Origin of the sequence: Methylicorpusculum oleiharenae (assembly GCF_009828925.2) — a bacterium.
GTDB lineage: Bacteria > Pseudomonadota > Gammaproteobacteria > Methylococcales > Methylomonadaceae > Methylicorpusculum > Methylicorpusculum oleiharenae.
The window spans coordinates 3,689,495-3,747,165 of sequence record NZ_WUTY02000001.1 but is presented as its reverse complement, the minus strand read 5'-3'; the positions used below and the strand labels follow the sequence as shown (position 1 = coordinate 3,747,165).

Sequence of the window (57,671 nt, the reverse complement as noted above, 5' to 3'; positions counted from 1 at the left end):
ATACCCCTTATAGGTTGTATCAAAGGTTATGTCCTCATATGACAAGACACTTGGGACATTTAGGGAAGCGATAACAGCTGGGACACATGCAACTTCAATGGTTTGAGTAACTACGCCCATTTTGAGCATTTGCGTTCCATTCGATTTTTGGATTTCCGCAGTGACAGGAAAACTGCCACCGTCGGTGATAATGCCCGTCAAATAAGGTAAGGAACCGGAATTATTCTCGGTCATTCCAGGAGGAATGCTCGTGAACTTGACATAACACAAACTTGGATCGGCTAGGGCTGCAGCAAGATCGGTCGTGAATGGACAATTAGCCGCTGGAGGATTAGAAAGCGAAGCCTTAACCTGAGTATCCTGGCCTACTGTAATATTTAGGCTAGGCGTAATAGTTAAGATCGGCAAAGCCACTGGATCGACAGAAAAACTTTGCTGCCATGAATCACCATCTGCATAGGTAATCACATCATTAACCATATTCAGATTAAAGATATATGGCCCACCCACCGAAACAGGCAAAGGATTGATCGTAAACGTCTTGGTAAGGTTATTCCCAATTCCAGGCAAGAAAAGATTATCAATCAAGAAAACTTGGGTACCGTTTCCATCTTTTATATCCAGATTAGTAGTAACGCCCGTAGCACATTGCGGAACACTATAGTCGACAATGACATTTATGGGTGTTTGCTCTAAATTGCTAGAGGCAAGACTGACACCGTTGATGTAATTTTTGCAGTAGATATAAATATCCCCAGTTCCGTTAAGCATTGCCCCGACTTTATCACTGACACTATAAGTAAATGTGAAGTGACCTGATGTTGCACCATCACTTGGCGGGGTATAGGTAAATTTGTCGCCACCACTTATGGACACTAGCCCCTTACTGGGCTGCGTCAGAATTGCAAAGGTGAAATTATCATCCTGTCCCGCCTCTTTATTAGGATCTGTTACTGCAGGCACTTGAGCTGAACTTGCAGTGGTCGAGGTTGGCGATGTCAATATCAGCGATGTCACTGTTGGCGCTCGATTGGCATAACCAGATACTTGATTGCTGTCAGCGCCGACTAGAGCTCCAACAGTGGCTCTTACAGTGTAGTAATAAACGGGAACACCGGATACGCTGTTGTCAGCGTAGGTGATGGATGGCGCGGTGACAGTGCCTAATTTAGTAGTGGCACCTGTTGATGTTGCTGAACGCCAAATTTCATAGGATGTAGCATCGGCAACGGCAGACCAATCCAATTTAATTAGATCGGTAACCGTCCCCTGAGTTGCCACCAAGTCCGATACAACACCAGGAACTTTTCCCCAGCCTTCGGCCTGATCTGAATCAGGCGAGACACCCAAGATGTTTTTACCTACTACCGTATAAAAATAATGGGTAATACCTGAAACGGTCGTGTCATCATAGGTTGGCGATGTGGAAGAACCGATGAGAGAGCCTTTTGTTCCGGCAGAAGCAGACCTGTAAATGTCATAGGTTGATGCGGCAGAATCAGCATTCCAGGTAATAGTCGATTTGCCATACAGAGTACCTTGAGTAGCCGTTACCCCGGTAATTTTAGAAACCGGAATTACCGCAATACCCATGGCCTCATTACTGGGTAGTGATTTGACAGTACCAACAACAGTCTTAACCGTATAGAAATACTGGGTCATGCCAACAGTCGTGGTATCTTCATAATAACCTGTCGCCAGGACACCGGTAGTAGTGATCAGCGTTGCGGTTCCATCGGACGACGTTGCTCGCCAGATTTCATAGCCGGTAGCATCGACGTTTTTAGTCCAAGTCAACCCAACTTTTGATTGAAGCGTACCTTTCGTTGCCGTCAAATCGGTAATTGTTGTTGGAGCTTTCCCCCAGCCTTCGGCCTGGGCGGAATCGGGCGCTGTACTGATCAGGTTTTTAGCAACGACGGTATAAAAGTAATGGGTTGATCCGGAGACGGATGTATCGTCGTAGGTATTCGTCCCAACGGTAACAAAAAGTGTCCCTTTGGTACCCGAGGTTGTAGAACGGTAAATGTCGTAACTTGCCGCAGCGGAATCGGCTTTCCAGCTGACTGTAGATTTTCCGTAGAGAGTCCCTTGTGTTGCCGTAACGCCGGTTACTTGTGAGACTGGGACGATCGCATACCCCATCGCTTCATTACTTGGAGCCGAAACCGTAGTCCCAACTACGGCTTTAACCGTGTAGTAATAGCGCGTCATTCCGACAGTCGTCGTGTCTTCGTAATAACCAACAGCCATAGCACCGACTGTGCCAATTTGAGTGGCAACACCGCCTGACGTTGTTGCTCGCCAGATTTGATAGCCGGTGGCATCTGGATTTTTAGACCAACTCAAACCGACCTTATTCTGCAAAATGCCTTTTGTGGCCGTTAAGTCGGTAATGTTGGTTGGAACTTTCCCCCAACCTTCTGTCTGAGCCGAGTCAGGAGACGTGAACAAAGCATTCTTTGCTACAACCGTATAGAAGTAATGGGTTGATCCAGAAACGGTCGTGTCGTCGTATGCCGTTCCAGTAAAGCCGGCGCTGATGATGCTGCCCTTGGTTCCAGCCGAAGTAGACCGGTAAATGTCATAACTGGTAGCAGAAGCAACGGCAGTCCAGCTAACCGTTGATTTCCCGTAAAGCGTACCTTGGGTTGCGGTTACATTTTGAGGTTGGCCAAGGACGCTAACGGTCGCAGAAGCAACAAATGTAGCACCTGCCATATCAGTTACGCGGTAGGTAAATGAGTAACTGCCGCCGGTACCGCTCGAAATAGGGGTGTAGCAAACCTTGTTTGAAACAATTGAAGCCGTACCCACAGTTGGCTGAGTAATAATCGAGAATGTGAATGTATCGCCTTGCGAAGTATTAGCATCCGTGACGGATGGTGTCACACACTGCCGTGCACCGCCGACCACAGTGGAAATATTTGCAGAAGATGCGGTTGGAGCAAGGTTGGCATGGCCAACGTTTTGATTACTCCAAGGGCCGGGGCCATTAATGTTCTTTGGGATAACGGTGTAATAGTAAAGCGTAGCTGTATATTGCGTGTCGGAGTAACTATTGGTAGTCGTATTTGCAATCAGAGCCCCAAGTGTCCCAGATGCTATCGAGCGATAAATGTCATAGCTTGTAGTCGAAGTTGATGGTGACCACGACAAATTGATCGCATTGGTAATTGTTCCGTCAGTCGCACTAAGATTTGAGATTTGCGAGGGTGGCGGTGTTGGATTGGTCACCGTTCCGGAAGCCGTTCCATTCAAAACGCTACCCGCTTTATCAGTGACCCTGATGGTGAAACTGTAACTCTGTGTTGGGCCTGAAGCGGGAGGGGTATAACAAACCTGATTGCCGGATACGTATGCACTACCAACGGCCGGTTGAGAAACCAAAGAGTAAGTAAGGACTTCTGGAACTGAAGTGTTTGGTTGGTACTGGTTTGGATCAGAGACGCTTATCGTAGTACATACCGTGCCGCCACCAATAGTAGACCCCGGCATTGAGGCACTTAATGCCGTTGGAGGATTGTTGGCCCAACCACGGTCGGTATAGCCATTGCACCATAAATAGAGTGATGGACTTGCAACTTCCATGTAATAGTCGTAACTTTGACCAGGAGTTCCACCGGTATCTTCCGCATACAGGTAATAATATCCACCGGGAACATATCTAGAGAAATAAAGCGTCCACGTAGAGGCTGTAGGGAGCTTCCTATAATGCAACTCATAATGGTTGTAACTCACATAGGTACAACTACCTCCTGAAACAAACGAATGAATAACCTTATTAATCTGGGTTCCATCAGTCGCAGTGGAGTTAATAATCGCCTTTGCATTCCCAGCAAACAGTATTGCAAACAGTAGCAGTAAAGCAGAAAAAACTTTTCTGATTTTAGATGGCATAGCCGATAAACCTTTGATGAGAAATTAGTAGTCGATAGTGATGGATACTGGGACCGATGGGTCTTTCGCATCATCAATGGCGGTAATAGTGGCTTTGGCTGATTGAGGCGTACCGGTTTTGCCAAAGCTTATTCGGTAAGATGTCGCGCTGATTGGCTGGTCATTGACCCGCCAGGCATAGCCAACAATCTTTCCATCCGCATCCGTGCACTTGGCCTCCGCATAAACCACATAGGCGTTTGGAATGGCAGTTAATTGGCAGGAGGGCTTTTGGTTGGCGACTAAATGCAGCGAGTGGCTCACGGTAGCTGTTTCACCCATCTTGCTATTCAGCGTGTAACTGATGGTGTGATCACCTGGTTCGGTAATGGTGGAGACCATATAGCTTCGATTGGTGTAATCATCAATCTGCAAGCCATCGACTTTCCATATTTGGCCAACAACTGAATCAAGAGGATGTCCTCCATAAATGGTTGGACGGACTGTTACAGTCATTGGTACACGATCATAGTAATTGGACTTTCCAACTTTAATTGTCGGTGCATAGGGAACGGCTGGCTCTGCAACGACATGTTGGGTCAATTGAGTTTGGTTCCCTCTGGAATCGCTAATCTTGATCGTGATGTCATATTCACCTGCGTATACCGCCTGCCCAGCCGCACGGTTTGGGAATGCTTCGTTTTGGCGGGCATTGACATTGGTAGGGAAAATCCATTCATACTTCAAATCCTCAAAGCGCCTATTCATTTCAGGACGATCATGACTTACGATGAAGAACAAATCCGCCGGCGCCTGGACAGTTAATTGTTTAAGCGCAACCGAGAAGTTAGGCCAAACATATTCCCAAGGCACATAGGAAACGGTGGATTCCCTGATTGTGGATTCCTTGAATTCATTAACCCAAGCTCTAAATTTCAAAGGCTTTGGATCGACCAAATCAGATTGCGAAGGCGACCAATCAACTTCATTACCAGTAACTATGCGACCATCAGGCAACTCCCATTCCGACCCGATCGTGTGAACACTAGGAACATTGCCCCAGGAAGGACGTGTTGTACCTACATAGTGATAGGTCTTTCCAACTTCCACATCTCGTGGACCACTTGCTGAAACAGAGGGATAACTGGGGATTTTTGTCGTTATGACGTGGCGATCAATAGTCCATGCGTATTTATCATTTGCATTGGTATCAGACGGTCTGGCTCTTAACGAAATAAGGATTTTATTTTCAGTGCTGTCATTGATGGTTACGGTTGGTCCAGACGTTGTTTCGGCTCTATCGTGATACTCAACAACCCAGTCATAAATTGCGGCGGCGGTTGCTTTTCCATCGCGATAGAGTTCAGCACCAATTGTTACTGGGTAACCAGGTGCAACATGGCTTGGGCCAATAATGTTTACGTCGAGCTTAGAGTATGCCCAAACCTCTACAGGTGTGGTGTAACTTTCAATGCCAGTTTTACTGGCCATTTTTACCCGAATCAATTTGCGGCCGGGTGTTCGCATTCCGATACTGACTCTAACTCTAACAGGGCTCAACGCTTCAATTTCTTGCCACGTGTCGCCGTTATCTATACTTTCTTCCCAGTGGGTTTCTTTTAATGCGACCTTGTTATCGACAGACAAATCAAGATCGAGCGTGAACACCTTCGGAGCAGGCGCTTCGAGTTGTTTCGCGATAATGATTCCAACCAAAGGCGCAGTATTGACTATGCCAACATATTTAGTTGGTGACTGAATTGGGTAATGTAATCCATCGATTGACGAGACAATATCGGCTGACGCTGATATCTTCATAAACAGTTTATTAGCTGGATTTAATTTGAACTCGGCCTCGCCATTCACTAAATCAACGACATCAGATACAGGTGATCTAGCTGAATTATTTGTTTCAACGAATAATTGACCTTTCCAATCACTCAGCATTGTTTTGTCATAAACAAATCCGGCAGCGGTGTATTGCCCAATTTTTACCTTGGCTACTAATTCGTCTGTGCTATTGGCTGTCTGCGGAACTTCGACATGGAGCTTCGGAGTTCCTTGTGGCCCACCAACAACTTTTAACAACTTTTCACTGAAGACAGATGGGTAATCCATCCATGCAACTCGAACTTTGACCTCACGTTCCTGAAGTAACGGTAGATTTTCTGTGGCTAACCAAAAGGAACTGCCATTAGTTACGTTATTTCTTGTGATGGGTTGAACGGTATCATCGGAAGTAATTTTTACCTTGGCTGAAAGAATTGGATTTGTGGATACGGTTAGTCGAGTGAAGGCAGAACCGGACTGAAGGAAATATTTGTCCTCAGCAATTTTGGAGCCTCCGGAAAAAGCCATTCCAGGAGCTGGTGGTTCTGTCACCTGAACAGTATGAGAACCAGTCCCCAATTGAAGAGCCATTCCATCCGCATATATTCTGCTTACTGAATAAGAAATTGATTTTTCGCCAACTGTTGCAAAAGTTCCATTCAGTTGGACAGAGTTTAAGTTAACTGCTGGTGTTAAATCAGAAGGGATCGTGAAGGTTGCGAGACAAGATTTCTTGCCAGCAATGGCATTTTTTAATGCATCGTTATAGTTCAAAAACAAATAACAATTGGTACCGTCAGTCTGTTTAAGCTCTAAATCAGACTTGGAAACGCCAGTAAACATTTCTGTGGCTCCAGAAAATGCAAAGACTGGAATGCTATAATCTCTAACTACAAGCGTTTTTGTTACAGGCTTTAAATCGTATCGTTGACCATCAAGCCAACGTGACACATTCAGGCCAATATCAAAACTCCCCGACAGCGAAGTGTATCCAATTACTGACGGCAACCCATTGCTATCGATAACAGTTTGAAGCCCTGGAACCGAATAGTTGAAGAAAACAAAACATTTTCTCGGATCGTTTTCCGCATCGCTTTGTGTCGAGGTAAGCGGGCAGTTCTTATCCTGAGAAGGAACCACCCCAATTGAAATTTTTGTTTCCCCTTGATCAATAAGTGAAGGTGAAATTGAAATAGAAGGCAATGGTGTCTGTTTGACATTGAAAGCAAATGTCTTCGTTGCTGTCCCTTCCGCACCTTGAATTGATAAGTTGGCGGTATAACCCCCTTCTGACAATCCTTGACCAATCAATGAATATTCGAGATCACTACCAAAATCTGTGAGAGTGATTGGGCGCGATTCAACGGTACTTCCATCCTTATTGGCTGTAATAACAAAATTAGCTGATAAAGCACCATTACAAGCCAGCGCGTCATAATTAAATTTATAGGTAGGTTTAATATATGGCAGTAAGTTCGATGTCGTTGAAAACGAATTAATTGTTGACTGAGGACAAGAAGCGATTATAGTTTTTGACACCTTTCCGACGACTAATAAATCTTGGCCGTTGAACTTACTAACCGTGGCATCAATAGTATATTGACCTGAATTTTGGATAATGCCGTGAAGCGAAGGAAGTGCGCCGGAATTATCTATCGTTAATCCATAAGGAGGAGTTGATAACTCAACCAAGCATTTCGATGCATCTGCCAGAGCAGTAGACTTATCACTTGTAAATTGGCAATTAACAACTGATGGGTTCTGCAAGGTAACATCAATAGTATCCTGTCCATCAATTACCGAGGTTGACGGCAATATGCCCATAACCGGCAAATTAACCGGTTTCACAACCAGTTGAGCGGATTTTACGTCTTCACCTATATCTGTTGCTATATGAGCCTTAACAGAAAAAGTACCTGATTTAGATAAGCCTTTAGTATTGAATAAGGCAACATTACCTATGCCAGTGGTTATATTTTGTAAAACCGTAGACGACACGGAAACATTATTATTATCAAGGATATTGATATCAATCTGTTTTGTTTTTGAACATGCCGGGATTGAGTAAGTTATTGAAGAAGAAAATTCCGTTGCAATCAGAACAGGTGTTGTTGGTGAAAGCGCTGAAATAGAAGGCGCTGTACACGAAACATTTACAGAACCATTCGCGGTAAAAGTTTGATCACCTCGATCAGTAACAACGAATTTAAACGACAATGGCCCTGAAAAAGAGCCGTCCACAGGAGGTGTATATTTAAACTTCCCATTACTAATACTTACCATTCCGGAAGTGGTTTGTTCGGTAATAGCGAACGAAAGATTTTCCCCTTGTCCAGCATCGATATTAGGGTCGACGACGATGGGCAATGTTTCCGCACTGGGAACATAGGATGTTGTGGCTAGAGTAACCGATGCCGAAGTTGGAGCTGCATTGGCGAATCCCTTTGCCTCATTCCCTACTGGCCCAACGGCTCCTCCTACCTTTGTTTTAACGGTGTAGTAGTAATAGGCAACCCCCTGGGTTGTTGAGTCAACAAAATTTGACGATGTTGGATTTCCTATCAGAGACGCTGAACCACCGCTTGATGTGCTTCTCCAAACCTCGTAGCTCGAAGCCTCGGGGTCTGCTGTCCAACTTAATGATATGGCGCTGGTGACGGTCCCAAGACTTGCGGTTAAGGTGGAAATTGGCGCTGGCTGCTTGGACCACCCTGCAGCTTCATTCCCTGCTGGCCCAACAAGCGAACTGACTTTTGTCTTGACGGTGTAATAAAACGCACTCCCCGGTAGCGCGTTGTTATCATCGTAAGAGGTAGTCGTGCCGACGGTTGCTATTAGAGAACCGGTGCCACCGGAAGAGGTTGCTCGATAAATCTCATACCCGGTAGCATCAGGAAGGCCGACCCAAGTTAACTTAACCTTGGCGGTTAAAGTGCCTTGAGTGGCAGAAAGCGTATTGACTGTCGCCGGCAACTTGCCCCAGCCTTCAGCTTGTGAAGAATCGGGGGAACTGCCGGTGCCGTTCTTTGCCACTATCGTATAGAAATAGTGAGCCCCACCCGTTGCGGTGCCATCATCGTAGCTATTGCCTGTCAGGTCGGTTGCAACAGTATTACCTTTGGTACCGGCCGTCGAGGAACGATAAACATCATAAGCAAGAGCGCCGGTGGACGAAGACCAGGAAACCGTTACTTTGTCATAGTAGGTGCCTTGTGAGGCGGTAACGCCAGTTACCTGGACCGGAGCCGGCTGCTTTCCCCAGCCCGCTGCTTCGTTTCCAACCGGACCCTCAACAGTGCCCACGAGGGCGGTAACTTTGTAATAGAACGCATTACCAAATCCAGATGTGGAATCGGTGTAGCTTGCTGCTAACGAAGTGCTTACCAACGTGAGTGCGCCACCGGATGAATTCGCACGATAAACTTTATAGCTAGTCGCGTCGGGTACGGCTAACCAGGATAATTGGACGGCATTGATTACTGTGCCTTGAGTGGCGGTAAGGGTGTTGATGGTTGCCGGCAACTTGCCCCAGCCTTCGGCTTGAGTGGAGTCGGGAGAACTACCTGTGGCATTCTTCGCGACCACCGTATAGAAATAGTGAGTGCCACCACCCATTGCAGCTGTGTCATCGTAAGTGAGAATAGATAGTCCGGATGCAATTAGATATCCTTTGGCACCAAATGCTGTCGAGCGATAAAGATCAAAAGACGCTGCATTGATGGAAAATGACCAGGAAACTTTTACCTTGTCATAGAAAGTATCTTGAGTTGCAGTAACGCCCGTGACTTGAAGGGGGGCGGGTTGTTGTCCCCAGCCTACTACCTCATTACTCTTAGGACCTTCGACCATATCGACCATAGCTGATACTTTGTAATAAAAGGCCAGACCAAAGGAAGATGTCGAATCAGTAAAGTTTGGTGTTGATGAATTACCTATCAGAGTCAATGTGCCACCTGAACTGGGAGCACGGTAAATTTTATAACTCGTAGCATCGGCAACGGGCGACCATGTGAGTTCTACAGCATTGATTACTGTCCCTTGACTGGCTGAAAGAGCATTGATCGTCGTTGGTAACTTGCCCCAACCGTCAACTTGTGAAGAATCGGGAGAGCTGCCGGTGCCGTTCTTGGCCACAATCGTATAAAAATAGTGAGTGCCACCCGTTGCGGTTGTGTCGTCATAGGTGAGAACGGATAAATCCGAAGCAATGATCGATCCTCTTGTTCCAGAATTTGATGATCGATACACATCATAGGTATCCGCATTGGTAGTCGAAGCCCAAGAAACTAAAACTTTGTCGTAATATGTTGCCTGGGAGGCCGATACACCTGTTACTTGATCAGGAACTGGCTGCTTTCCCCACCCAGCAACTTCGACACTTGCAGACCCCTCCACAGCGCCTACCATCACACTGATTTTGTAGTAGAAAGCACTTCCAAAACCAGTAGTTGAGTCTGTGAAACCAGGGACGGTGGAATTGGCAACTAAAGTAAGAGAACCTCCTGAACTGGAAGCACGGTAAATGTTATAACGCGTGGCATCTGGAGTGGCTGACCATGATAACGTGACAGCATTAACGACAGTACCTTGGGTAGCCGATAGCCCGCCTACCGTACCTGGAATTTTGCCCCATCCTTCTGACTGACTGGAATCGGGAGCATAACCAGCGGCATTTTTTGCCACCACTATATAGAAGAAGGGGCTTCCTCCTGTAGCAGCTGTATCGTCATAACTGAGGGCCGCCAGATTGGATGCTATTAGCGAACCTTTGTCGCCTGCAGTCGATGAACGGAAAATGTCGTAAGAGCTGGCATTTGCGGCAACAGACCAAGCAATGCTTACCTTTTCATAATAGGCTCCTTGAGAAGCAGTAACACCGGTAACTTGATCAGGAACAGGCTGCTTTCCCCATCCGACTGCTTCATTACTTTGCGGCCCTTCAATCGTGCCAACAATGGCTGTCGTCCTGTAATAATAAGCGGCACTAAAACCCGAAGTAGAGTCAGTGAAAGTTGGGGTTGTCGCACTTCCTATCAGTGTTAATGCTCCGCCTGAACTGGAAGCACGGTAAACGTTATAACTTGTAGCATCGGCAACGGGTAACCAACTCAGATCGACAGCATTGAGTACGGTGCCTTTCGTCGCTGAGAGAGTGCTAATAGTCCCAGGAACTTTTATCCACCCTTCGGATTGGGTTGAGTCTGGTGAATTGCCCGTGGCATTCTTAGCTACAACCGTATAGAAATAGTGAGTGCTGACAGTTGTGGCGGTATCATCGTAGCTATTGCCTGTCAGGTCGATTGCAACGGTATTGCTTTTGGAACCGGCTGTAATGGATCGATAGACATCATAAGCAAGAGCGCCGGTGGACGAAGACCAGGAAACCGTCACCTTGTCATAGTAGACTCCTTGAGAGGCCGAGACGCCTGACACTTGAGACGGAGTGGGCTGCTGTCCCCAGCCTGTTGCCTCATTGCCCAGTGGACCTTCAACCCCGCCGACAATTGCTGTTGCTTTGTAATAATAGGCCGTTCCAAACCCTGATGATGCGTCGTTATAGGAAGTTGTTACCGTCGAACCAAGAAGACTTAGCGCTCCCCCTGAGCTGGTTGCTCGATAGATGTTGTAACCCGTGGCATTTACTATAGGACTCCATGTCAAATGAACTGCATCAATAACGGTACCTTGCGTGGCTGTTAATGTGTTCACGGGCGATACTATGTTTCCCCATCCTTCAACCTGAACGGAATCAGGTGAAGCTCCTGACGCATTCTTGGCAACTAATGTGTAGAAATAGTGGGTGGCATTATTAGTAATATCATCAAAAGTAAGAACGGTTAAATTCGAAGCAAGAGCAGAACCTTTTGTTCCATATGCTGTAGATCGATAGACATCATATGCAGTGGCCCTTGGCGCCGATGACCATGAAAGTGTTACGCGCTGTAATAATGTACCTTGAGTTGCCGTTACACCTGTTACCTGAGACGGAGCAGGCTGGGCTCCCCATGCGGTCAAGAAAAAAGAAAATAACGTCAAAAAAGTAAAAATGCGCATGAGGATTTTCCGCCCAGAATTTTTGACTATTAACACAAAATTAAAGCCGCTTGATAACTTCAAAAGGCTATGAAATAGGCGTGTCTTTTGATCAGCTTCCAGAGTTAGCGGTGTTGCATTTAGAGAATATTTGAGCTTGAGAATTAACTGCTAGAGTATATGGTGGGTTGACAATTTTGGCGCCAAAGGTGAGAGGGAAAGAGACTGTTGGGTTTTGCGCTGCTTTTGGATAATCATCGGCGGAAAGGCGAGATTTCTTTATTGGCAAAAAAAACCGGACGCTGAAACAAAATCAGAGTCCGGTTTTTTGGTTGGAATTGGCGTCAACATGGCAGTTAACATCCTTTTTTTCCGAAAGTTTCGATGATCTCAAGCAGTTCCGTTCTGAAGCTGCCGAAAACATGGATATCCCTATTCAAGCTTCTGGCACGCACAGCAATTCCAAGTCTTTGCCGAAGATTCGGGTTTACACGGAATTCGCTGCGGAGCCAGTCGCGATAATGCTCCTTGCCACCCTCCCATCCATGGGGCGGTGAAAAAGGAGACCGAGGAATGCCTGGAGAGGTATCAATTCTACTAGCGTCGAAAACATACTGACACATAGCAACCTCCAGCCTAACTTACAGACCGAAAGACAAACGCATTCGGCCCGCTTTGATTGAGGACATCCAGCCAATCGATGCTTTTGGCATCAATAGGCAAAGGCCCTGACGGTTCACGGATTTCAACTTGAATGCCCTGTGCTTTAGCGCGTTCGGCAAGTTTTTGAGCCGCGAAGGTTCCTGCAAGCGATCGATCCAGATCCGACCAAATGATGAGCTTTTCCACGCCTTGCGGAATGATAAAGTGACTCATCAACGTGGAACTGATCAATGGCCATGCCACCATTCCCGTTGCTTCGATAACAGCCAAGGCTGTTTCGATGCCCTCTGTAACAGATAGAACACGACCAGGCTTTCCAAGATGAATACCAGATCCCACAATCAATCTATCCGCGGGTACGGGCATTAACTTCTTGGGAGAATTAACCGGCGCCTTGCGACCATCATCCGTCAAAAAGGTGCGATGGATCGTAACGGCCTGGTTGTTTTTTTCGACCAAAGCCAGCATTGCAGGAAAGTATCCAGCCACATGGTTGTCTTCGTTCCGATACTGCATCTTCGGATGAAACCGAAGGCTTGGCCAATTGGGTAGCCAGCTATCCAAACCGCGCGATTGTAAGTAAAGCCTTACAGGTTCGGCATCGGGATGATGGATCGATGTCGACTCCTGCCAGACTGATCGTAAAAGCAATCTGAGTTTGTCATCGTTCACAGAGGATTTTGACTGATCAAATTGCGGTTGCTTTTTTACGGCTGGTTTCGCGCGTCTGAAACTTGAAGATATTCCAAGCGCATCAGCTACGGCCGATAGCGCTTCCGGAAAACTCCAACCTCTCAGCCACATCAGCAATGAAAAGCCGTCTGGTTTAGGTCCGCATGTGTTGCAGCAACCTCCACCCGACAAGTTGGCATCTCGAAATAAACGAAAGCCATCTTTTCCACCATGGACAGGGCAAGGAATATGCCGGAGTCCTGGCTTTTCGATTGCTTGGCTGATTTCAGGGGCAAGGTCATCTAAAACAGACAACCATGAGCCACGAACAGCATCTCTTACATCTTTGGATTCAATGGCTGAGGCGTTCATGCGAGCACCTCATCAACAATGGCTACAGTCTTGACGAAAAACAACGCATTCAAGAAAGATTCACGGCCATTGTCCCAACGAATCGTGACGTAAAAATCCCGACGATAACGGCCAACCTCTTTGAGATTAACGATTTCGCCAACGGATTGTTTATTCACATCAGGAAGAGCATCTTCACAGACGGGACGTACATGGGTTCCAACTTTGATATTGGTGTATTGCATGGTTTTTCTCCTAGTAATGTCCCGGCAGGCAGGGATGGAAAAACCACCCGAGAGAAACCATGCGCCCAAAGGGAGATGAATTCTCCCAGATGGGTTATTTTAAAAACTATCTACTCGACATTGGTGGAATGAAACAAACCAGCTTTCGTTAAGCAGGCTCGAACACAATCATCCATCGAAGAAAGCGTACAGTCATACATCCCTATAATATGATTCAGCACATTATCTGGAAGAGAGATATTAAACTGCTCTAAAGCTATCCGTCTGGCTTGTTGACAAGGATGATTGCCACTCAAAAGTCGGTCGTAAAACTCAGAAGCGGCTTCCAGGTCTTCATCAGAAATTTCATCAACTTCTTCAAAACACATAGTTACCTCCTAAGCTGCACGAGCAATAAGCTTTTTTACTTTGACCGGACGTTGTATCGTTTCCTCGACAACGTCAAAATCATCAAGCAGCGCGATGAAGTTGCTACGAATATCGTCGCAAGCGGCATCAAAAGCGCAGACGAGATCAACACGATCGCGTAAAGCATCCATTGACCAGTCTTCGGCATAAAAATCCTCATGCTGATCGATGCTTTTGCCCGGATAAACGGATAATTGCGAAGGCGACACATCGAAGTTTCGACGTGGTTTACTGCAAACACCACAGGCATCAGTAACTGTGCAATTAAGGTTAACCAATTGAGATCTTATGCGAACAATCAATGACAATTTCTCATCTATTGAAAGCGGTAAAGCCTCGATTGCAGGCTGACTCAAATAAACATCAGGAAGCCAAGATTTCTGACTTCTGAGTATTTCCTGAGCAATGACATTCTCGTTAGCATCTTCGAAAGTCGGTGGCACTTTTTTGAAGCTCCGTTGACCACAAGAAGGACAGTAGCTGAGATGACCAGTTAATTCACGGCGAGATTGATACAAGACCAAATATCCACCTGAACGACCGTTCGTGCCAATCGTGTAACAACCACCTTGAGAAGTAGTGAACTCGTCAATTGGCCATCTGATTTCATCCCAAAAATCAGTATCCAGCGATTCATAGGCTTTATCTGATTGCTCAGAGGTTAAACCGAGACGATGGATCTTGATGCAATGGGCGTATGACGAAGAACGATTCCAAGAACTCATTGTGTTATAGCGGTAATGAGATTTTAAAAAATCAACCATGGCGGAACGGCTGCGACGGTCAACTTTCTTTTGAAAAAAGAAATTAGACATGATTTTTCTCCTGCTTAAAAAGCAAAAAAGCGGGAAAAATCAGTAATCCCGTGGGGAAAATGAAATTTCCCGCAGGGGTTAAGTAAATTTAATTAATAGCGTCAATCGAAAAGTTATATGAGCCAGTTTCATTTTTATCGAAACCGGATGTATAGCCTTCGCTGACAAGTTTCAGTGCTTCATTCAAAGCCAATTCCAGATCGAAGGTTTCGACGCCTTCAATTTCAAGCGTCATTTTCATACGCTTTTTGTTCTTGGCACCGTAATGACTTTCGGCTTCTTTAAATGCTGATTCAGGAGTTAAAGCCGTTGCAGCAATGCTTCCAACTGCGCCGAACAACTGAATAGCAATCCAGGTGTGGTCAGCCGTTTTGCGGATGGTAATCGCCCAAAATACCTTTGGCATCACATTGGGTATCGCCGTTAGGGTTTTGGTAAGGTTGTCCAATAGTCATAGTGTGTTTCCTCTAAGAAAGAAACCAGGAAACACAATCCGCGAACGGGAAATGTTTCCCGGCCGGGTTAAAAATAAAGATGAATCAGGATGGTGTTACGGTAGCAACATGACCATTTTCATCCAATGTAATGACAAATGATTTCCCAAACAGAGAAGGACAGCCGCTAAAGTTCGGCAGCAATCGTTTCAGTGCTTCAGTGATATCAGATGATGTGTTCGCAACCACAAATTGCGAGAAATCAAACTCATCCGCTTCATAAGCTGACTGTTGAAAATCGTATTCATCTCTGAATGAATTCGACTGAGTGAGAACAGAGCCAGAACCATCTCTTTTAAGGACAATTGCTTTCTCTCCATCGAACATGGAATTGCCATCAATCTCAACAAAATCATTGCCAACATGAATTCGATAAGCATCACAAAAAACCGAATCAAGACATGCCCATTGACCAGAAAAATAAGCCGTATGAGATTCATTGATCAGTTCAATGGAAACTTTTTCACCATTAAGGTTGCGAATATGTGCATGCAGCCAGTGTTCTGAATCGAGTTTGTTCGAACTGGAGTGATAGTAGATGTAGAACTCGTTCATATATACATACATCGACAACGCAGAGCCTTCATCTTGCATGTACTCATCGAAAGAAACCACTTGGCGACCGGCTAGAATTTCATCGCGGTGCACTGGCTTTTCGAGACGAGACTCATAATCACCGAAGTTTTCATCATTGCAATTTGGATAACCGGTTATCTCGCACAAAACATGCCAGGGGATAACTGGCACATCATTGAGAAGATAAAGCAAATTCCAGTCATTGATGATGTCGTAATAAGCGACAAAATCCAAAGCAGACAAACTTGATTTCATCTCAATAAGGCGCTTTTCGATCTGGGATCTTAAAACACCTTCAACTTGCTTTAGCACATCTTGCTTATCAACCAATTCGTCGCGGTCTGGCAATCGACCAAAAAATTTCGAAGAGTCAAGATGAATAATATGATAGCCAGGCGAACCAAATGATCCATAGCTTGAAGACTTGTAGATTGGCAAGCCCTGCAAATACATCAAGTAGTTCTTGTTATGCTGATCTGGCTTGTTAAAAACCAGCCAGGCAAACATAACCAATTTCTGTATTATCAAATTCAAGACCTGAATCCATCGCATGAGGACGATTGAGTTCAGCGCCATTGAATAGAACGGGAATTGGAAATGCAGTGGCAAGACGTTTAAGTTCGTGCTCGATACGACCCAATTCAAGATCAACAGCAACCATAGTAATGATTGTTACATTGTCCCATTTTGGGACAGGAGTAATATTGACCGGCTTGAATGACAGAACATCATCGGTATTAACGGAAATTCTTCCGCTTTTACTGACGACAGTGATATGACGGCAGGCAAATAATGCAGATAAAAAACCAATGCCAAAAGGATGTTCTTGAGCAACCACATCGGCGTCCCAACCGGATTCGGCGACGGTAAGCAGGGTCTCGATAGAATCGATACCACAGCCATCATCAGTCACGCGAAGTATCTTGGTTTCGGGAGCAAATTCGAAATTTACCGAAGTTGCGCCTGCACGACGGGCATTTTGCATGAGCTCACCCAAAACCGTGGTCTTATTGGTAAAGCTGAACTTCAAGCTTTTGACCAGGTTGGATTGATTAACTTTCATTGATACTTGTTTCATGTTTTGTCTCCAATATAGAAAAATCACCGGAAACAAAACAATCCCAATGGGAAATTTTGTTCCCAGTTGGGTTAAGTTAAGACGTGTCTTTATGAATTAGATCAGTTTAAGCGAGTAACTTAATCCTGACGGTTTGCAGTCTTTCAGGCTGAAGAGGCAATCCTGAAGAAAGCTTTCAAACTTAAAAAATCTGCGGGTTTGCGCGTATTCTTTCAGCGATGTGAGCAGAATGCGGCAAGTGTTATGGTCGGTGGTATTGATGAATTCGGAATCATCCGAAACAGAAAATACCTTGACCAAGGAGCTGGATTCATCCTCGTTAAAAACAAGTCCGAAATCGATATTGTCGCCGCTATTGGCGGGCGAAATTTGAAAATAGAATTTACACATGACAATCTCCCTAAAAAAGAGGGAAATCATCATTGCCCAGCCAGGGAATAAAGATTTCCCCAGAGGTTAAAAAATCACGCCGAAGCGCTTAACAGGTTGCCTTATTTAGAGTGCTGAACTGGCACTTGCTTTTGAGTTCTCTTAGAGAACTACAAAAATCCGTCTTTCCACAACACTCATGCCAAGCATTCTGGAAAGACGGTACCGGCAGTATGCCAGATACCGTCAAGGTTTTTTAAATCGAAAGACGCCTTTTTTAGCGCGTCTTTCGGTTGGTGGTTAGCTTAGTTCGTGGGCAAAACTTCAGCCTCTAAACCAGCCTCATTTGACCAATAACATCGCTCAGAATCAGAATTGATGACCTTTAGTGCTGTATCATCGTGATCAGAAAATGATTCGAGACGGTAATTATCTTGCCAGGTAGATGAACAATCCATGCAGGTCACGAATGACCATGCAAGATCGCCATCCGCTTCCATTGCTCCATGAGACTCAATGTTCATAGAGCCGCAGTTTGGACAGAATTTACCGTGCGTTCTAAGGTAATTTTCCTGTTGAACATCGATTTTATGGTCGCATTCAACGGGCTGATCAAAAGCGGCGAACACTTCCTCAACACGCTGATTATTGGTAATGGCTTGCTCAATGTGTCCGAGAAACTCGGTTCCATTGGACAAAGTTGCCAATTCGTCTAAATCAGCGCCCTCAATATCGAAGTCCTGTATAGCAACACAAATATTGAGAGGTGAATCGGTGTAAACGGCTTGAACTAAACCGCCTTCAACGTGAATGACCAAATTGATGGTTTTTTGACTGGTAGTCATGGTGTTTCTCCAATAAAAGTAATTAAACGGGAAACACAAAGCCCATGCCGGGATAAGTGTTTCCCGGAAGGGTGAAAGAAAAAGTGATGTGGGTGTTAGCCTTGGAGCGCCAAATCAATCGAATTAAGCAACTCTTCAGAACAACCACCGTGATTTTGCCAAGCAATCAGCAATGCGCTTCTGCATTCAATCAACAGAGATTTGAACTGTTGATCATCAGAAACATCCGACGACAAAGCATCATTGATGCGTTGAATTAAAGCTGGATCAACTCCTTCAGACTTTGCAAAAGACCAATCAGGCAAAGCTGCACGTGCTTGTTCAATCGCTTCACGAATAGACCATTGAGAAGTATTTACACCCAAAGTCGCAGCGTGAAGAATCTCTGCACCAGGATAAGCGTCTTCGGCTTGTTCCATAGCTGTAGCGGCTTGCAATCAAAAACCCTCAAACCAGCAATCAGCGCAATTTTCGACCGGAATTAAATGCAACTGAAGGCCATTCAAACCGAGATTATTTGCAACTGAACCTGCAATCATTCATACCGACCTGCAATTATCCGCCGGAAACCAGGATTATTTGCAACTGACCGCAGATAGTTCAAATTGGTAATCCAGCCAGGCGCATACGATCTCGTAGCTCGCTGGCACGGACTGGATCGAGCTGGTTGGCAAATAGCGCTTTGATTTCTGCCGGTTTTGCATCAAAGTTCTGCACCAATTCCCGCAGACCATAGCCTTGCCGCGTGATGGTGGCCTCCATATCATCCAAATGCTTGGAGAGTACCGTTTCGACCAATTCAGCATCTACCGGTAATTCGCCTGATTGATAACCGGCTTCAAAAGCCTGAGTGAGATGCCATTCGATCTGTAAGGCTGTCCGTAACCGGCTTGCCAAGAGATCGATGGCATCGGCGGTCATCAATGCCTCTATCCCTTCCTGGCGTCCGGTGCAGGTAGTGAGCAACCATCGAATGTATTCACGTTGGCTGCCCGTGATACCATCCATTGAAAACATATCGGTACGTAAGCCGATTTCTTCCAATTTGGGGCGGCGCAAATCATTACGCAGCTTGGGCCAACCCGCAAGGACTACTGACAAACATCCGCCATCGCTTTCAATCACTTCCATAAGCCGTTTGATGCCGGTTAAAGCGTCATCTTTCAAGGCATGGGCATCGTCGATAAATAAAGCCACCGGGCGTTTGCCCTTTTTGACCAACTCCTGTAATTCCCGTTCACGGTCCTCGGATCGGGAAGGTATCCTGACCTTCTTTCCGGCTGACAGATCGTAGAACAGTGCCGCCATCAGTGTGTTCAGTTTAACGTTGTGCTTTTCTACCGCCTGTGAGCGGGAGACGGTGACTTTATTTTCGTCTTTCAGTTGTTGCTGCAATCGCCGTAAAGTGACGGTTTTGCCGCTGCCAATGACGCCGTAGAGAACGATAATCCGGCCTTCATGGATAGCACCGCGAATATTCTTGAACAATTGACTGTGATGTTCGGTTTCGTAATAACCGGCGCGATTCAGTGGTTTGGTTAGCCCATAATAGTCCATCACTTCAACCCGCATGTTGACCCCCTTGGGTTTCTTGGTGTCTAAAGTATTCCCGGATGCGTGTAAGTACGATACTTCGCGCGAGGGTTTCGGCTAGCACGTTGTCGATGAATGCGCGATCATTGGGTGTAAGCTTAGCTAATGGCTTGGCAATTTCATCGGCGATAGCCAGCTTAGCCGCGATCTTGCTAGGATAATGGTATTCCTGAAGGTCGGTGATGAAGGGCTGCCGCGGCAGATCTTCCTTTAATATCGCCGGTTCCGTCAGTTGGAAATCCGTTTCACCGGTTAATGCGGCGATGGGAAGCCCGAGTTGATCGGCAAGTTGCCGGATGCGATCAGCCTTTTCGTCTATTGCCGTTTTCTTGAAGGCCCGGTACCGATTAAGGGGAATGGGGCCTGAAATAGGAGCGTATGGCCCGGAACGTTCGCCATCGTATTCGACATAGAGTTCGGTGTCGAATAACCCCCATAGTAGCAACACGGTTTCACCGGCCAGTTCCGGCGCTACCTCATAGGCGGTACCATCCACCGAAACCCGCGCATCGGCCCCGACCTTGTGCCGCTCTGGCTCCCGAGCAAACCGGCAAAACTGTTCCCAGGAACACATTTCGCGAAAACCAATTGCCGGCAAGTTGGCGAGCCAGTCCTCCAGCCGTGTGTGTGGTTCGCTCCGATGTGGCTTCCGGTTGTAGTCCAACAAATAATTTTGCAACCACAAGTTGGCTTCGGCCTCATTCTGCGGCTGATGGAAATGATACAGGGTTTCATGTACCTCTTTCACGGTACGAAACGGCCGTTCAACTTTGCCGGTAGCACGAGCAGTGACGCGGCGGCCATCTTTTCCCGCTGGCATGTGGGTTTGCCAATTGGTACCCAATGCATCCATCACATTCTGGAAAACCCGGCTCTTGGACACCGGGCCACAATCCATGTAGATCATTTCCGGAATGCCTTGAAACGGAAAATCCGGCATGTAGGGTTTGGGCGCCATGGCATTGAACAGAAACCGCAACGCCGATTCGGCATCTTCACCGTAGACACAACGATATTCCTCATACCCTACTCCACTGCGGTCATCGACAATGCTGTATAGCATCAGGGTGGGCGCACCTCGGCTGGGTTCAATCCACAAGGGTGCTTTAACATGTTTAAGCTCGGAAGGCGACATATCGAATTGCCAGCAAGCGTTGCTTAATTCGGCCTGGAACCGCACTGCGGGGGGTTGTCGGGTCAATCGCGGTTGATCGAGTTTCCAGTAGCTCAGGTAATAATTTACTGTACTGGCAGTTAATAAACCTTTGGGAACACGGATCAATCCTTGTGGGGTTTCTAAGCCATATTTTTCCATCAGTTCGATGGCCCGGCAAGTGGAAACATGGCGGCCCTTCTTGTTAGTCGTCCGCAGTTTCAATGCCGCGATCAGTTCGCAGTAGTGCTCCAGTTCTGGTTTCGGTAGCACACGCGGTTTGCCACGGTCGCCGCGCTGGGCGGCCTTGGGTTTGTGTAAATCCCGGAGTGCGCGATAAACCGTGTCGGTGGAAACGGCGTAGAGTTCGGCGATGGATTTGACCTGGGCAGCTCGTTCCGGACTTTTTGGGGGCAATCGATCCAGCCGTTGGCGCAATGCCAACAGCGAGTCAGTTGGAATGGGGCTATGCCGCGTCGCGGGCATTGACACCCTGCTCCGCGAGATAGTTATACAGAGTGCTTTTGGAAATCCCCATGATTTGGCAGATTTCCACGATGCTGTGTTGGCGTTCTTTATAAAGGCGTAACGCTAGCTCGCGTTTTTTCGGATCAAGTAGCTTTGGCCGACCGCCTAGCCGTCCTCGTGCACGCGCTGCCGACAATCCCGCCTGGGTGCGTTCGCGAATCAGGTTGCGTTCGAACTCAGCCAAAGCGCCGAACAGATGAAACACCAATCGGCCACCACTGGTGGTGGTATCAATATTCTCTTGCAGGCTTCGGAGTCCGATGCCTTGCTGTTCCAGTTTTTCAACCAGGTGGATCAGATGTTTCAAAGAGCGCCCCAGTCGATCCAGACGCCAAACCACCAGCGTGTCATCTGAGCGGGCTATTTCCAGAACACCGGCCAGACCAAGACGGTCGGTACTAGCACCGCTCTGCTGATCCGTGTAAATCTTTTCGCAACCCGCTTTTTCAAGCGCGTCCCGTTGCAAGTCCAGATTCTGATCATCAGTGGACACCCTGGCATAACCGATCAACATTATTTCTCTATCCTCTAGTCCAATAAGTCTCAAGAACGGAGTATATCTGGAATTTGTTTTGTGGAATAGTTTTATGGACTCTGGAAGCCATATGGAACGGTGTCATGATATGGAAGATTAAAAAGTCCAGAAAACGGACGTATTCTGGACTGGACAATTTTCGAAGTCGGTGTCAGCAGCAACTTGGCCGACAAAGACACAACCCATACTTGTCCATTTGCCTCAATTACTTAATTGGCAGGCATCTGAGCCCAAGCCACCATTCAAGATAATATTTATGGTTGTTTATAAATAGCTGATGATTGGAAAACTGAGGGACAATAAAACCCCTTCAACATTTAATTCAAAGAAATGTCGCCTTTAACCATCGGCAAACTTGCCAAGCAAACCGAAGTCACCATTGAGACTATCCGCCACTATCAACGCATTGGTTTACTGACGGAACCAGAGAAACCCCAGGGTGGCTACCGATGTTATTCAGATGATGCGATTACTCGAATCCGCTTTATCAAGCGCGCTCAACAGGCTGGATTTACCTTGAAGGAAATTGCCACTTTATTATCTCTCGATGGAGCTCATTGCACGGATATACGACAACTCGCCGAGCAGAAATGCCAGCAGATCAATCAACAGATTAAGGATTTAACGGCTCTCCGTCAGGTATTGGTAACCCTGGTCAATGACTGTCAGGAGACAGCATCATTCGAGCGTTGCGCCATTCTCGATGCGTTTAGCGATGATGCTTCAACCAAGCCCTGATTCATAATGACATTGCCGCCCACTTGACCCTGTTCTAAAGAACAGGGTTTAGACTTCTGACCAACATTGGTAATTGTTTGGTTTAGGAGATTCACATGAATACAGACCCTGAAACACCTATTAACACCCCGTCATGGTTAGGTATCGGCGCCATTTTAGCCGCTATAGGGGCTTCGGCCTGCTGTGTCGGGCCTTTTCTATTTTTATCTTTAGGCATTGGTGGGGCATGGATGAGTACGCTTACGGCAATGGAACCGGCCCGTCCTTTTTTTATCACCCTGACCCTAGTCTTTATGGCATTAGGGTATCGCAAACTTTATCGGACACCTTCCTGTTGTGAAGAAGGTGCGAGCTGCGCCATAGCCAACATCCAACGCAAACAACGCCTAGTGTTTTGGCTTGGCTCTGCGTTCATTTTGCTGCTACTTGCCTTTCCGTGGGTAGCACCCTTTTTTATAGCTTGAGAGAATCGATATGACAATTAAAACCAGTTTGTTAATTTTGAGCTTGTCATCAAGCACACTGTGGATGCCGACAGCCTATGCTGAAACCACTGTTGCACAGCCAAACCAACAGCAAACGGTGACGCTGAATATAGAAAACATGACTTGCGCAATGTGTACAGTCACCATCAAAAAAGCCTTACAGAAAGTCGAAGGCGTACAAGCAGTAGCTGTCGATTACGATTCCAAAACGGCGGTGATCTCTTTCGATGGCACAAAAACCGATAGTGCAGCCCTGATCAAAGCCACGACGGATGCTGGCTATCCGGGTTCCATAGCCACACCTGTTTCTCGATAAAGTCGAGGATATGGTCTATGTCTGATTGTTGCAGCCCAAATACACCTACTAAAACCAAACAGATTTGTCCTGAATGCGGCTCCACTTGTAAAAGTGTCGGTATGCCTACGCTTTATCATCAGGTCAGGTTTCCCGAGAATGAGGCAATTATCACTGACAGCTATTTTTTTTGCCCTGCCAAAACATGCTCAGTTGGGTACTTTTCCAGTGCGGGCAACATCATTATTCCAAAACAGCATTTCCGAAGTTATCGAGCCATTCAAAACGACGGGCTTTGTTACTGTTTTGATATTGACGCCGAGCAGTATTTAACGGCGTTAAAAGATCAACGGGCAGAGCCGATCAAAGCTTTCGTCATGCAACGAACTCAAGCCGGGGAATGTGCGTGTGAAATTAGAAACCCGTCAGGCCAATGCTGTTTAGCGAATTTCAAGCGTTTAGAAAATGAGCGCAAAACAGATGTCAAATGATCGCTATAAACCAGTCATTCGGAGAACTGATTTTTTTATTTATAACAGACCAATGGACGGCTGCCGCCGATGGCCATCGACATATTTCAGTTGCAAATAATCCTGGTTTGCGGCGGATGATTGCAGGTCGGTATGAATGATTGCAGGTTCAGTTGCAAATAATCTCGGTTTGAATGGCCTTCAGTTGCATTTAATTCCGGTCGAAAATTGCGCTGATTGCTGGTTTGAGGGTTTTTGATTGCAAGCCGCTACACATAGCGTGTTCAGCATCCGTTGCAAAACAATCGAAATGCAAGATCGTTTTGTCACCAGCTTCATCCTGATAAGAAACGCGGAAAAGCTTGAGGTCAGGATTAAGATGAAGCATCAATACATCACTCCAATTCCAATCATCTTTAGGCGGTGTTTGCATTTTGATAACGCGAATATCGCAAGCCAATGCGTTAGCCAAATTGAAACCGGTAGTCTCAACTTGGTCGACAGTTTCAAAATTAGGATCGGCCGTCACAATGACTCGATCATTAAAAACCAAACCGCAATCGCCAGAAGATAATGAAATCAGCTTCAAAGATGGATTAGCATTTGAATTCATCCTGCATTGACCGAGTATTGCATTGGCATTCTCGATCAGTTTTTAGCGTCACCAATCGTTTCCAATCGCTTTTCGTCGCAGCGGTTATAGCCATAGTCATTAACCATTTCCTGCAACACAGAAACCAATTGTTGGGTCAAATCGTTTTTTTTGCTCATTGCAAAAATCTCCAGAAGAAAATCAGACAAAGAGCATTCCCAGCGGGAAAGGCTCCCTGTCTGGGTAGAAGAAAAATGGCGATTCCGGAGAATCGCCAAGGGTTTAATTATGCGGCCAACAACAAATCCTTACTGATTCTGAAAAGCTCAGAACGCAGGTCGGACACATTGCTGATGCAGATCGAATTGTCAAACAAATGACTGGTATCGATACAGATTCCAACACCAACCAATTCAATGCCAGTTGCTTCGCAGCGGCGGATCACTGATTTAGCAGCATCATAGTCGTCAGGCTCACCATCGGTAAGAACCATGATGACCTTGCGTTCTTCCCTGGTCGCTATAACACTCGCAGCGGAATACCACAGTGCGGTATGAAGCGGCGTGCCTCCATTGGTAATTGCAGAAAACGCGGACGCATGAGGGCGAACCTTTTGGCCGTGTTTCAACAATGGATTGACGTTATCAGTATCGCCATGAGGGAATCGAGTAATTGCCGGATTGACACCTGAAATACCTTCAAGCGCCAAAGCCAAAGCAACCGCCGAATCCATGGCAATGTGAGCCCAGGTAATCATGGAAGACGGGCTGATACGGTTGTTCATTGAACCCGATGCATCGACCAACAAGTGTAAAGCCGTATTTGGCGCCTGCTTGTGAGTTCTGCGTTCGAAAACGCGAGAATCCCCTTGAGACAAACGAACCAATTTACGACCATCAATACGATTACCAGATCGTTTATTAACAGGACGTTCATAACGACTGGATTGAATAAGGCCTTGTAAGGAAGCCCGGATTTTGCCGGATTCCGAAAGTGCTCGATTCAATATTGCATTACCAGTCGATGGATTACGGTTCGGTTCCATCGCCTGGGGCAAATGGATTTCAGAATCGTAACTATTTCTTGGCTGGTTGCCTAACAGCTTCTGGGCCGCTTCAAACAAATCATCAGGTAAGTCATCTTGACCGGCAGAGAGCGCCGATGACAAGATTTGCGCCAATTGATCGGCATCCTGAGATTGATCATCAGCACCGGAACGGGATGATGTTGCACCCTGTCCAGATTGTTGATCGGCGTTATCGTCATCAGCATCAGAAGTATCGGTTTGTGGAATAGCATCATCGGGTTGACTCGATTGATTCGGTTGAGAATCATCGGTATCACCAGACGACGTGTCATCACTTTGATCATCTGCGTCGGCATCATCAGACGAATTTGATTGTCCACCGGCGTTGCTGCTTGAAGATTGTTGTTGCTGAGCTTGTTGCCGGGCTTGTTCTTCAGCCTTTTCCTGCTCTTCTTGGATCATCCGCAAGATTTGATCGGCAAGCCGAACGCAATCACGGGTTTCACGCAACGAAGGGACATCGGATAAGAGGCCAAATAAGCGAGTAATGGCACCTGCAGGAAAAGTATCTTCCAACAGAGACTCAGCAGAATCAGCAAGCGACGACAAGGCTTTTTGGCCAAGAACATCGTGTCTCAAACGAAATAACAGAAATTGTGAAAGAACGCTGGCAGGATGCGGTTCTTGGTCTTTTGTGACAAAACCATAAGCATCCGTTTGAACCAAGTATTCAGTCACTTTCTCAGTTGTACGTTTTGTACCTGGATAGGGTTCCTGCATCGCTTTTTCGATGCGGATATCTTCCAGGATATTGACAATATGCTTCCGTAGAGGACTGGTAGCAGCATTGCGAAATTCACCAAAATCAGTGAACCGAACGTGAGCAGCTTCATGTGCCAGGTAACCCCAGGCAACATCCTTGATATTGGAATCATCAGTGTCTAATGCCGGCAGATGAATACGATCACCTGTTGTATAGGCGTCTTCTCCACCTACAGAGACTTTAACGCCAAACTTATTGCCCAATGCTGCAGCAACAATTGGAAAAGCGTTATTCAAGGTTTGGTTTTTCATGATTTGTATCTCCAAAAAAAAGAGGCAAACCATGAGCCCGAGAGGCAAAGGTTCACCTCAAGGGTTAAAAAAATTAAGTAGAAAAGTTAAATCTTATCGATTCAATTCGTGATTAGCGCAGTAATCATGGATCAAGTTGAGCGCTGCCCGTTGTTTGCGACATTCCTCAGCTAGACGTTCATCCAGAAGTGGATCATCAGGATCATGTTCATTGTCAGCGCAATTGGCTGATGCCAACTGATAAACAATGTCAAGGGCTTCCAAGAAGGCCGGCTCCTGTTGCATCTGAATAAGCATTGCCTGAGTTCCTCCATACTGGACAGTGAACTTTGTGATTCTGGTAATCCAGCCACCAAATTCACCTTGCCGGAGCCTGTCGCAAAAATAACAGCCTTCAACGACGATTTCGTCAATTTGACATCCTGGTTTATTGAGGATGTGCTGGAATATTGAAACCCAGCTGTATTGAAACGAAATAAATTGGTCGATTTCGTCATCACCGTTTTCGTTGATGTACTGTTGCAAGGCCTTGGCAATTTCATCACCTTGGCTCGCATATTCCTCGATCAATTCAAGTTCGAAGTCTTCGACTGAATCTCTTTCGCTATCCGGAACATAAAAATAAATCTTACGTTCATCCAGTGATCCGTATAACTCGTATTGAAATCCATACTCATTAAGTAGGATTTGCTCGAAATTAGTGACGAGATCCAGCGGTAAACAAGGTGAAACAGTTGCCTGCGAATAGTTGTTAGCCATAAAGCCTCCAAAAAAGAAAAAAATGGAGGCGGAGGCAAATCATCCCACGCGGGATGAAGTTGCACCCGCCGGGTAGAAAAATTAGAACCAGAAATCTTCGACTACTTCTTCAGTAGCTGGAGTTTCAGACTCATCTTTAGATTGAACAGGAATTGATGTTGAAGCGGTTTCCGCGGCAACTTGTACAGTTTCTTTGACAGAAGCCATAAAGCTTGTTGCTTCGAGAGCCGGTTCAAAAACATCTTGAGCAAAATTATCGAGGTTAATTGAAACATCGACTAAAGGTGCGGTATCAAAAACATCTTTTGCAGGATTGTAGTTGGACAGGAAGTCGTCAAAACCGGGAAGATCATTGTCGTCATCGGTATTGACAGCAGAAGTATCAGCAACAGGTGCTTCAACAGGTTCTTCCGCAACCGCAACGGGTACAGCAGGTGATGAGTCGAGCATTTCTACATCGACATCTTCTTCATCGGATTCAACTGCGGCTATAGCATCAGAAACCGAGATTGATTCCATTTGCAACAAACCACTGCCATGACGTTTGATTTTGTCAGGATCTGACAACAGCAAACCAAGCGTGAAAAGGCTGTTGAATGCAATACCATTATAGGGACCTTGTTTGGGCAAGGCGTCCAAAACAGCATCGATCTTATCAACAACTGGCATGCACCGATGATCAAGAAAACCCAGGCTGTCTAGCTTATCCCGCATTCTCCGAAAAGCATTGAGAGATCGGCCGGTGACAGTATCCTTACCCACGAACGATCGATCGATAAGTTGACTGGCTTCCTGAGCGATTTCATGAAAAAGCTGATCACTCATGGAATTGGTACGACGATGCAGGGAATCGACGGCAGCTGGTGTTGCATCAGGCAATAAAGTATCTGCCTGGGGTACGGTTACGCGAAACACAACGTAATCGAATCGCAACTTGGATGCTACGGATTCAACTGGCTCAATCGCACGACGAATGGCATCACCAAATTCAGCATGGCGAGCGATCCATTCTTCAGTGTCCTCGTGATAAGTGGCCAGCAGTTGATCGCGAGCCTCGTAAAAGGTCTTCGATAACTCATCCAGCTCTTGCGTAATACGAGGAATTTCAGCCCGCGGATTAGCAAAACCACCGATAAATCGAGTTCCGGATTGAAGACAAATTCTTTCCGCTTCTTTTTTGATGCGGTTGAATTCTTTCAACTTGTCGGGATCAATGGTCTTTTTGGTGCCGAGATAAGCCAAATCTTCCGGTGGAAGTTTGGAACCATCGGCTAAAACGAGATCCTCTGGTCTTAATTTTTTTGAACTTGTCCAAAGGTTGATGTCGAGTTTGACAACATCGATTTGGTCCAAAATCATTTCTGCATTGTGTGACATAACTACCTCCAAAAAATAAAAAAAAGAGGCAGCACACGACCCAGGGGGCGATAGACTGCCCCTTTAGGGTTAGAAAATTTAAAAGTAAAAATCGTCCTGAGATGATGCTACGGCCGATAAATCGAGCCGCTTCTCAAGAAGACCCAAAGCTTCAGCAACAGGTCGCACTGTTTCCAAATCCGTATCAAAAAACGACAGCGCTTTGGATTCGAGCTTGAGCTTGTTACTGATTTCAACACCGTCATCATGCGACAAATGGACGCTGACTTGTGACGGGGCCACTTTCATCATAGCCATGAACAGCAACAATGAGGCGACTCCTTGTTCCTTGAACAACTTACCTGCAGAAACGGCCTTATCATTAATCAAGGCATGCAGGAAATTTTCCAAAAAAGCAGATGCACCAAAAATTCCAGTAATCGTCTTGCTCATAGATAAAACGTTTGCATGGAATTGTCCAATGGCTTGAGTATCAGACAAAACAGACTGTTTGATTCTCAGGCGCCAGAATAGACAAGGCGGATCATCGGTTGGATGAGGGTCTTGACCTTGATGTTTTGACGTTTGAGAAGCAGATGTAATCTTGCCATCGTCATCAATCAATACTTGGCCAATTAGCTTGTATCCTTTATCAGTCTTTGAACGAATATGCTCATTCATGGAAAGCATGTTCTTATCAAAGGTTTTAGATTGCAGTTTGGTACCTGTTTTACCCCATCGTGAGGTATAAGTGCCATCACCATTAACACGAACAGCCCAATCTTTGGTTGAGCGATCCGAATTAGTAAAACGATAAAGATCGTAAGCTAAAGCAGGCATTACGCATCATCTCCCCAGGCATCACCGAAAACGTCTTTGGCGATCCTGTGAATGGCTTCGCGTTGAGCGGGCTCGGCACGTAATGTCAGCGCACGATCCAACGAATAGGCCAATGCATTGGGAGCACGTTTATAGGCAATCATCAGATTTGTCCAGCGAACCAGTGTCCGAGTAGACATGGTAACGCTCAACTCGCCGGCACCGTCAGTACCACCGACAAAGAGTCGACGAATTTCATTGGCCACTTGAATCATCTTTTCCGTCAAGTTTTCCATGACAGAATCAAAAGGGACACCCATTCCCGTTAAAACAGACTTGAGAATGGATTGCTCGATAGATGCTTCAGAGTAACTGACTTCCATCAGGCGAAACCTGTCAAGAAAGGCCAGGTTTTGTTGCATGACGCCTTGATAAAGACCGGATTGATCACCTTGACCAGCAGAGTTGCCGGTAGCAATCAAACGGAATTTAGGGTGAGGCTTGATGACTTCGCCACCGTTTTGAGGAATTACCAAAGGTTGCCCTTCGATAATATCGTTCAAACCAGCGAGCTCTGAGGGGTCCATCAAATCGATCTCATTCAAGATCAAAAGATGTCCGTCTCGGACGGCCTGAGCCAAAGGCCCGTGAACAAAAGACATAGAGCCGTTAACCAGCATGAATTGACCGATCAAATCGTTCAGCTCAAGGCGACCATGACAGGTGACTTGGTGAACTGGCCAATTTAAACGGGCTGCAACTTGGCAGATCAGCGAGGTTTTGCCGGAACCCGTAGGACCAGTCAAATAAAGCGCATCGCCAAGTGGATTGGAAATGAACGCAATCACATCACGAAGATGTTCATTGCGAAACACATACTCTTTCCGGGTTGGAATGGATGGATGAGTTTCATCCTCAAAACCTTCAACCATCATTGCAGCAGGTGCAGCAATGTTGAAAGTGGAACCGATTGGGAATTTTTTAGTAATTTGAGTCATGATGTTTCTCCGAATTTCAAAAAGAAAAAAGGGGAAACACCAACGCCCATACCGGGAGAAGTTGTTTCCCCGGTGGGTAAAGATAAGAATCACGCCGAAGCGCTTAACAGGTTGCCTTATTTAGAGTGCTGAACTGGCACTTTATTTTGAGTCCTCTTAGAGGGCTACAAAAATTCGTCTTTCCACAATGCTCGATACAAGCGTTCTGGAAAGACGGTACCGGCAGTATGCCAAATACCGTCAACCTTTTTGCATTCGAAAGACGCATGTTTTAGCGCGTCTTTCAACTTGCTGGAATACTTTGTCCTGCGCAACAAGTCAACACTGCTCCCATTACATCTTCGAACCAATGATGTTCATCGTCACACGCCCAATAACCTAACTCAAATCCGTCCTGCATAACACGAACATAGGTGCAGGTTTGCGGCGAAGATGGCCAGCGAATTTCGCGGCCATTTTTTAACATAACCGAGTTCTCATTGATGTATGAAAAGCTCAAAGTCTTGAGTGCGTGAGCGAGCTCTTCATCACTCCAGCTGAAATATCCAGCCAAACGGATTGCCGTTTTAGAGGGGGACAATATGTCACACGTTTCGGTGATTTGCCCCAATGAATCGTAAGCAAGATCGGCATTATCTGGGTTGTCGACATAACGGCCATCCGGAAGACGGAAAAACAAATAGCCATCTTCGGTAATAACAGCTTCTGGCTCACACATCAATTCAACAGTATCCATTGAAAAATCTCCAAAAAAAAAATCAGTATTCAGACGGCAAAAGCAAAACGTCATCCGTCAAATAGAACTTCCACTCACCGGCAGGCATTGTGGAAAAGGAAAAATTCCTTGCCGTTATTTGGGCGTCATTGCCATCGGTGACGGTTAATTCGCAAGATTTTCCCTCAGAAGAAGCAATGATCACCAAAAGTGGTTGTTCAGTCAGCAAAGGGAAAAATTCTGTTGCAACAAGATCAATCAGCCAGAAACTTCCTGTCCTATCGGCAAAGTATTTGATGCCGTCGGTGTAGGTCATATCTTTGACAAGATGATGTTGATACCACTGAGAAGTACCGCAAAATTCGGCTAATTCAGTAACCAGTTGGCGGCGATCAGGTAATTGGGTTTGCATAGAAATTCTCTAGAAAAGGCCGCAAAAAACAGCTCCAAAAAGAATGCACGGGATTGAGGCGCAAAGCACAACGATCCCGTAGTAAAAATAACGACTAAATCACTGATAGGATCAAACAGAAAGTTGAAAACGCAAGCATCAGGCTGCACGAGATTTTGATGGCATCAAAAGTTCGCGTGCTTCATGTTCAAAACAAGGTCCGCTGGTCGCGATGAAGCTCCAGGTAGACAGCGGCAAAAAGCGGAATTTGAACAAGATGGCCGCATCCTTTAAGGAAGTTAATGGATGCAGTCGCCAATAGCGTTCGCCAGCATCGGTTTCATCCCATGAAGCAGCATGCTTATTGAGCAAGTCAATCGCATACGGTGCGTCTTTGAGAAGCTTTTGATCGAGCTGAACCTGCAATGAAATCCTCCAATGATTTGCTTCAGTAGCAGACACAGGTGCAGACAAGACACTTCGAACTCGACGAATTTGACATCCTCCCCGGCCTAAAGGCCGAGGATTCCTCTGGCGTCTTATGACACTGAGCTGGTTCCTGCTGCTGACGGCATTCCTGCACCGTTCACTTGACAGGCGAACCCCGCATGCCCTGCGGTTGTTTGGTTGCGGCGAGCAAGGCTTGGCCTTTCGCCAATACATTCATAGCGCCTTGATGTGTCAACACTTTTCCGGACACAAAGTTAAGCAGATTTTAGCTGCATTTCGTAGTCCACTGGCGACAAATAGTTATTGGCAGAATGAAGCCTTTCACGGTTGTAGAACACCTCGATATATTCAAAAAGTTCCTGCTTAGCCTCAGCTTTGGTTTGATAACGCTGATGATGAACCAGTTCTGTTTTCAGGGTATGAAAGAAGCTTTCTGAGACGGCATTGTCCCAGCAGTTGCCTTTGCGGCTCATACTCTGGATGATGCCATGATCCTTCAATAGGGCACGATGACTGTCGGAGGCGTATTGACTGCCTCTGTCGGTATGCCAAATCAAGCCTTTACCAGGTTTGCGTTTCCAAACGGCCATCAATAACGCATCATTCACTAATTTAGCCCTCATATGCTCGGCCATTGACCAGCCCACCACCTGCCGCGAATAGAGATCGATTACGACAGCCAAGTACAACCAGCCTTCCTGTGTATGAATATAAGTGATGTCGCCGACATAGGTCTGATTCGGTTGTGCCGCCGTGAATTGCCGATCCAAGTGATTGGGCGCAATAGGTAAATTATGCTTGGAATTCGTAGTCGCTTTGAATTTGCGCTTGGTTTTACAGGCTAAACCCGCAGTTCCCATTAACCGGCCAATGCGACGGCGACTCACCTGCCGATCCCGTTTGATTAAGGCTTCTTTGAGACGACGCGTTCCATAGTTTTTTCGACTTTTTTTAAACAAGGCCTTAATGACCTCAGCCAGCTCAGCATCGTCTTTTTCAATGACTGTCTGAGGGCGTTCTCGCCAACCATAGTAAGCGCTACGAGAAACGCTCATGAAACGGCACATCGACTTAACCGAAAATTCGGGCTCATGTTGTTTGATCCAGGCGTACTTCACCGTTGTTCCCTGGCAAAGTACGCCGCTGCTTTTTTTAATAGGTCACGTTCCTCTGTCAATCGGGCGTTTTCCTTCTTTAGTCGCTTCAATTCTTCATAGAGATGCTCATCGGTTCGCACAATTTTATTGGGCCCCTTTGGCTGGCTATATTTGTTGATCCAGGTATGTAGCGTATTGGGATTAACACCTAAATCCTTTGCTGTCTGGGTGATCGGCTGATCGGAGCCTATCACCAGCTTCACGGAGGATTCTCTAAATTCGGCACTATATACTTTTACTTTTTGTTTTTCTTGATCCATTTTCGACACACTCTCTATTTTTAGGTTATTTTAGATTGTGTGTCCGGTTTAGTGTAGCCACTTCACCTACCAGATCGGCATGGTTTTCGTAGCCGCATTCGACGCAACGGAATTCGGCCTGGGTTTGCCGGTTATCCTTCGCGACATGGCGGCAACATGGGCACGTCCGGCTGGTGTGATGCGGCGCTACCCGTATGACATCGCCGCCTTGCCATTGCTGCTTGTAGGTCAACTGGTCACAAAAAAGCCCCCAGCCCTGGCTCAATATCGCCTTGTTGAGTCCGGATTTTGCCGGACTTGACGACCGGGATCGTTCAGTGTCCCTTTGGCGCTGCGCGTCATATGATTCACCTTCAAGTCTTCCACATAGATCATGGCGTGGTTTTGGCTGATCCGTGTCGTGGCTTTGTGAAGGGTATCCAAACGGGCATGGGCAATTCGCGTATTCAGGCGGTTGATGCGTTTTTTCTGCTTGTGCCAGTTAGCAGAGAACTTGACCCGGCGCGACAGCGTGCGCTGTGTGTGGATCAACTGCTTTGCCAACGGTTCGATGTTGAAAGGTTCGTGGTAATCGCCGTTCGAGAGCGTGTATAAGCGCTTGACGCCCAGATCGAGGCCGATTTCACCGGACGCCGGGTGAACCGGTTTTTCGATTGCGCGTTCGGTCTGGATCGACAGCCAGCAGTGGCAGCCATGCCGGGATACGGTGACGTTTTTGATCACGCCTTTGATCGGGCGACTGTTGCGGTATTTCACCCATCCGAGCTTGGGCAGCCTGATGACACGGTTGTTTTCATCCAGCTTAAAACCCTGCGGGTATTTGATACCGGCTTCGTTTTTGCCGAGCTTTTTCGGTTTCGGCAACCGTTTGTTCGGTTTGGTTTTGTCGAAGGCGTCCTTGAAGGCGCGTTCGAGGGCCTTGGCGGTTTGTTGCAAGGATTGGGCGGGTGCTTCACGCAGAAAGGCGTAGTCTTCGGTTTGCTTCCAGAATTGAATCCACCAGGCCATTTCCTCGTACCAGCAAAGACATGCCGTTTCGTAATCGGTGCAGGTTAGCGGCCAGCAGTTTGTTCCAGACCCAGCGATTGACACCCAGGGATCGGTTCAAATGATCCAGGTGTTTGGCCTTGGGTTCCAGGCGGAATCGGTAGCTTTGGTGGCGTATGGTAGTATTTTTGGTGCTCATGCCTTTATTCGAGCACGGCTTGCGAGATATGCAATCCCTTCACTGGCTTCCCCGGGCGGCTTACATCCCCTGCCTGAAGGGAGGGGTTTTTCGCCGCGATTTGGATAAATGACTCCTTGAAAAATTAAAAATTCGCGGAGTCATTCCCTGGCGGAAATGAGCCCGCGAGGGTTGAAAAACTACTCCTGGAAAGGAATAGTGATTATTGGAGCAGTTCAGCAATACGCTTGGCTTTCATTATCGAAAGTTTGCGCGTTAACCTGGCTTGCTCTTCCATGGCAAAAGCCTGTGTCTGAAGATTATTTGACCCAAGCAACTGAAGATTCAGTTGTCGGAACAATCGATCGGAATGGAGCCAATGAGGTCCATCATGATCTGTGCAGCTACAGTCTTTTTCCAAGGTAACGATCGAGCCGTCTTCTAACTTGGCCAACATGGTCAAAATCCACATGCAACAAGGTTATCCAACAATTCTTTAGGAACCGTGAGATTGGAGCGGATCGGACGATAGGTATCGGCTTCAAGAATCATGGCAATGGTATAGCGCTTGCCATCATACAAAGCACCCCAGCTTTCACCGGTTGCCTTGTGAATGACGATATCGAGCTTGCCATCACGATTCGTAAAAATACTGGGTATTTTCCGAATGAGAAATGATCCGACCGTTTTTGAAGCAACAGAAGTCTGCGTATTAACCGACACAATGCTCTCCTGAAAAGTCACGAATGGGCGCCCAAGCCAATACACTTCCTATCGGAAATATCTGGGATTGATTGGAAATGCTTTCGCCTTTCCAATACCCATCATTGTGAAGCCACAGGAATTTTCTACCGAGCAAACCATTAGCGAACTCAGGCTTCATGACGCATTCGACACGTACAGCGATCGGCGGGCGTTCTTTCGATAAAAGCTTCCAGGTGATATCCGAAAGATTTTTGGCATCATTGAATCTGCCGTCATCCGTCAGAGGCCAGTCATCAATAGCCTTTGCAAACTCCATCAAAGGTAAAAAATCAAGATGAATGGGAACCATGTCATCGGGATGCATGACCTTCGCATCGTCGTAATCGAGAACGACGACATTGACACCGTGATCAGCAAAGACTGTTGGTACACCACCGCTTACTGTTACCAATACTTTTTTGTTCATAACATCTCTCCAAAAGTGAAGAGAGATGCCAATTCCCCAAAGAGGGAATGGGACATCCCCCTTGTGGGTTAAAAAAAATTAATCCAGTTAATTGAAATAAACCAGCGGTGAAAAATACGACAGGTTGATCATTTGTTTAACAATGGTTTGACGGATATTGCAAAAAGTCCGATAAACAGATTTTGCAGGCGTTTTTTGATCGATGCGCCATACCTTTCCAAGAGAATTCGGATAAAAGCGCAAAAACTCCACCGGCAGTATCCGATGAGATCTTCCAACAGTACCTCTATGAAGATGAAGACCAAGCGTTGATGTGGCGCCTAAATAAAGCCCCGTGCGAAAACATCCGTTAAACGACAAAGACATATCGAGATGATGATCTTTGGCAAGATCAAGCAACTCAAGGGTCGTCAAACAATAGGTTTCAGGTTCATCAACCAACGAAGGAAACGCTTTTTTAGCGTATTCCAAGGCGGATTTTTGATCGCCGGCCAAAATAGATTGGCAAGCACGATAAGTGTAAGAACTTTCAATGTTTTCGTTGCTTTCGTTTTGCATGATTTTCTCTCAAAGAATTGAAAGAGAGATGCAAGCCCACAAGGGAGCATGAATCTCCCTTGATTGGTAATTAAAAGTTACAGGTCAGATGGCGAAGGCGTTTTCTTGGGTGAAACGCTCCAACCAATCGCATATAAGGCATCTCGAAGAGCATCTTCACGATTAGCAGCAATCATTTCAAAAGGATCGCAGCCGTTACCGCTTTTAACGCTGTCAAACGGCGTTGAAAACTTTCCAGTAAAGAGCGTTGAAAAGTTTCCAGTTGACTTGTAAGGTTATTGCATTTTAGCCGCCTTTTTACGTTGTTTAAACCGATAAGAATCGTTGCCAGTTTCCAAAATATCGCAGTGATGGGTAATGCGATCCAGCAGCGCTGTGGTCATCTTGGCGTCGCCAAATACCTGTGCCCATTCTCCGAAATTAAGATTAGTGGTGATGATCAGCGAGGTTTTTTCGTACAGATGGCTGATGAGGTGAAATAGCAAGGCGCCGCCCGATGCTGGGAATGGCAGATAGCCCAATTCATCCAGGATGACGGCATCCATAGAGGACAGTTGCTTGGCCAGATTGCCGGCTTTGCCCTGTTGTTTTTCCTTGTCCAGTTGATTGACCAGATCAACAGCGTTGTAGAAGCGAATGCGTTTGCCTTGATGAATCGCGGCAATACCCAGCGCGGTCGCCAAATGGGTTTTACCGGTACCGGTGCCGCCGACCAGTATCAAGTTGTAGGCTTGATCCATAAAGCCAGCGGTGGCCAGTTGTTCAATCCTGGCTTGCTGTAACGGCGTTTCCTGCCAGTCAAAACTCATCAAATCCCGATGTATTGGGCAACGTGCCGCTTTGAGTTGGTAATTCAAGCTGCGTGCCTGCCGGTCGGCCTGTTCGGCTTCGATCAAGCGATCCAGCCAGACTTCCGGCATGACCGGTTTTTTCTGGGCGTATTCGGCTTGCCATTCGCTCCAGGCAGCGGCCATGCCGAACAGATGCAGGGTTTTCAGTTGCGCGGTACGATCAATGGACATGGCGCGCGCTCCGTAAGGCATCGTAGCGGCTGCAATCGGCCACAGGCTCCAAGGTCAGAATCGGTGCTGGCGTTTCGTCCAGTGTTTTAGGCTGAGCCGCTTCGGTTAATCGGCGCATTTCATTGAGTACAATGGCCGCGCTGATGACGCCGGTTTGCAAAGTCAGATCGCAGGCGACTTCCAAGACATCCAGCCCGCCATCACCCAGGTCTCTGGCCATCAGCAACAGATCGACAAAGGCCCGGTCGCCCTTGTCTTGCTTGAGGATGCGATCGCGCACCACTTTGATCGACACCGGCAAATCCCATGCCCGAAACGGTGCACCATGCCGGAGTGCGCCGGGCTTTTTCTCTAAAACCGGCAGATAATGCCAAGGATCACAAACCAGTTGATCACGGCCCCATTGGCGACTGTGTTCAGCGATGATCTGTCCCTCGGCGACCATGCGCACGCAATCTGCGGTTAAACGCACCGACACCACGCTATTGGCCCATTCCGCTGGCACACTGTAACGGTTACGGTCGATGCGAATCAGGCAGAGTTGCGATACTCGCCGCATCTCTTCCACATAACCATCGAATACGGCCTTGACCGGCATTAACCGTGGTTGTTCTTCAGCAAAGCAATCGGCAATGGTGCGTGAAGCTTGTTCAGGATGAAGGCGCCCAGCCAATTCACGGCAACGCGTCGCTAACCAGGCGTTAAGGGCGGCAAAGTCTTCGAATTTGGCCCGGGGCGTAAACAGCCACTCCCGGATATTGCCCACCTGATTTTCCACCTGGCCTTTTTCCCAACCGGACTCGGGTGTGCAGGCCACCGGCTCAAATAAATAGTGATTGGCCAAAGCCAAAAAACGACGGTTAAAGCGCCGTTCCTTGCCAACAAAAATGGCATCAACCACCGTTTTTAGGTTGTCGTACACCATGCGTTTCGGCACACCGCCGAAGAAAGCGAAGGCTTGGTTATGGGCATCCAGCACCATTTCCTGGGTTTCACGCGGATAGGCCACGATGAACATCTGCCGACTGTAGGCTAAGCGAAAATGTGCGACTTTAATGGTCTGCACCACGCCGCCAAGCTCAACGGTTTCTTGGCTCCAGTCAAACTGGCACGTCTCGCCCGCTGGAAAAGCTAACGGGACAAAGGCTTGCTTGATCGTAGGACTGCTGGCTCGCTTTTTCTTCCAGCGCTTGACATAGCGCTGTACGGCGGTGTAACCCCCACGATAACCCTCGACCTGTAAACATTCATACAAGCGTTGAGCACTACGTCGTTGTTTGCGCGGCAAAGGGGCCTCCTGCTCCAGCCAAGTGTCCAACCGCTCGCGGTAGGAACCCAACTTGGGGTGTGGCTGATCGTTACGATGATAAACCGGGACTTCGACCGTCTTGAGATGCTTGCGGATGGTGGGGCGGGATAGCTTATAAGCTTCCGCCAAAGAGGTGATCGATTCTTTCTCTATAAAATGACGCCGTCTGATTTCGGCTATAACGTCCATTACTAACACTCCAGGATTCTCCGGCAAAAAACCGGACATTAAACAACCTGGGGTGGAAACTTTTCAACGCTCTTTTCCCCAGGACCCTGGAAAGTTTTGCACGCTTTTTAACATTTTAACGCTCCAAATAGATTCTTCCGGTTGAGATGCAGCTAACTGAGGCAAAGCCTTTTTCGCAAACTCAAAGGCAGAATCCATTTCGCCGGTTAACAATGCCTGTGCGCAATAAAAGGCGAACTGATTGGCATTTAGTTGTTTGACGGAAGAATCAGGCTCTGGAAACGACTGAATTTCTTCAGCGGTAAATTCCAGGGTTTCACCTTCAACTTCCTCATAGTCATCGAACAGCAACGGCATCTCGGACGTATCATCCCAAATCACACCTTCATCAAAGGCATTGCTGGCAATTTGAATAGCAGTGCTCTGATCTGAAGCGGTAACACCGACAACAACACGGTGTTGATAGTCGATGGTGTAAGTGACTGCAAATTTTTTTGAATCAGACATGGTGTTTCTCCAAAATGAAAAATGAGGAAACACCAATGCCTCCAAATGAGGAAAAGATGTCCCCCCATGTGGGTTAATGTAAAAGACTCAATCGACGCGTTTTTTGCAGCCGAAAGATAATCGAGTCGCGAACTTGTTCAGGATCGAGGCCAGTCAACTTGCAACAGTTGATAAAGCTGAAAGGGTTTGGATCTTTGATGTCGGTCATCCACTTGTATATTTCAACAGCGGTTTCCAACGAGCATCGACCATCAAACAAATTCCGTAAGGAATCCTCTAAAAGACATTCGCAAATATGCAAAATGTCTAGTTCGGACCAGGAGGGAAGTTCCTCGATGATGGGTTCTGGTTCATATAACCAAAGCCATTTATCGTCAATCCAATCGAGATTGAACGTGCGATCGTGGCCTTTGAGGTAGGTTTTGCGCATGGTGCACCTCCAAAAAAAGGTGAGGAACACATGCACCCAGGCGGGGACAGTGTTCCCCGGTGGGTTAACAGGCGTGATTCTTGGGTCGTTAAAACCAAAAATCGTCTTTGACTGAAGACATAATGTCTTCTATGGAATACGGCACAGAAGCCTTATCTTCCTCTTTGAGCGTAAATCGCGATCGCTCGGTTGGCGCTTTCCTGAATTGTTCCAAAAGAACAGGATCATGATCAGGAACCAAAGATTTCAGGGCAGCCCTGTAATCAATACTGCCTTGCTGTAGATAGCGACTGACACGAAGTCCAGCGCTTTCAGCATGAGCGAAATCTCCCATCAATTGCAAAATACTGCTTTCAACGTGAGACTGCTCTTGTTCGAACGCTTTGATTTTCGACTTGTAGTCCAAAATCATTTCCTCGGCATGGTGGTATGAAGATGCCAATGCATTCCATTGATCAAGTTGCAAACCAGAGGGAATAAAAATATCTCGGTCTGGATCTCTTTCAGGAGGCATATTGGTTTTTAAGCATTCCCAGAACTTTCTTGCTTCGAAAATGATCGTGTTGATGATCGCGTCATCACGAGGGATCGGAACGTCCAGATACTCGCGCTCGTTGAGATAGAGCGAAAGCCAAGCTCGGTCAGAATTGGCAACCAATATCTGCTGCTGAATCTGAAAGTAATAGCGCTTGTAAAGTTTGGATTCAGTCCGATTTTGTTGAACATCGCGAAAGTCTTCTTCAGATAAAAAAGCCTCTTGATCCTCTGAAGATTGAGCGTCACGAAAATTTTTCTCCGTTGGCGCCTTGATTTCAACAGGAATACCGTTGTCGTCAATACCATCAAACGATGCCCGGATGAACGGATAGCCATCGGATTCGGCACACACGGGTAACAGCATCGTGTTGTGACGACCTTCAAATGCACGCCTGGCAACCGGTTCTAATCGAATACCGCGCTGAACGTGCGGATTTCGATCGAGATTATCAGGGAGGATAAGTCCCTTCTTTTCAGCATAAAGCCGATACCGTGTCTTGTATGGACTTAACCCAAGAACAATATCGGCTTCAGAAGCTGAAACACCTAAGTTTCGCCATTGATGCCATTCGGGTGTTCTCTGGGGAATGTCCACAATTTTCATTGGAGATCCCCGGAATGAATACGAGTAAAGCGGCTTTTGCGTGGCTGGTAAATGGGTTTCCAGAATCTTTCCCGGAATACACTTCCGTGTTTACGCAAAAACGTTGGCTTGTCGTATTCACTGTAATCACGAGAATAAAAAAGCGAATTTAAAACGATAGAACTCATAACGGCCTCCAAATAGGAAAAATAAAGGGCGTCACGAGACCCCATTGGGCATCAAGGACGCCCATGTGGGTGAAAAAAAATGGAAAATTACTGCATCAAGACTCGGAACATGTCATTCCAGAGTTCAGTGCAAATTTGTTTCCAAGCATGCCTGCCAGCAAAAGGATTGCGACAGAGAAATAGCCGAATACTGCCAAAATTAAGTTTCTGATCATGATGACTCTCCAAATAAAGTTGAGGCACCAGAATCCCCAAAATGGGCATAAATGATGTCCATTAGGGTTGAACGAAAGCAGACAAATTAGCCTTAAGAGTTTCGAGCTTCAGACAAATGCTGTCTGTGCGGCTTGTTATTGACAGTTGCTCCCGGTGCAGCTTGGGTAGCAGCCTCATTAAGAGCGGATTCCTCATGGACAGGTGCGGTTGCACTTGATTGAGGTGATTTGGCTTCATTTTTAGCAGAAGGTAATGCGACTTCAGCAGCAGCTTTGGCCTTATTGAGTTCCTGCGTAATGAAATTCAAATCGATGCCGAAAAAGTTTTCGCCGGCATAATCAAGCGCCGCTTGCCATGAAGCATTTTCGGTCGCTCTTTTAACAAGCTTTGGAAGAATGCGTTTGGCATTGTCACTGGGCTCTTGAGATACGACAGAATCAATGACGACTTCTGCCTGGCCTTCAATGATGCGCTCAGCTTCATCCTGGTCGTAAATACCGACGAAGCCAAATGCAATACGTGAGCACTGAATCAAGGACTTATGACGCAACATACGCTTGGTATGAGATTGCCATGGGCCGCTGACTTTGTAGGGAGAACCGTTGTTTTTACTGGTACCTTCAAATGGCGGCCGATAAACCTCATCCAAGAACTCTTTGACTCGAACGGGATGGGATCGACCTTTACGATAGATCACACATTCAATCCAAGAAGAACAAGGTTTTGCGTCAGGCAAATCGGTGATGACTTCGTCTGAATAAACGAATTCAAGCCCATCCATATCGGAATGTTGATTGATGATACGAGACCAGCCGTCAACAGATACAACGGGTACGATGCCATTCTGCTTATCTGGATAAGCAAATATCTCTTTGGTGAACGGATTTAAACCGTACTGATCGGCAACGATCAAAAGAGCAGACATCTGTTCATCAGTCACCACGCCATCTTTGATCTTGAAAGCAGTGGCCTTCAAGGTGTCGATCAATTTTTTTTCGTCCGGAAAATTGAATTTATCGGCGAATTTTTTTACCAGGGTATTGGATTGATTTTTAGCATTAGCAGTCATGGTGTTTCTCCAAAAAATAAATTTAAAAGGAACACCAAGAGCCCCAAGGGACAAATGGTGTCCCAAAGGGAAAAGCTAAGAATTAGCGAAGCTCAAAATGACGGAGCAACGCCATTATTAACATCAAAAATCAATATCATCGAAATCGTCATAATTGTTAGACGGATAATCGGCTGATTGAGAGGCTGATGCAGATGAGCCAGAGGAAGAATTAGAGCCTGATTTAGAACCAAGCATCTTCATTTCTTCAGCGTGAAGCTCAGTGGTGTGCTGATCTTTACCATCTTTATCTTGCCATTTACGTGTGCGTAATGGACCTTCAAACAAAACGAGGGCACCTTTTTTAAGGTGATCACGAGCAATTTCAGCAAGTTTTCCAAACAGAACGACACGATGCCATTCCGTTTTTTCTTTACGCTCACCCGATTGGCGATCTTTCCAGGTCTCCGTAGTAGCCACTCTCAAATTGGCAATCGCCTTTTGATCTTGAGTAAAACGAACTTCTGGATCAGTTCCTAAACGGCCGATGATTGTAGATTTGTTGTACATGTTGAATCTCCTAAAGGAAAAAAATTAAAAAGAAGACCAATACACCCGCAGGGAGTGAAAGATCTCCCAAAGGGTTTAGTTAGAAGCCAAAACGGCTTCGATTTGAGCATGCCGGTTCGCAAGCAAGGATTTGCCTGTATCCAAGGAATCCTTGGCTGCAGACAATGCGGTTCCGATGCCGTACAAAAATACAGCAATTACAATGAACGTTCTCATAGTGCTTCTCCTAAAAGAAAAGGGAAACACCAACGCCCATACTGGGGAGAAGATGTTTCCCCAGTGGGTAAAGTAAAAATCACGCCGAAGCGTTTAACTGGTTGCTTTATTTAGAGTGCTGAACTGGCACTTGCTTTTGAGTCCTCTTAGAGAACTACAAAAATCCGTCTTTCCACAATACTCAAGCCAAGCGTTCTGGAAAGACGGTACCGGCAGTATGCCAAATACCGTCAATGTTTTTTCATTCGAAAGACGCCTGTTTTAGCGCGTCTTTCAGTGGTGGCAAGGCAAAAGGGGCGTTTTTTTCGCGTCTTTCACCCCGTTGCGTTTTCGGAAATGTAAATAGTATTGGGTGCATGATAGAGCCAACCGGATTGGTCATGACTTCACCCGATAAACCTGAAAAAGAAACCAAATTCGAGCCACCAGATCAAGATGCTTACATCTGCAAACAAATTGATCTATTTCAGACCTTTTTGTGCAACGGAGATGAGCAGCGAGAAAAGCTTTCCAATGCGATTCCACTATGGGATTGCCTGCCCCTTTATTCCGTCTCAAGGCAATGGGCGCACAAGATGAGGAAGGAAGGAAATTTTCCTCAGTTATTGATAAGGGATTGTCTGTACAAAGGGGGCAAAATCAGGATCGAAATTCAGCCGGCAAGGATATTGGAGAACGGCCTTGTAACTGAATATTACCCTGGGGCAAACGAAGAATTGATTGAGGCAGCCCTTCGAAAGATCGCCACTATACAAAACCACGGGTATTACGACGAGTCGACTCCTAGGTATGGCGTTAATTTTTCAATTTATCAGCTTAGAAAAGAACTGAAAAACAGAGGGCATGCGCGGTCCTACCAAGAAATAGTGCTAAGTCTACGAATCCTGGCCCGCAGTTCGATAGAGATTACGGCGAATAACAACAAAACCAAGATTTACGATGTAAGTAATTATTTTAGCCGTTTGTCATCCGTTTCTCGTTTTGATATCGAAGAAGACCCGCATGCGCGATGGTATGTTGAATTCCATCCACTCATCACAAAAGCCCTAAAGGCCATTGATTACCGGCAGTTCAATTACGAATTAATGATGTCGCATGATACGCAGCTCACTCGATGGCTTCACAAATACCTTATAGCCAAATTTACCTACGCAGGAAGAGGCCAAAAATTTGAGATCCGGTACAGCACCATCAAACGTGACAGCGGCTTGCTTGAGAGTTTCGGGAACCATCGAAAAGCGATGCAATACGTGCGCAAAGCGCTAACTGAGCTAGCGTATAAAGGGATTTTGGAACCGAAACTTTTGAGCATTGATGGCCAAGAAAATCTAATCCCATTCGAAGAAGCCAAGATTCTTGGGAAAAGAGGCCAAACCGAAGATGTTATTTACACCCTCTATCCTGCGGGAAAATTTTCGAGTGAATCCAAACAGGCAAATGCAAACCTGAACCGATTGTTGGAAAAATAGCGGTAGGTATAAGGTACGGGTTCTCGCGCTTTTCGGTAGGTATAGAGTACGACCCTTGGTAGGAATAGGGTACGGAGGGGTTCAATGGTTGGGAAAGTAGGCATTTTTTGAAAAAGTTGTCGGTAGGTATAGGGTACGGACATCAAAAAATGCGGTAGGTATAGGGTACAGGTATTAAAAAATGCGGTAGGTATAGGGTACACCCGATCAAATTTAAGTCTGATTTTGGCTAAATCTGTGGATAACTTTTGGTTGCTCGGTAGGTATAGGGTACGGGCTTAAAATATAAGACAATGATTTCTATGAATAAAAATTCAATTTTTTTGCTATTATCCTTTTAACCTTATTTTTATCCAAAAATTATCCCTGCCGTCATTGTCTGTCGGATCTCATAATTAATGAAAAAATCTCACAATTTCTTAAACATCCTGGCGGTTGACCGTGCCGACGGGCGCCCCAGTTATCGTGCTTAGGCAACCGATTGCTCGAAAGAAGCAGAAAAACAGCGCCTTTCACCCCGATACAAATCAAATTCTCCTTGTAGCATCACCCAGACACAATCAGGAGAATCTGAAATGCAATCGAACGACGCCTCATCCTTAAACAACATCCCTTATAAACCAAGCGAACTAGGCCGCCTTTTTTGGCTGGCTGCAAAGAAAGTTGCGGTAGCTGATCCTGAGTTTTCGCATAAAGACAATGTCCGCTTTGCCCTGGCCTTGTATTCAGGCGCGTATGTTAATCACATCCGGCTCTCAGATATGGTGGATTGCGTTATCAACGCATTAGCTAACTATTATATGCATGATGGTGTCAACGATGTTGAGTTAAGGGAGCTGTTCAATCCGTTGAGAACGGACTACGCCGCCTTAACAAACCAAAAATGGGATCAAGATCAGGCTTCAGAAAAAATCATTTCAGCTTGCATGAACCGATTGATGCTTGCTCAAGTGCGCGATGGAAACAATATACTTGTCGATCTTAGTGGGGCCGATGTTGACTACCAGGAAGTCTGGGAAAGAATCGACCGGGAAGAAAAAGAAGAGCTTGAAGCGGAGAAAGAGAAAACTTTGGCGGTTTTCGAAAAATGCCGGTGCGATGGCATTACGATATGCCTTCGGTCATTGGACGAGGAATGGCTGTACAAAGTGACCAACGAAGAAAAAGGCAACATGAAAGCAGACGAATGCCTGTGCGAGAAAGCAGCGTCGAGACCATTGTCCTTCGATTGCGATTTCGTCATCGAGAAGGAAAAAAACGAAAAACCAATGCAGGAAGCAAGGTAATGGAAATTTACAGGCGTAAAGAAACAGTCATCACATTGCGAGCAACTAGAGCCTTCCGAGATGCCGGAATACGTTATGGAATGCACAAAACTATGTTCATTGGTTCTGCAATCTTGATGGTTTTCGGACTCATACCCTTGGGCATTGGAGTATTTAACGGCATTGATGGGTTAGTCAAACTCATGTTATTGGGCGAGATGTCGGCTTTTACGGTCTTGTTGCTTGCGCATGCCGCGGTGGTTTTTCCGCATTCCCCAGAGATTACTGAAGACGACGTTGAAAATATGGCGGCACTCAGGATTCCTGAAGCGGTCATTCGAAGCTCGTTAGATTCGTCATTGCCGGTCGCAAACGAATCGACGAGTGAGTTAGAAAACTCCTAGTTACCCAAACAAATCCAGGACTCTCATGCTTCTCAAAAAATCGTTAGTTCTCTACGAATTTTGAGCTTATTGTTCTGATCGGTTGTTCCATGCTGGTTTTTCTCGCGGGCTCAATGTTTTTGCTGGTCTGTTTTGGTGCGGCCACCCTCATTTTTTTCGGAAAAGAAAAACTGAGCCAAAAAATCGATAAATTTTTCGACGAATTATTTTAGTTCTAAGGTATGGGATGTTGTGAACAATTACCTTGCGTGCTTGGAAACAAAGAGCTTGAGATGCATGGCCGCATTGTCGAGCTTCTAAACAAAGAGAAACCTTTAAGTGTGTTGATTGACTGCCTTTGTCGAGACATCGAAAGGATCCATGAAGACTCCGAGTGTCGTTTTCAGATTTTTGAAAAAGCACCGGCTGCTTATCCCGAATCAATGCTATGCCCGATGTTTCATGAAGAATTTGCTTCCGGAGCAAACGATAACATTGTCGGTTTTCTTGAAAGAAAGATGGAAATGTCGGCCAAAGGAGTTGGCTTCAAATCGTGTTGGTCATACCCTGTCAAGAATAACCGCGAGGAGACGCTGGGGATTTTTGCGCTTTATCAGGACTATCAAAATCCGCCTAACGATGCAGAACTACTGCAATTGGAGCGTTATGCCAATTTGTTCCAACTAATCGTTGAATGGTCACGAATGCAAAAAACACAGCCGGCAGTATAGTTTCATGGTCCTTGTAACTATATGTCGGAGGTCTTTCCCGCGCGTGCGCTGGTTATTTGTACTTGTTTTAATGTGTTGCATTACCGGCAACCTGTTTTAACGTGTTTTCAAAACACAAAAACAGGAAGCCGAAATGACTATTACCGTCGAATCAATCAAATCAACTATTCAATCTCGCCTGCTTGAAATGGTGGAATCGCGCCATGAGTTAATCAAGCACGCGCAGTTCTTATCTGACCTGGGTATTTCCGTCAGGGATTACAGGCTTTATATCGGCGAATGCTTTGAAGCAATTGCCGAGAGCTATCTTGAAAATCTCTGCGCGAAACTAAGTAGCCAATATTCCAATGGGACGCCGGCAAGGGTTTCGTTGGATTCTGGTCTGTATAAGGTTATATCAAGACGAAGCCGCCGGGAAAGTTTCGCCGAACAGTTTTGGTCGCATGCTGATGGAGACCTGGAAGCAGACAAGGCGCTGATTGAAGCCTATTTGTCCGAAGTAAATTTTGATGCGATTGCTGATTCGATTGGTGAACAAGTCGAAAGCCTGGAGGAAAAAGGCCTCAATATGCTGGCATGTAAAATCATCGATCGCTTGAATTTGAAGTGCGAGCGGGGATATTACGAGCCTTACAAAAAGGCAGGACGCGTCATTTGCCAAACCTGGTCGATTGGTTACCACGATGCCTATTCTAAAGTAAATGAACTGACCGCCTTACTGGATGCATTTGGCATCCTAGAAAAGGAATCTGGGATGTCATTCGGTGTTGCTATCAGCGAGTACATTTCGGCGCTCAAGGATCTCAGTTGGTCTCGGGAAAAAATCGCTTCCAGGACGGTTTTTGGCAAAGGGGGGCACCTTGAAATCCTCTGCTTCAAAGATAAACACGAGTACCGATTCAGTGTTCAAGCGTTCGATGCATTGATTGCTTTCCTGATGATCAACGGCGAGGCAGATGCCGCGGATAGGATTATCGAGAAAACAGGACTGCAGGAGGCTGCATAATGCTAACGCGCTATCTCCCTGCAGAACTCGATCAGGTTCAGTCTAAAGGCAGCACTGCGTCAAAGTCAGGCTCCCTGGCATCTTTGCATGAAAAACGTAAGGAAACCCTATCGCAATTCTTCACACCCGATTGGTTGGTTCGTTTTATTTGGCAGGTTATATCGCCTGCATTCGATCGCGATGAAGGCCGGTACCGGCTGCTGGATAACAGCGTCGGTAGTGCCGGCATGTTTCGCTATGCCGATCCCAAGCGGTATCATTTGTGCGGCCTGGATGTCGACGGTCAGTTGGTTGAAACGGTCTCTGAAATCCTTGACGGAAACGGGTATATGTTCGACTTGGTTCATGCCGGTATGGAATCGGTCGAATTGATTAAATTCAGTGCGGCGCTCATCAATCCACCGTTCTCTATTCCGCTATCGAGTCCATTCCTCAATGCTTACCCTGGCGTTACCCATTACGGGAAATACGGCCCTAACACGTCGGCCGTGTCTCACGAATACGCCTTGGCGCAAGCCTTAAACCATAGCGATATTGTGGCGGCTGTCGTACCGGCATCGACCCAAGCGATAGTGAAGCAATCGCCCGTCATGGCTGGCAGGTTGCGAGCAATATTTGATCTGCCAAGCAACGCATTCAAAGAAGAAAATGTCGAGTCGGTCAACACCGTTTTAATGGTGTTCGGTCGAAAGCTTCAAGGCCCAGCGGCCAATGCGCCGGAAAGCATCCGAATCAAAACTGGCTCGATCAACGAAAGCTTGATACCGCCAACACTGTTTCAACTGAGCTGCCGTTCGGTAGATGAACTGGGGCATAGCAGGAATCCTATTAGCGTCATAGGCATTGAGGAATCAAAGCCTGTGATTGCCACGGAGGCGACCGGTGATAATACGGTTATTCTGAAAAGAGCTGGTCGCTGGATAAAATTGGATTTCTTCGACGGCGCCACAGAAGGCCGCGTGAAGAATGCGCTTTATCGATCCCGCTTGTATTCCGATCACCTGCATAAGTACCCAGCGAAGACGCGTTATGCAGGGCAATTCCAATTGAATCTGGATGCCATCAGCATGCAGGACGATCCTTTTAAGGCGTTAAATTCAGTGTGCAATGTCATCCGGTCGGCTGGTGGTGAACTAGTCGTCAATCGCCAACTGATCGACGGCATTAAATCGATCGTTGTTGAAAATAAAAAAATGGGGATTCCATTCGGACGCACGGTTTTTCGGAAAGGCACACCGGAATTTAAAGCAACGGCAAACAAGATGGCCTTGATCAACCGGACGCAAAAAGGGGCAGCGATATCGAAAAATGAAACTGTCATGGCCAAACGGGTTGATGCTGGATTTATTGTCCAAACCGGACGCGGTGAATTTGCCTGTGACCACGACACATTTTTCGCGTTGTTCACCCCAGAGAAGACGGTTGTTGACGCCGGTTACTGGGAGGATATTTACCCGCCAATCAAGAACTGTTTTCCAAAGGAGATAGACCGCTTAAAAGCAAAGGCCACGCTACTTGGGATCGACCAGTGGCTGACCTGGGACTATCAGCTCGAAGATCTTTGCGAGTTGGCGTTTAAGCCCAATGGGGCCATTTGTGGCTGGCAAATGGCTTTGGGTAAATCCAGGCTCGCGTTATCGCTCGCTCTACTTCTCAATGGAAAATCGCTGTTGGTGTTGAAATCGAGGTTGGTGCCAGAAATGGCCAATGAATTGAAATCGCTTGGCGTCACGGATTACAAGGTGATCAAAACCTTGAGTGATACCAAACAGCTCGGCAAGGTCAATATCATCAGTTACGAACGACTGAAAATGGCCATCGATCCGCGGTTTCCCAAACTGACATTGGCTAAATTTCTGCGTAAGAAAATAAAAAACGTGCTGTGCGATGAAGGTGGTTTGCTGGCCAATCATTTTTCTCAGCAGACTCGCGCAGTATGGGCGCTGGGTGCTAAACGCCGGTATATCCTGGACGGTACGCCGAGCCCTAACTATCCCCGCGAAATGCAAAATCTGGCGGCTTTTGTGGCCGGTCAAGAAAGGGCTTATCAACCATACTCGATGAATGGCGGCTTCATTGAAAAGCGGCTGTTCAAAAGCGCCGAATTCCAGCCAACAGGCCGGGATGAGTTTACCCGTCGTTACGTGACCCTGGAATGGGCAACGAATGAATTTTTAGATAACCACGAACGCGGGGCAAAACGGGAAGTACCCAAGATCAAGCCTGCATTTCTTCAGGATTACAGGGCATGGGTGGCACCGATGATCAAACGCCGTGTCCAGCAGGAACCGGCCGTCAGTCGCTATGTAAAATTCCCGGTACCTACCTTATGCGATCCGATTGAAGTCGATTGGAAAATGGATCATTTGCTGCTCTATGTGAAAACTGCGGAAGAGTTCGCCAATTGGTACAAGCAATATGCCAAAGAGCGCGGCGAGGAAGGCAAGGCGCTTAACTTGACGATGATCCTGGCTAGGCTTGAAGCCTGTTTCAAGGCGGCGAATGTGCCCAGCGCGGTTAGTGGCTACGGTCGAGGGTTTCAATCCCTGACCAGTAAGGAAAAGGTTTGTCTTGACCTGATCGAAAGCGAAATCAACAAGGGACTAAGACCGATCGTATTTGCGAAAAACCCCGTGGTATTGCGGCGTCTCTCTGAAGAGTTGAGAAAACGAAATATCATAAACCTGGTTTTCACCGGCGAGGACACCATTGCGAAACGGACGGCAAAGCTGAATGAGCGTATCCGCAACGGAAGTGATCAAGTCATGCTGGCCAGCCTCGGCGTGACACAAGACGGCTTGAATCTGCCGATGCTCAATTCGGTGATTTTCTACAATCGATCCTACAAATCGCGGGAAGAATTCCAGGCTATTTATCGACTAATCCGTCCACAGCAAAAAAGCGAAGTGTCCTGTCATTTTCTGCATCTGAAAGGCTCGATCGACGAATACATGGGGCAGTTGATCAAATGGAAAACCCTGGCCAGTGAAGCAGGCCTGGACTATGGCGAACAAGCCGACGATGAAGGTTTCGTGCATTTTGATGCGTTTGTGTATCGTTTCATCAACTCTATCCCCGAGTTGAAAGAAAAACTGGATTTTCTCCGAAAAAAGGCTGCGTAAAAAACCAACAAATCATCAAAAGGCGTCTAAAAATAGCGCCTTTTAACCAGGCATTTCAAAAATAATCCATTCAAAATTGGTTTTAATATGGCAAATAACCGCGTCATTAAACACATCAGTCTCAACGAAGAAACCCGCAATCTGGTGATTCTGTTTCGGGGAAGTTCCTCAGCAATCGAAACGAAAGCACTGGATTTCAAAAAGGACGGCAAGGGGAATATCGTTTACATGCTGCTCGATCGATTGATTCATAAACCGCATGAGAATTTGTTCGAATGCTTTCTGAATGATCAATGGGAAAGCGGATTCTCGATTTCTGGTTGTTATGTCAGCGAGCTTAGCCGCGCCTCAAACACGGTCTGATATTAATTTGCATTATTTTTGCGGCACATAAAATGGAATTATCAAGGATTTTCACATGGATAAGACGATGAGATTTTCAATTAACCGCGAACAAATACTGGGCCCGCTGCAACAAATTGCCCGTGTCATTGATAAGCGCCAAACATTGCCCATTCTTTCAAATGTACTGGTTCAGTGCTGCGATAATCGGCTAATCCTGACAGGCACCGATTTAGAGGTTCAAATCGTCAGTCATTTGAATCTGGATGACATTCGTGATGAAGGCAGTATCACGATGCCAGCACGAAAGCTATTGGATATTTGCAAGCTACTGCCAGCTGACAGCGTGATCAAATTCGATCTGGATAACGATAAGGTCAAGGTTTCTTCGGGGCGCGGTCGTTATACATTGAATACCTTGCCAGCCGATAGTTTTCCCGAATTTAGCCGCAGCGAGACGAAATCCAGCTTCAAGGTCAATGCCGGAAAGCTGAGAGAAGGTCTGGATAAAACAGCGTTCTGCATGGCGGTCAATGATACCCGGCACTACCTCAACGGCTTGGAGCTAAGCATCAAGAATTCAAAAATCAAGCTGGTTGCGTCTGATGGGCATCGGCTCGGTCTGTATGAGGATGACATTGGGGCAAAAACTGATCACGATGCCAAAATCATCCTGCCCAGAAAAGCAGTACAAGAACTGGTGCGATTGCTAGACGATTCGGGGGCGGACGCGGAGATCCGGATTTCAAATAATTCCATCGAGGTTTTGTATAAAAACTCGGTGTTCTCATCAAAGCTGGTTGATGCTCGTTTTCCTGATTTTAGTCGAAGTTTCAACCAGTCATTTCTGGATCCGCTGAGAGTGGATAGAGTGTCGCTAAAAGAAGCATTGATGCGAGTTGAGGTGCTTTGCAATGAGAAATACAAAGGCGTGAATTTCGAAATCAATAGCTGCTCGATGAAACTAAGCGGCAATAATCCGGAAAATGATGAGGCAGAAGAAGATATTGTGATCGACTATCTGGGAGATTCCGTTTCAATTTCCTTCAATGCTCAATATGTGTTGGATGCCGTGAATAACGTCGACAGCGATACGGTGGAAATGACCATTGCCGCCAATGCGAGCGCCTGTTTTCTCGAAGCGCCGACTAAATCGTTGTTTCGGTATGTCGTGATGCCGATGCGAATATGAATGTGACAATGAACTATTTTTTAACCCAATGGAGTTGAACCCATGTTAGACCTGGAAAATAAAACCCCGGCCGAACTACAAGCGCTCATAGCCGAAGCAGAACAAAAACTGGCTGAAAAGCAAAAGAGTATGCGCAAAGAAGTGATTGCACAAATCAAAGAATTGGCGGCATCAATTGGCGCATCAGTCAATATCAAGTTCGACGAACAGGCAAGCAGAAAGAGCGGCGGCCCACAAGGCAAAGTGGCACCGAAATATCAAAACCCAGCCAATCCTGATGAGACGTGGACAGGACGCGGCGTTGTGCCGAAATGGATGCAGGAATTAATCGATTCCGGCCGAAGTAAGGATGAATTTTTGATCGAGAAAGATCAGTAAACGTGCTTATTCATAAGGAGATATGGCAGGTGCCATTCAAAAATGTTTTGGTCTATTCACTAACCCAGCCACTCGATTTACACCAGCTTGCAGATAAGCTGAATGAGAGAGAATTCAAACCTTGTGCTGCGACAGATTCAATGTCCGTCGATTGGACGAAGCCTGCGGAATTCCTTCAGGAAAATAACCTGGTTTACCGGATTGGCCAGTACGATCTTATCGCACTGAAAACCGAGCCCAAGGTGCTTCCTGCTGCTTCGATCAACAAAATTCTCATCGAGAAAATTACCGAAATCGAGTCCAGAGAACAGCGTCGAGTCAAAGGCCGTGAGCGGGCCGATCTGAAAGACCAGATCATTCACGAGTTGTTGCCGCGTGCTTTCAGTAAAGAATCGGTGACGATGGCTTACGTTGATCGCATGAAGCATCAGATCGTCGTTAATGCTTCGTCGGCAAGTGCTGCTGAAAAGCTGCTGTCACATTTGCGGAAAGCCATAGGCTCGCTTCCGGTTGTGCCGTTGGCTGTCGAAAACAACGTGCCTGGCACAATCACCGGCTGGGTCAGCGACCACTTTCCCGAAGGATTTGTGCCCGGCAATAGCGCTTCGATTTCGACGGACGAAGGTGGAGTGATCAAACTAAAAAACATCGATTTGCTCTCGCAAGATGTCAGATCACATATCGATGCCGGTGGTCGGGTAACAAAAATCGCTCTGACGTAGGAAGACAAAGTAGCGTTCGACCTCGATGCGAGCCTTGGAATCAAGCGAATCCGGCTGCTCGATCTATTCAATGAAAACCGGGATGAAGAATACGAGTCAGCCGCCGCTTTGTTCGAGGCTGATCTGACTCTATTTGCCGGCGGGATGGCAGAACTGATCGAAAAGCTGGTCGCCGTGTTTGATGGCGAGGCAAAACGGAAGGCAGCGTGACTCCAGAAATCACCCCCTCAATCCAAGCACGTTCCGGACGGTACATTAATTTTGTAGCGCTTGATCCAAGCGTATTTTGCATTCACGACATTGCTCATGCCTTGTCACATACCTGTCGATTTGGCGGGCTCACAAGGTCGTTCCACTCAGTGGTGCAGCATTCGGTTTTGGTGAGCTATCTGGTACCCGAATGCGATCAATTTGCAGCGTTGATGCACGATGCTGCAGAAGCTTATGTTGGTGACGTTCCTACACCGCTAAAGCAGTTGTTGCCGGAATTTAAGATCATCGAAAAGCGGATAGAGACTTCTCTGTTTGAAAAATTCGGCCTTTATGACGGAATGCCAGTGTCGGTAAAGAAAGCCGATTTGATAATGTTGGTCACCGAGCAAAGGGATTTGATGAATGCAAAAAACGATGATGAAGAATGGGGCGTCATCGCTGATATACCGCATGCGCCGTTCAGAATAAAGCCTCAATCCCCAGAACAGGCGAGAAAATCCTTTTTGGATCGATTCAATCAACTTTCAAAGGTGCGCAGGTAAGCAAATGCTCAAATTCGTTGAATGGTTTGGCTCGATTACTGGGCTTCTTGGAAGCTTGATCCTGGGGCTCAACACCTCATTCTCTGGATGGGGATTTGTGGCCTTTCTGCTATCGAATGCTGCTTGGCTTACCTACGGTGTAAAAACCAGAACATGGTCGATGGTTGCCATGCAAATGGGCTTTACCGTGACCAGCTCGATCGGTGTCTGGCGATGGCTGTTTTAGCTCGTTGCCGGCTGGCTGCGGTGGTCTATACTTTTTGAACTTCATCATGGAAGAGCATGTTTAGCTGCCCAATACCCAATTACACCTGCGAACCAATCTTAGCCGTCAAGCATCGTCGCCCTGTTTTATTCTGGGAGGCTTTGTTTCGAGGACAAAGATCTGCGGACGAAACATGGGTGAGGTCGACCGAAAGCCATTTAAGTATTTGGCCAACAACCATGCGCCGGACAAATGGAAATGCAAAACGATTGCTGTCAACCTGTCCACGGCTCGGTTCTGGGTATTTCTGATGAAGTTGTGAAAGCAGTTGCATTGAATTGGAAGTTGTGCCTCGAATGGACAGAAGATTTTTCGTCAAATGCTGATCTTCACAACGCTGCTGAACGGTTTATCGAATGGCGAAAAGAGCATATCGTGCTGATTTCTGTTGATGATATTGGCGCCGGCATGGACGGATTACTTCGAACAACCCTCACTCAGCCTGATGTACTCAAGATCGACGGCAATTTCCTAAAGCTGGCGATGGCTAGCATTGAAAACCGGGAAATCCTTCAGCACATGATCAGCCATTTTTCCAAGAAGAAAATGACAGTGGTAGCAGAGCATATCGAAACCAGCTGGCATCTCAGCTTTGCCCGATCGATCGGCTGTAATGCTTGGCAGGGATTTTGGTCCAGAGAGTCGAGATTTGGTTATCTTTAAATTCGAAACAGCCAGAAAATAGCGTTCTTCAACGTGACTTCTTTCGAAGAGGTTGCACAAAATAAAGCTTCAAAAAACCAATTTTTTTAACCGTGAGGAAAAACATGAACAAGAGCGAATTGATAGCTAAAATTGCACAAGACACCAGTCTGAACAGGAAACAGGTTGAAGACGTTTTAAAAAGCCTGGCTGAAACCATCAAAAGTGAAGTGATTAGTTCAGGCGAGTTTACTCTTCAGGATGTCGGCAAATTAAAGTAAACGACAAGCCGGAAATGGAACGCCGCAATCCTAGAACTGGTGAGATGTTTAAATCGCCGGCCAAAAAGGTAGTTAAAATCACACCTGCAAAAGTATTACGGGATGCGGTAAACGCTTAGTCCATTAGCGATCGGGCAATGAGAAAGTTTTTTTCGATGATGGGGCATTTTTTCGTCGAGACGATTTCATTGCCCAGCCTTATCACTCAAATTTGGAAATATACCGCTACAAGTTTAGATTTTGTCGCCTCATTCGGAAGGTCTGTGTTCGGGGCGGTATTCACTGATCCTCTGATATTTATCCTGACTTCCGGTATTTTGTTATGGATGTATCTGGATGATTTTCTGACGCAATTTCAATAGCTTGATCAGAAATTTTCGCCAAGAACCTTTCTTAATCCGGCATCCGTCAACAAGTAACCACTGAATTTATCCAAAAGCGGCGTAAAACGCCCCTTCAGGTAGAGGAATCCCCGGCCTTTAAGCCGGGGGAAGATGTGAAAGATCCTTGTTCAAGTTTTCGATATAGTCATCCCAATCTTGTTTTTCTTCATCGTCCATCACAGATCCGCCATCGTGATCCGGGCACTCTCCGCGATCATTGATCTGGTCGGCGCGGTATATAACATCCGGACCACAAAATAGGCATGTGTCGTACTCATCTTCAGATGACGCACAGTTCGGGCATACCCATCCATCTGGCTGAAAATAGAGCTCATCGGGATCGCCAATTGGCTGGTTTTTCTTTTTCTTGATCCCGCAGCATTCGCATTCAGGAGTCAATGCCGTGCTGATCAGATTCCCCAAATGATCATTGGAACTGACTTCAAGGGTGTTTCCTTCATCTCAGAAACGCACTCAGCAAGCTTTGGCAAGTCTGACGTTATAGCGAGAATGAGATTTTTGTCTTCAGTGTCGGGCCCGCAATCAATTAGCGCCTTTTCGGAATTGAAACCACAATATGCGGATATCGACGCATGGGCATGAGGTGAACCTACCTCAATACCTTTTCTAAAAAGCATGAAAGAATAACACCAAGTCAACACTGGTGAATTGAAAATCAGGAAGTTGATGAGATTTTCGAGTGGGTTGGCAGCATTGATATCGCGATCGTGCCGGGTGCCGCATTGTGGACAATCCCTCATCCGCACCGACAAGGACCGCTTGTCGACGAAAAGCTCGCAGGCATGGCAGCGTTTGGCGTTGAGTTCAAACCGGTCAATACAGTATGGATGAAGAATTTCGCGGTTTTTGTTAAGTCGAATTCTGAGAAAGAAACTCAAGCAAGTCCATAGCTTCCTCGCCCCAAAGAGAGGGTTTCATTTCGACCGATTTGTCGAAAATATCATCACTTTCAGTAATGAACAAAAAGCCTTCGCTTTCCAACGCCCGAGCTGCAGCCGAAGCGGATTTTCTAGTGATACCTTGATGTTCGATGCATTCAGCCAAAAGTTTTTTCGCCCGCCCGCCAAGCTTTTCAAGTGCATGAGCAGCTGCTATGGCTTCGGATTCACTTTCGAAGAAAAACAGTTCGATCATTCTCGAACGATCATCGAGAAAAATTTTGGATGTTATACTTCCAAGATGGCGATTCGCCGTATTGGTTTGGGTTCGGATCACTATCTAGCAAAGCAAAATACAAAAAGACCAGTAGACCTAACACAGGGATGGCAGTAATCAAAAACCACCCTCCAGAACGTCCCGTGTCATGTAAGCGTCTTATCGAAACGCTCAGACCAGGGAGAATCATTGCCAGC

The 57,671-nt window shown here is 46.5% G+C and carries 60 protein-coding genes and 3 pseudogenes (2 of these 63 running past the window's edge); 18 read left to right on the top strand and 45 right to left on the bottom strand.

The genetic code is table 11. From position 1 onward, the window contains the following. The 15 genes from GO003_RS16930 to GO003_RS16860 all read right to left on the bottom strand — a co-directional run. Positions 1–3,900, bottom strand: partial view of an Ig-like domain-containing protein gene (locus tag GO003_RS16930; protein WP_159654369.1) — the 5' portion only. The gene continues 3,204 nt to the left of window position 1, outside the view; the window shows 3,900 of its 7,104 coding nt (coding positions 1–3,900); the start codon lies at positions 3,898–3,900; the stop codon falls past the left edge of the window. Positions 3,901–3,924: 24 nt separating this feature from the next. After that, a complete protein-coding gene (locus tag GO003_RS16925; RefSeq protein WP_159654367.1) occupies positions 3,925–11,763 on the bottom strand; it encodes a fibronectin type III domain-containing protein in 7,839 nt (2,612 codons plus the stop codon). 615 nt (positions 11,764–12,378) lie between these two features. Continuing rightward, on the bottom strand, positions 12,379–13,449 hold the full coding sequence (locus GO003_RS16920; protein WP_159654365.1) for a DUF7146 domain-containing protein: 1,071 nt from the start codon (positions 13,447–13,449) through the stop codon (positions 12,379–12,381). Continuing rightward, on the bottom strand, positions 13,446–13,673 hold the full coding sequence (locus tag GO003_RS16915) for a hypothetical protein (protein ID WP_159654363.1): 228 nt from the start codon (positions 13,671–13,673) through the stop codon (positions 13,446–13,448). Before GO003_RS16915 ends, GO003_RS16920 begins: the two co-directional genes overlap by 4 nt. Positions 13,674–13,783: 110 nt before the next feature. Further along, the gene (locus GO003_RS16910; RefSeq protein WP_159654361.1) at positions 13,784–14,041 is read right to left on the bottom strand and encodes a hypothetical protein; all 258 of its coding nucleotides are present in this window, start codon (positions 14,039–14,041) and stop codon (positions 13,784–13,786) included. A 9-nt stretch (positions 14,042–14,050) separates the two neighbouring features. Further along, the gene (locus GO003_RS16905; RefSeq protein WP_159654359.1) at positions 14,051–14,896 is read right to left on the bottom strand and encodes a cysteine protease; all 846 of its coding nucleotides are present in this window, start codon (positions 14,894–14,896) and stop codon (positions 14,051–14,053) included. 88 nt (positions 14,897–14,984) lie between these two features. Next, positions 14,985–15,344, bottom strand: a complete 360-nt coding sequence (locus GO003_RS16900; RefSeq protein ID WP_159654357.1) for a hypothetical protein — start codon at positions 15,342–15,344, stop codon at positions 14,985–14,987. 91 nt (positions 15,345–15,435) lie between these two features. Further along, the gene (locus GO003_RS16895; RefSeq protein ID WP_159654355.1) at positions 15,436–16,473 is read right to left on the bottom strand and encodes a hypothetical protein; all 1,038 of its coding nucleotides are present in this window, start codon (positions 16,471–16,473) and stop codon (positions 15,436–15,438) included. Beyond that, positions 16,451–17,044 (bottom strand): ATP-binding protein, encoded by a 594-nt coding sequence (locus GO003_RS16890; protein ID WP_159654353.1) that lies wholly within the window; start codon positions 17,042–17,044, stop codon positions 16,451–16,453. Before GO003_RS16890 ends, GO003_RS16895 begins: the two co-directional genes overlap by 23 nt. Before the next feature lie 96 nt (positions 17,045–17,140). Next, positions 17,141–17,434, bottom strand: a complete 294-nt coding sequence (locus GO003_RS16885; RefSeq protein WP_159654351.1) for a hypothetical protein — start codon at positions 17,432–17,434, stop codon at positions 17,141–17,143. Positions 17,435–17,718: 284 nt separating this feature from the next. After that, complete coding sequence (locus GO003_RS16880) at positions 17,719–18,258, bottom strand: hypothetical protein (RefSeq protein ID WP_159654349.1); 540 nt, start codon at positions 18,256–18,258, stop codon at positions 17,719–17,721. Between the two features lie 95 nt (positions 18,259–18,353). Next, positions 18,354–18,677, bottom strand: a complete 324-nt coding sequence (locus GO003_RS16875) for a hypothetical protein (RefSeq protein ID WP_159654347.1) — start codon at positions 18,675–18,677, stop codon at positions 18,354–18,356. A 181-nt stretch (positions 18,678–18,858) separates the two neighbouring features. Further along, on the bottom strand, positions 18,859–19,830 hold the full coding sequence (locus GO003_RS16870) for an ExeA family protein (RefSeq protein WP_159656558.1): 972 nt from the start codon (positions 19,828–19,830) through the stop codon (positions 18,859–18,861). Then, complete coding sequence (locus GO003_RS16865; RefSeq protein ID WP_206444674.1) at positions 19,820–21,466, bottom strand: IS481 family transposase; 1,647 nt, start codon at positions 21,464–21,466, stop codon at positions 19,820–19,822. The genes GO003_RS16870 and GO003_RS16865 overlap by 11 nt, the downstream gene beginning before the upstream one ends. Before the next feature lie 4 nt (positions 21,467–21,470). Then, positions 21,471–22,046, bottom strand: coding sequence for a recombinase family protein (locus GO003_RS16860; RefSeq protein WP_159656562.1), 576 nt, complete (start codon positions 22,044–22,046; stop codon positions 21,471–21,473). A gap of 351 nt (positions 22,047–22,397) precedes the next feature. Here GO003_RS16860 and GO003_RS16855 point away from each other — a divergent pair, with 351 nt between their 5' ends. The 3 genes and pseudogenes from GO003_RS16855 (at position 22,398) to GO003_RS16840 (ending at position 24,076) form a co-directional block, all read left to right on the top strand. After that, positions 22,398–22,805, top strand: a complete 408-nt coding sequence (locus GO003_RS16855) for a MerR family transcriptional regulator (RefSeq protein WP_159656564.1) — start codon at positions 22,398–22,400, stop codon at positions 22,803–22,805. A 95-nt stretch (positions 22,806–22,900) separates the two neighbouring features. After that, positions 22,901–23,606, top strand: a pseudogene (locus GO003_RS26640) (MerT/CopZ fusion-like heavy metal transport selenoprotein). A 17-nt stretch (positions 23,607–23,623) separates the two neighbouring features. After that, the gene (locus tag GO003_RS16840) at positions 23,624–24,076 is read left to right on the top strand and encodes a putative iron-sulfur cluster-binding metallochaperone (protein WP_159656570.1); all 453 of its coding nucleotides are present in this window, start codon (positions 23,624–23,626) and stop codon (positions 24,074–24,076) included. Positions 24,077–24,266: 190 nt separating this feature from the next. Here GO003_RS16840 and GO003_RS16835 read toward each other — a convergent pair whose 3' ends face one another. The 26 genes from GO003_RS16835 to GO003_RS16715 form a co-directional block, all read right to left on the bottom strand. Continuing rightward, a complete protein-coding gene (locus GO003_RS16835; protein WP_231089037.1) occupies positions 24,267–24,668 on the bottom strand; it encodes a hypothetical protein in 402 nt (133 codons plus the stop codon). Between the two features lie 35 nt (positions 24,669–24,703). After that, positions 24,704–24,826 (bottom strand): hypothetical protein, encoded by a 123-nt coding sequence (locus GO003_RS26225; protein ID WP_269144413.1) that lies wholly within the window; start codon positions 24,824–24,826, stop codon positions 24,704–24,706. A gap of 107 nt (positions 24,827–24,933) precedes the next feature. After that, positions 24,934–26,748 carry a VWA domain-containing protein gene (locus GO003_RS16830; RefSeq protein WP_159654158.1) on the bottom strand — a complete coding sequence of 605 codons (1,815 nt, stop codon included), beginning with the start codon at positions 26,746–26,748 and terminating at the stop codon, positions 24,934–24,936. 93 nt (positions 26,749–26,841) lie between these two features. After that, positions 26,842–27,507, bottom strand: a complete 666-nt coding sequence (locus GO003_RS16825) for a hypothetical protein (RefSeq protein WP_159654160.1) — start codon at positions 27,505–27,507, stop codon at positions 26,842–26,844. An 81-nt stretch (positions 27,508–27,588) separates the two neighbouring features. Then, complete coding sequence (locus tag GO003_RS16820) at positions 27,589–28,860, bottom strand: DUF3150 domain-containing protein (RefSeq protein WP_159654162.1); 1,272 nt, start codon at positions 28,858–28,860, stop codon at positions 27,589–27,591. Between the two features lie 102 nt (positions 28,861–28,962). Next, positions 28,963–29,703 (bottom strand): hypothetical protein, encoded by a 741-nt coding sequence (locus GO003_RS16815; RefSeq protein WP_159654164.1) that lies wholly within the window; start codon positions 29,701–29,703, stop codon positions 28,963–28,965. After that, positions 29,703–30,680 carry an AAA family ATPase gene (locus GO003_RS16810; RefSeq protein WP_159654166.1) on the bottom strand — a complete coding sequence of 326 codons (978 nt, stop codon included), beginning with the start codon at positions 30,678–30,680 and terminating at the stop codon, positions 29,703–29,705. Before GO003_RS16810 ends, GO003_RS16815 begins: the two co-directional genes overlap by 1 nt. 283 nt (positions 30,681–30,963) lie before the next feature. Next, a complete protein-coding gene (locus GO003_RS16805) occupies positions 30,964–31,416 on the bottom strand; it encodes a hypothetical protein (RefSeq protein ID WP_159654168.1) in 453 nt (150 codons plus the stop codon). Between the two features lie 22 nt (positions 31,417–31,438). Further along, positions 31,439–31,807 (bottom strand): DUF6876 family protein, encoded by a 369-nt coding sequence (locus GO003_RS16800; RefSeq protein WP_159654170.1) that lies wholly within the window; start codon positions 31,805–31,807, stop codon positions 31,439–31,441. A 138-nt stretch (positions 31,808–31,945) separates the two neighbouring features. Further along, positions 31,946–32,212, bottom strand: coding sequence for a hypothetical protein (locus GO003_RS16795; protein ID WP_159654172.1), 267 nt, complete (start codon positions 32,210–32,212; stop codon positions 31,946–31,948). Between the two features lie 278 nt (positions 32,213–32,490). Continuing rightward, a protein-coding gene (locus GO003_RS16790; protein WP_159654174.1) for an IS3 family transposase occupies positions 32,491–33,653 on the bottom strand; the annotation gives its coding sequence in 2 pieces (ribosomal slippage) (positions 32,491–33,377 and positions 33,377–33,653; 1,164 coding nt in all). A gap of 25 nt (positions 33,654–33,678) precedes the next feature. Continuing rightward, positions 33,679–33,918, bottom strand: coding sequence for a zinc ribbon domain-containing protein (locus GO003_RS16785; protein ID WP_159654176.1), 240 nt, complete (start codon positions 33,916–33,918; stop codon positions 33,679–33,681). Continuing rightward, positions 33,915–34,661 (bottom strand): RNA-guided endonuclease InsQ/TnpB family protein, encoded by a 747-nt coding sequence (locus GO003_RS16780; protein WP_159654178.1) that lies wholly within the window; start codon positions 34,659–34,661, stop codon positions 33,915–33,917. Before GO003_RS16780 ends, GO003_RS16785 begins: the two co-directional genes overlap by 4 nt. Next, positions 34,606–34,839 (bottom strand): helix-turn-helix domain-containing protein, encoded by a 234-nt coding sequence (locus GO003_RS16775; RefSeq protein WP_159654180.1) that lies wholly within the window; start codon positions 34,837–34,839, stop codon positions 34,606–34,608. The genes GO003_RS16780 and GO003_RS16775 overlap by 56 nt, the downstream gene beginning before the upstream one ends. A 202-nt stretch (positions 34,840–35,041) precedes the next feature. Beyond that, positions 35,042–35,275 carry a hypothetical protein gene (locus GO003_RS16770; protein ID WP_159654182.1) on the bottom strand — a complete coding sequence of 78 codons (234 nt, stop codon included), beginning with the start codon at positions 35,273–35,275 and terminating at the stop codon, positions 35,042–35,044. A gap of 2 nt (positions 35,276–35,277) precedes the next feature. After that, entirely contained in the window at positions 35,278–35,541 is a 264-nt protein-coding gene (locus GO003_RS16765; RefSeq protein ID WP_159654184.1) for a hypothetical protein, read from the bottom strand. Continuing rightward, entirely contained in the window at positions 35,531–35,989 is a 459-nt protein-coding gene (locus GO003_RS16760; protein ID WP_159654186.1) for a hypothetical protein, read from the bottom strand. Before GO003_RS16760 ends, GO003_RS16765 begins: the two co-directional genes overlap by 11 nt. 87 nt (positions 35,990–36,076) lie before the next feature. After that, positions 36,077–36,547 carry a hypothetical protein gene (locus GO003_RS16755; protein WP_159654188.1) on the bottom strand — a complete coding sequence of 157 codons (471 nt, stop codon included), beginning with the start codon at positions 36,545–36,547 and terminating at the stop codon, positions 36,077–36,079. Positions 36,548–36,822: 275 nt separating this feature from the next. Next, complete coding sequence (istB, locus tag GO003_RS16750; protein WP_159654190.1) at positions 36,823–37,569, bottom strand: IS21-like element helper ATPase IstB; 747 nt, start codon at positions 37,567–37,569, stop codon at positions 36,823–36,825. Then, entirely contained in the window at positions 37,559–39,067 is a 1,509-nt protein-coding gene (gene istA / locus GO003_RS16745; protein ID WP_159654192.1) for an IS21 family transposase, read from the bottom strand. Before istA ends, istB begins: the two co-directional genes overlap by 11 nt. 63 nt (positions 39,068–39,130) lie before the next feature. Next, entirely contained in the window at positions 39,131–39,574 is a 444-nt protein-coding gene (locus GO003_RS16740; protein ID WP_159654194.1) for a hypothetical protein, read from the bottom strand. 73 nt (positions 39,575–39,647) lie between these two features. Beyond that, on the bottom strand, positions 39,648–40,004 hold the full coding sequence (locus tag GO003_RS16735; protein WP_159654196.1) for a hypothetical protein: 357 nt from the start codon (positions 40,002–40,004) through the stop codon (positions 39,648–39,650). 88 nt (positions 40,005–40,092) lie between these two features. Next, a complete protein-coding gene (locus GO003_RS16730) occupies positions 40,093–41,145 on the bottom strand; it encodes a YqaJ viral recombinase family nuclease (RefSeq protein WP_159654198.1) in 1,053 nt (350 codons plus the stop codon). Positions 41,146–41,619: 474 nt separating this feature from the next. Further along, positions 41,620–42,597 carry a phage recombination protein Bet gene (gene bet, locus GO003_RS16725; protein ID WP_159654200.1) on the bottom strand — a complete coding sequence of 326 codons (978 nt, stop codon included), beginning with the start codon at positions 42,595–42,597 and terminating at the stop codon, positions 41,620–41,622. A 123-nt stretch (positions 42,598–42,720) separates the two neighbouring features. Beyond that, positions 42,721–43,146 carry a single-stranded DNA-binding protein gene (gene ssb / locus GO003_RS16720; protein ID WP_159654202.1) on the bottom strand — a complete coding sequence of 142 codons (426 nt, stop codon included), beginning with the start codon at positions 43,144–43,146 and terminating at the stop codon, positions 42,721–42,723. 75 nt (positions 43,147–43,221) lie between these two features. Continuing rightward, positions 43,222–43,362, bottom strand: a complete 141-nt coding sequence (locus GO003_RS16715) for a hypothetical protein (RefSeq protein WP_159654204.1) — start codon at positions 43,360–43,362, stop codon at positions 43,222–43,224. 380 nt (positions 43,363–43,742) lie between these two features. On the opposite strand from GO003_RS16715, the gene GO003_RS16710 reads away from it, so the two are divergent. The 15 genes and pseudogenes from GO003_RS16710 to GO003_RS16640 all read left to right on the top strand — a co-directional run bounded on the left by GO003_RS16710 (position 43,743) and on the right by GO003_RS16640 (position 56,277). Then, positions 43,743–44,831, top strand: a complete 1,089-nt coding sequence (locus GO003_RS16710) for a replication protein (RefSeq protein ID WP_159654206.1) — start codon at positions 43,743–43,745, stop codon at positions 44,829–44,831. Positions 44,832–45,406: 575 nt separating this feature from the next. After that, positions 45,407–46,117 carry a hypothetical protein gene (locus GO003_RS16705; RefSeq protein WP_159654208.1) on the top strand — a complete coding sequence of 237 codons (711 nt, stop codon included), beginning with the start codon at positions 45,407–45,409 and terminating at the stop codon, positions 46,115–46,117. After that, entirely contained in the window at positions 46,117–46,500 is a 384-nt protein-coding gene (locus GO003_RS16700) for a hypothetical protein (RefSeq protein WP_159654210.1), read from the top strand. Before GO003_RS16705 ends, GO003_RS16700 begins: the two co-directional genes overlap by 1 nt. 272 nt (positions 46,501–46,772) lie before the next feature. Beyond that, complete coding sequence (locus GO003_RS16695; RefSeq protein ID WP_159654212.1) at positions 46,773–47,210, top strand: hypothetical protein; 438 nt, start codon at positions 46,773–46,775, stop codon at positions 47,208–47,210. A 133-nt stretch (positions 47,211–47,343) separates the two neighbouring features. Then, positions 47,344–48,216: a hypothetical protein gene (locus GO003_RS16690; protein WP_159654214.1), complete on the top strand. Its 873-nt coding sequence runs from the start codon at positions 47,344–47,346 to the stop codon at positions 48,214–48,216. Next, positions 48,216–51,338 carry an SNF2-related protein gene (locus tag GO003_RS16685; RefSeq protein ID WP_159654216.1) on the top strand — a complete coding sequence of 1,041 codons (3,123 nt, stop codon included), beginning with the start codon at positions 48,216–48,218 and terminating at the stop codon, positions 51,336–51,338. The genes GO003_RS16690 and GO003_RS16685 overlap by 1 nt, the downstream gene beginning before the upstream one ends. A gap of 87 nt (positions 51,339–51,425) precedes the next feature. After that, positions 51,426–51,701, top strand: a complete 276-nt coding sequence (locus tag GO003_RS16680; RefSeq protein ID WP_159654218.1) for a hypothetical protein — start codon at positions 51,426–51,428, stop codon at positions 51,699–51,701. Positions 51,702–51,768: 67 nt separating this feature from the next. After that, positions 51,769–52,872: a DNA polymerase III subunit beta gene (dnaN, locus tag GO003_RS16675; RefSeq protein WP_159654220.1), complete on the top strand. Its 1,104-nt coding sequence runs from the start codon at positions 51,769–51,771 to the stop codon at positions 52,870–52,872. 42 nt (positions 52,873–52,914) lie between these two features. Beyond that, positions 52,915–53,250 carry an H-NS histone family protein gene (locus GO003_RS16670; protein ID WP_159654222.1) on the top strand — a complete coding sequence of 112 codons (336 nt, stop codon included), beginning with the start codon at positions 52,915–52,917 and terminating at the stop codon, positions 53,248–53,250. Positions 53,251–53,252: 2 nt separating this feature from the next. After that, positions 53,253–54,182: pseudogene (locus GO003_RS16665) on the top strand (recombination-associated protein RdgC). After that, positions 54,179–54,727: a metal-dependent phosphohydrolase gene (locus tag GO003_RS16660; RefSeq protein WP_159654226.1), complete on the top strand. Its 549-nt coding sequence runs from the start codon at positions 54,179–54,181 to the stop codon at positions 54,725–54,727. Before GO003_RS16665 ends, GO003_RS16660 begins: the two are co-directional and overlap by 4 nt. A gap of 4 nt (positions 54,728–54,731) precedes the next feature. Further along, positions 54,732–54,953, top strand: coding sequence for a hypothetical protein (locus GO003_RS16655; protein WP_083918170.1), 222 nt, complete (start codon positions 54,732–54,734; stop codon positions 54,951–54,953). Between the two features lie 231 nt (positions 54,954–55,184). Next, the gene (locus tag GO003_RS16650; RefSeq protein ID WP_159654228.1) at positions 55,185–55,655 is read left to right on the top strand and encodes an EAL domain-containing protein; all 471 of its coding nucleotides are present in this window, start codon (positions 55,185–55,187) and stop codon (positions 55,653–55,655) included. Between the two features lie 104 nt (positions 55,656–55,759). Beyond that, positions 55,760–56,034 (top strand): annotated as a pseudogene (locus tag GO003_RS26635) (HU family DNA-binding protein). An 18-nt stretch (positions 56,035–56,052) separates the two neighbouring features. Continuing rightward, positions 56,053–56,277 (top strand): hypothetical protein, encoded by a 225-nt coding sequence (locus GO003_RS16640; RefSeq protein ID WP_159654230.1) that lies wholly within the window; start codon positions 56,053–56,055, stop codon positions 56,275–56,277. A gap of 117 nt (positions 56,278–56,394) precedes the next feature. Here GO003_RS16640 and GO003_RS16635 read toward each other — a convergent pair whose 3' ends face one another. The 4 genes in view from GO003_RS16635 to GO003_RS16625 are tightly spaced (at most 11 nt apart) and all read right to left on the bottom strand, a layout consistent with a single transcriptional unit that may run on beyond the window. Continuing rightward, positions 56,395–56,697: a hypothetical protein gene (locus tag GO003_RS16635; protein ID WP_159654232.1), complete on the bottom strand. Its 303-nt coding sequence runs from the start codon at positions 56,695–56,697 to the stop codon at positions 56,395–56,397. Between the two features lie 11 nt (positions 56,698–56,708). Next, positions 56,709–57,197, bottom strand: a complete 489-nt coding sequence (locus GO003_RS26630; RefSeq protein ID WP_159654234.1) for a zinc ribbon domain-containing protein — start codon at positions 57,195–57,197, stop codon at positions 56,709–56,711. Next, positions 57,169–57,453, bottom strand: a complete 285-nt coding sequence (locus tag GO003_RS16630; protein WP_159654236.1) for a hypothetical protein — start codon at positions 57,451–57,453, stop codon at positions 57,169–57,171. Before GO003_RS16630 ends, GO003_RS26630 begins: the two co-directional genes overlap by 29 nt. 10 nt (positions 57,454–57,463) lie before the next feature. After that, positions 57,464–57,671, bottom strand: the 3' portion of a protein-coding gene (locus tag GO003_RS16625; protein WP_036250395.1) for a DUF805 domain-containing protein. It continues 182 nt past the right edge of the window; 208 of the gene's 390 nt are visible here — the last part of the coding sequence; the start codon falls outside the window, past its right edge — the gene reads right to left on this strand; it ends in the stop codon at positions 57,464–57,466.

Coding starts and splice junctions, on each gene's coding strand:
- GO003_RS16925 (WP_159654367.1), bottom strand. CDS start 11,763: ATGCGCATTTTTACTTTTTTGACGTTATTTTCTTTTTTCTTGACCGCA.
- GO003_RS16920 (WP_159654365.1), bottom strand. CDS start 13,449: ATGAACGCCTCAGCCATTGAATCCAAAGATGTAAGAGATGCTGTTCGT.
- GO003_RS16915 (WP_159654363.1), bottom strand. CDS start 13,673: ATGCAATACACCAATATCAAAGTTGGAACCCATGTACGTCCCGTCTGT.
- GO003_RS16910 (WP_159654361.1), bottom strand. CDS start 14,041: ATGTGTTTTGAAGAAGTTGATGAAATTTCTGATGAAGACCTGGAAGCC.
- GO003_RS16905 (WP_159654359.1), bottom strand. CDS start 14,896: ATGTCTAATTTCTTTTTTCAAAAGAAAGTTGACCGTCGCAGCCGTTCC.
- GO003_RS16895 (WP_159654355.1), bottom strand. CDS start 16,473: ATGTTTGCCTGGCTGGTTTTTAACAAGCCAGATCAGCATAACAAGAAC.
- GO003_RS16890 (WP_159654353.1), bottom strand. CDS start 17,044: ATGAAACAAGTATCAATGAAAGTTAATCAATCCAACCTGGTCAAAAGC.
- GO003_RS16885 (WP_159654351.1), bottom strand. CDS start 17,434: ATGTGTAAATTCTATTTTCAAATTTCGCCCGCCAATAGCGGCGACAAT.
- GO003_RS16880 (WP_159654349.1), bottom strand. CDS start 18,258: ATGACTACCAGTCAAAAAACCATCAATTTGGTCATTCACGTTGAAGGC.
- GO003_RS16875 (WP_159654347.1), bottom strand. CDS start 18,677: ATGGAACAAGCCGAAGACGCTTATCCTGGTGCAGAGATTCTTCACGCT.
- GO003_RS16870 (WP_159656558.1), bottom strand. CDS start 19,830: ATGCGGGTTGAAGTGATGGACTATTATGGGCTAACCAAACCACTGAAT.
- GO003_RS16860 (WP_159656562.1), bottom strand. CDS start 22,046: ATGTTGATCGGTTATGCCAGGGTGTCCACTGATGATCAGAATCTGGAC.
- GO003_RS16855 (WP_159656564.1), top strand. CDS start 22,398: ATGTCGCCTTTAACCATCGGCAAACTTGCCAAGCAAACCGAAGTCACC.
- GO003_RS16840 (WP_159656570.1), top strand. CDS start 23,624: ATGTCTGATTGTTGCAGCCCAAATACACCTACTAAAACCAAACAGATT.
- GO003_RS16835 (WP_231089037.1), bottom strand. CDS start 24,668: ATGAATTCAAATGCTAATCCATCTTTGAAGCTGATTTCATTATCTTCT.
- GO003_RS26225 (WP_269144413.1), bottom strand. CDS start 24,826: ATGAGCAAAAAAAACGATTTGACCCAACAATTGGTTTCTGTGTTGCAG.
- GO003_RS16830 (WP_159654158.1), bottom strand. CDS start 26,748: ATGAAAAACCAAACCTTGAATAACGCTTTTCCAATTGTTGCTGCAGCA.
- GO003_RS16825 (WP_159654160.1), bottom strand. CDS start 27,507: ATGGCTAACAACTATTCGCAGGCAACTGTTTCACCTTGTTTACCGCTG.
- GO003_RS16815 (WP_159654164.1), bottom strand. CDS start 29,703: ATGCCTGCTTTAGCTTACGATCTTTATCGTTTTACTAATTCGGATCGC.
- GO003_RS16810 (WP_159654166.1), bottom strand. CDS start 30,680: ATGACTCAAATTACTAAAAAATTCCCAATCGGTTCCACTTTCAACATT.
- GO003_RS16805 (WP_159654168.1), bottom strand. CDS start 31,416: ATGGATACTGTTGAATTGATGTGTGAGCCAGAAGCTGTTATTACCGAA.
- GO003_RS16800 (WP_159654170.1), bottom strand. CDS start 31,807: ATGCAAACCCAATTACCTGATCGCCGCCAACTGGTTACTGAATTAGCC.
- GO003_RS16780 (WP_159654178.1), bottom strand. CDS start 34,661: ATGGCCTGGTGGATTCAATTCTGGAAGCAAACCGAAGACTACGCCTTT.
- GO003_RS16775 (WP_159654180.1), bottom strand. CDS start 34,839: ATGAGCACCAAAAATACTACCATACGCCACCAAAGCTACCGATTCCGC.
- GO003_RS16770 (WP_159654182.1), bottom strand. CDS start 35,275: ATGTTGGCCAAGTTAGAAGACGGCTCGATCGTTACCTTGGAAAAAGAC.
- GO003_RS16760 (WP_159654186.1), bottom strand. CDS start 35,989: ATGAACAAAAAAGTATTGGTAACAGTAAGCGGTGGTGTACCAACAGTC.
- GO003_RS16755 (WP_159654188.1), bottom strand. CDS start 36,547: ATGCAAAACGAAAGCAACGAAAACATTGAAAGTTCTTACACTTATCGT.
- istB (WP_159654190.1), bottom strand. CDS start 37,569: ATGTCCATTGATCGTACCGCGCAACTGAAAACCCTGCATCTGTTCGGC.
- istA (WP_159654192.1), bottom strand. CDS start 39,067: ATGGACGTTATAGCCGAAATCAGACGGCGTCATTTTATAGAGAAAGAA.
- GO003_RS16740 (WP_159654194.1), bottom strand. CDS start 39,574: ATGTCTGATTCAAAAAAATTTGCAGTCACTTACACCATCGACTATCAA.
- GO003_RS16735 (WP_159654196.1), bottom strand. CDS start 40,004: ATGCGCAAAACCTACCTCAAAGGCCACGATCGCACGTTCAATCTCGAT.
- GO003_RS16730 (WP_159654198.1), bottom strand. CDS start 41,145: ATGAAAATTGTGGACATTCCCCAGAGAACACCCGAATGGCATCAATGG.
- bet (WP_159654200.1), bottom strand. CDS start 42,597: ATGACTGCTAATGCTAAAAATCAATCCAATACCCTGGTAAAAAAATTC.
- ssb (WP_159654202.1), bottom strand. CDS start 43,146: ATGTACAACAAATCTACAATCATCGGCCGTTTAGGAACTGATCCAGAA.
- GO003_RS16715 (WP_159654204.1), bottom strand. CDS start 43,362: ATGAGAACGTTCATTGTAATTGCTGTATTTTTGTACGGCATCGGAACC.
- GO003_RS16710 (WP_159654206.1), top strand. CDS start 43,743: ATGACTTCACCCGATAAACCTGAAAAAGAAACCAAATTCGAGCCACCA.
- GO003_RS16705 (WP_159654208.1), top strand. CDS start 45,407: ATGCAATCGAACGACGCCTCATCCTTAAACAACATCCCTTATAAACCA.
- GO003_RS16700 (WP_159654210.1), top strand. CDS start 46,117: ATGGAAATTTACAGGCGTAAAGAAACAGTCATCACATTGCGAGCAACT.
- GO003_RS16695 (WP_159654212.1), top strand. CDS start 46,773: ATGCATGGCCGCATTGTCGAGCTTCTAAACAAAGAGAAACCTTTAAGT.
- GO003_RS16690 (WP_159654214.1), top strand. CDS start 47,344: ATGACTATTACCGTCGAATCAATCAAATCAACTATTCAATCTCGCCTG.
- GO003_RS16685 (WP_159654216.1), top strand. CDS start 48,216: ATGCTAACGCGCTATCTCCCTGCAGAACTCGATCAGGTTCAGTCTAAA.
- GO003_RS16680 (WP_159654218.1), top strand. CDS start 51,426: ATGGCAAATAACCGCGTCATTAAACACATCAGTCTCAACGAAGAAACC.
- dnaN (WP_159654220.1), top strand. CDS start 51,769: ATGAGATTTTCAATTAACCGCGAACAAATACTGGGCCCGCTGCAACAA.
- GO003_RS16670 (WP_159654222.1), top strand. CDS start 52,915: ATGTTAGACCTGGAAAATAAAACCCCGGCCGAACTACAAGCGCTCATA.
- GO003_RS16655 (WP_083918170.1), top strand. CDS start 54,732: ATGCTCAAATTCGTTGAATGGTTTGGCTCGATTACTGGGCTTCTTGGA.
- GO003_RS16650 (WP_159654228.1), top strand. CDS start 55,185: ATGGAAATGCAAAACGATTGCTGTCAACCTGTCCACGGCTCGGTTCTG.
- GO003_RS16640 (WP_159654230.1), top strand. CDS start 56,053: ATGAGAAAGTTTTTTTCGATGATGGGGCATTTTTTCGTCGAGACGATT.
- GO003_RS16630 (WP_159654236.1), bottom strand. CDS start 57,453: ATGATCGAACTGTTTTTCTTCGAAAGTGAATCCGAAGCCATAGCAGCT.